The 57671-nt window shown below is 59.8% G+C and carries 51 protein-coding genes and 3 pseudogenes (2 of these 54 running past the window's edge); 28 read left to right on the forward strand and 26 right to left on the reverse strand.

The features are described from left to right. From M5G20_RS20450 to arcD (M5G20_RS20470), 5 genes are all read right to left on the reverse strand, one after another. Window positions 1-92 carry the 5' end (the start) of a DUF5064 family protein gene (locus M5G20_RS20450; protein WP_150733684.1) on the reverse strand. 271 nt of this gene lie to the left of the window's left edge, so the window shows 92 of its 363 coding nt (coding positions 1-92); it begins with the start codon at window positions 90-92; its stop codon lies off the left edge, out of view. 12 nt (window positions 93-104) lie between these two features. Continuing rightward, window positions 105-1034 (reverse strand): carbamate kinase, encoded by a 930-nt coding sequence (gene arcC, locus M5G20_RS20455; protein ID WP_273920542.1) that lies wholly within the window; start codon window positions 1032-1034, stop codon window positions 105-107. Window positions 1035-1224: 190 nt separating this feature from the next. Next, window positions 1225-2235 carry an ornithine carbamoyltransferase gene (locus tag M5G20_RS20460; RefSeq protein ID WP_150733682.1) on the reverse strand — a complete coding sequence of 337 codons (1011 nt, stop codon included), beginning with the start codon at window positions 2233-2235 and terminating at the stop codon, window positions 1225-1227. A 69-nt stretch (window positions 2236-2304) separates the two neighbouring features. Next, on the reverse strand, window positions 2305-3561 hold the full coding sequence (gene arcA / locus M5G20_RS20465; RefSeq protein ID WP_273920543.1) for an arginine deiminase: 1257 nt from the start codon (window positions 3559-3561) through the stop codon (window positions 2305-2307). A 33-nt stretch (window positions 3562-3594) separates the two neighbouring features. Next, window positions 3595-5022: an arginine-ornithine antiporter gene (gene arcD / locus M5G20_RS20470; RefSeq protein ID WP_273920545.1), complete on the reverse strand. Its 1428-nt coding sequence runs from the start codon at window positions 5020-5022 to the stop codon at window positions 3595-3597. Between the two features lie 423 nt (window positions 5023-5445). On the opposite strand from arcD (M5G20_RS20470), the gene arcD (M5G20_RS20475) reads away from it, so the two are divergent. Beyond that, the gene (gene arcD, locus M5G20_RS20475) at window positions 5446-6873 is read left to right on the forward strand and encodes an arginine-ornithine antiporter (protein WP_273920546.1); all 1428 of its coding nucleotides are present in this window, start codon (window positions 5446-5448) and stop codon (window positions 6871-6873) included. 117 nt (window positions 6874-6990) lie between these two features. Here arcD (M5G20_RS20475) and M5G20_RS20480 read toward each other — a convergent pair whose 3' ends face one another. From M5G20_RS20480 to gap, 10 genes and pseudogenes are all read right to left on the reverse strand, one after another. Beyond that, complete coding sequence (locus M5G20_RS20480) at window positions 6991-8340, reverse strand: CoA transferase (RefSeq protein ID WP_273920548.1); 1350 nt, start codon at window positions 8338-8340, stop codon at window positions 6991-6993. Between the two features lie 116 nt (window positions 8341-8456). Then, complete coding sequence (locus M5G20_RS30340) at window positions 8457-9212, reverse strand: methyl-accepting chemotaxis protein (protein WP_408002990.1); 756 nt, start codon at window positions 9210-9212, stop codon at window positions 8457-8459. A gap of 102 nt (window positions 9213-9314) precedes the next feature. After that, window positions 9315-10661 (reverse strand): annotated as a pseudogene (locus tag M5G20_RS30345) (PDC sensor domain-containing protein); the annotation flags it as partial. A 122-nt stretch (window positions 10662-10783) separates the two neighbouring features. Further along, window positions 10784-11173, reverse strand: coding sequence for a YbaN family protein (locus M5G20_RS20490; RefSeq protein ID WP_273920550.1), 390 nt, complete (start codon window positions 11171-11173; stop codon window positions 10784-10786). Window positions 11174-11335: 162 nt separating this feature from the next. Further along, a complete protein-coding gene (locus M5G20_RS20495) occupies window positions 11336-11944 on the reverse strand; it encodes a biliverdin-producing heme oxygenase (protein ID WP_273920551.1) in 609 nt (202 codons plus the stop codon). A gap of 116 nt (window positions 11945-12060) precedes the next feature. Next, entirely contained in the window at window positions 12061-14652 is a 2592-nt protein-coding gene (locus tag M5G20_RS20500; protein WP_273920552.1) for a TonB-dependent receptor, read from the reverse strand. 122 nt (window positions 14653-14774) lie between these two features. Further along, entirely contained in the window at window positions 14775-15740 is a 966-nt protein-coding gene (locus M5G20_RS20505; protein ID WP_273920553.1) for a FecR family protein, read from the reverse strand. 102 nt (window positions 15741-15842) lie between these two features. Then, window positions 15843-16361, reverse strand: coding sequence for an RNA polymerase sigma factor (locus M5G20_RS20510; RefSeq protein WP_273920554.1), 519 nt, complete (start codon window positions 16359-16361; stop codon window positions 15843-15845). A gap of 77 nt (window positions 16362-16438) precedes the next feature. Beyond that, a complete protein-coding gene (locus M5G20_RS20515) occupies window positions 16439-16903 on the reverse strand; it encodes a methylglyoxal synthase (protein ID WP_273920555.1) in 465 nt (154 codons plus the stop codon). A 122-nt stretch (window positions 16904-17025) separates the two neighbouring features. Next, window positions 17026-18027, reverse strand: a complete 1002-nt coding sequence (gene gap / locus M5G20_RS20520; RefSeq protein ID WP_075945416.1) for a type I glyceraldehyde-3-phosphate dehydrogenase — start codon at window positions 18025-18027, stop codon at window positions 17026-17028. A gap of 220 nt (window positions 18028-18247) precedes the next feature. Here gap and edd point away from each other — a divergent pair, with 220 nt between their 5' ends. The 11 genes from edd to M5G20_RS20575 all read left to right on the forward strand — a co-directional run bounded on the left by edd (window position 18248) and on the right by M5G20_RS20575 (window position 31856). Beyond that, on the forward strand, window positions 18248-20074 hold the full coding sequence (gene edd, locus M5G20_RS20525; protein ID WP_273920556.1) for a phosphogluconate dehydratase: 1827 nt from the start codon (window positions 18248-18250) through the stop codon (window positions 20072-20074). Next, on the forward strand, window positions 20071-21021 hold the full coding sequence (locus M5G20_RS20530) for a glucokinase (protein WP_273920557.1): 951 nt from the start codon (window positions 20071-20073) through the stop codon (window positions 21019-21021). Before edd ends, M5G20_RS20530 begins: the two co-directional genes overlap by 4 nt. Window positions 21022-21185: 164 nt before the next feature. Continuing rightward, window positions 21186-21917: a response regulator gene (locus tag M5G20_RS20535; protein WP_150733668.1), complete on the forward strand. Its 732-nt coding sequence runs from the start codon at window positions 21186-21188 to the stop codon at window positions 21915-21917. Next, a complete protein-coding gene (locus M5G20_RS20540; RefSeq protein ID WP_273920558.1) occupies window positions 21907-23376 on the forward strand; it encodes an ATP-binding protein in 1470 nt (489 codons plus the stop codon). Before M5G20_RS20535 ends, M5G20_RS20540 begins: the two co-directional genes overlap by 11 nt. 231 nt (window positions 23377-23607) lie before the next feature. Next, the gene (locus M5G20_RS20545; protein ID WP_273920560.1) at window positions 23608-24867 is read left to right on the forward strand and encodes a D-mannose isomerase; all 1260 of its coding nucleotides are present in this window, start codon (window positions 23608-23610) and stop codon (window positions 24865-24867) included. Between the two features lie 118 nt (window positions 24868-24985). Further along, complete coding sequence (locus M5G20_RS20550) at window positions 24986-26287, forward strand: ABC transporter substrate-binding protein (protein WP_075945410.1); 1302 nt, start codon at window positions 24986-24988, stop codon at window positions 26285-26287. A gap of 146 nt (window positions 26288-26433) precedes the next feature. Then, entirely contained in the window at window positions 26434-27342 is a 909-nt protein-coding gene (locus tag M5G20_RS20555; RefSeq protein WP_034149180.1) for a carbohydrate ABC transporter permease, read from the forward strand. Continuing rightward, window positions 27335-28180: a carbohydrate ABC transporter permease gene (locus tag M5G20_RS20560; protein WP_273920563.1), complete on the forward strand. Its 846-nt coding sequence runs from the start codon at window positions 27335-27337 to the stop codon at window positions 28178-28180. Before M5G20_RS20555 ends, M5G20_RS20560 begins: the two co-directional genes overlap by 8 nt. 2 nt (window positions 28181-28182) lie before the next feature. Continuing rightward, on the forward strand, window positions 28183-29343 hold the full coding sequence (locus M5G20_RS20565; RefSeq protein WP_273920564.1) for an ABC transporter ATP-binding protein: 1161 nt from the start codon (window positions 28183-28185) through the stop codon (window positions 29341-29343). Between the two features lie 198 nt (window positions 29344-29541). Continuing rightward, entirely contained in the window at window positions 29542-30888 is a 1347-nt protein-coding gene (locus M5G20_RS20570) for a carbohydrate porin (protein WP_212626726.1), read from the forward strand. A gap of 113 nt (window positions 30889-31001) precedes the next feature. Continuing rightward, window positions 31002-31856: a D-hexose-6-phosphate mutarotase gene (locus tag M5G20_RS20575; RefSeq protein WP_273920568.1), complete on the forward strand. Its 855-nt coding sequence runs from the start codon at window positions 31002-31004 to the stop codon at window positions 31854-31856. 144 nt (window positions 31857-32000) lie between these two features. Here M5G20_RS20575 and M5G20_RS20580 read toward each other — a convergent pair whose 3' ends face one another. After that, window positions 32001-32861, reverse strand: a complete 861-nt coding sequence (locus tag M5G20_RS20580) for a MurR/RpiR family transcriptional regulator (RefSeq protein WP_173668879.1) — start codon at window positions 32859-32861, stop codon at window positions 32001-32003. A 226-nt stretch (window positions 32862-33087) separates the two neighbouring features. On the opposite strand from M5G20_RS20580, the gene zwf reads away from it, so the two are divergent. From zwf to M5G20_RS20595, 3 genes are read left to right on the forward strand one after another with little or no spacing between them, the layout of a single operon-like run. Continuing rightward, complete coding sequence (gene zwf, locus M5G20_RS20585; RefSeq protein WP_273920569.1) at window positions 33088-34557, forward strand: glucose-6-phosphate dehydrogenase; 1470 nt, start codon at window positions 33088-33090, stop codon at window positions 34555-34557. Continuing rightward, window positions 34544-35257 carry a 6-phosphogluconolactonase gene (pgl, locus tag M5G20_RS20590; protein WP_273920570.1) on the forward strand — a complete coding sequence of 238 codons (714 nt, stop codon included), beginning with the start codon at window positions 34544-34546 and terminating at the stop codon, window positions 35255-35257. Before zwf ends, pgl begins: the two co-directional genes overlap by 14 nt. 17 nt (window positions 35258-35274) lie before the next feature. Beyond that, on the forward strand, window positions 35275-35940 hold the full coding sequence (locus tag M5G20_RS20595) for a bifunctional 4-hydroxy-2-oxoglutarate aldolase/2-dehydro-3-deoxy-phosphogluconate aldolase (protein WP_075945403.1): 666 nt from the start codon (window positions 35275-35277) through the stop codon (window positions 35938-35940). 118 nt (window positions 35941-36058) lie between these two features. Here M5G20_RS20595 and M5G20_RS20600 read toward each other — a convergent pair whose 3' ends face one another. Then, window positions 36059-37240 (reverse strand): aminotransferase class V-fold PLP-dependent enzyme, encoded by a 1182-nt coding sequence (locus M5G20_RS20600; protein WP_273920571.1) that lies wholly within the window; start codon window positions 37238-37240, stop codon window positions 36059-36061. A 31-nt stretch (window positions 37241-37271) separates the two neighbouring features. Next, entirely contained in the window at window positions 37272-37508 is a 237-nt protein-coding gene (locus M5G20_RS20605; RefSeq protein WP_003213031.1) for a DUF3820 family protein, read from the reverse strand. Window positions 37509-37711: 203 nt separating this feature from the next. On the opposite strand from M5G20_RS20605, the gene M5G20_RS20610 reads away from it, so the two are divergent. The 4 genes from M5G20_RS20610 to M5G20_RS20625 all read left to right on the forward strand — a co-directional run bounded on the left by M5G20_RS20610 (window position 37712) and on the right by M5G20_RS20625 (window position 41392). Beyond that, on the forward strand, window positions 37712-38179 hold the full coding sequence (locus M5G20_RS20610; RefSeq protein ID WP_212626730.1) for a ferritin-like domain-containing protein: 468 nt from the start codon (window positions 37712-37714) through the stop codon (window positions 38177-38179). 157 nt (window positions 38180-38336) lie between these two features. Next, complete coding sequence (locus M5G20_RS20615) at window positions 38337-40325, forward strand: FUSC family protein (protein WP_273920572.1); 1989 nt, start codon at window positions 38337-38339, stop codon at window positions 40323-40325. Next, on the forward strand, window positions 40312-40518 hold the full coding sequence (locus M5G20_RS20620; RefSeq protein ID WP_075945399.1) for a DUF1656 domain-containing protein: 207 nt from the start codon (window positions 40312-40314) through the stop codon (window positions 40516-40518). Before M5G20_RS20615 ends, M5G20_RS20620 begins: the two co-directional genes overlap by 14 nt. Window positions 40519-40528: 10 nt before the next feature. Further along, the gene (locus tag M5G20_RS20625; RefSeq protein WP_273920573.1) at window positions 40529-41392 is read left to right on the forward strand and encodes an efflux RND transporter periplasmic adaptor subunit; all 864 of its coding nucleotides are present in this window, start codon (window positions 40529-40531) and stop codon (window positions 41390-41392) included. 154 nt (window positions 41393-41546) lie between these two features. Here M5G20_RS20625 and M5G20_RS20630 read toward each other — a convergent pair whose 3' ends face one another. Further along, window positions 41547-42017 (reverse strand): MaoC family dehydratase, encoded by a 471-nt coding sequence (locus tag M5G20_RS20630; RefSeq protein ID WP_273920574.1) that lies wholly within the window; start codon window positions 42015-42017, stop codon window positions 41547-41549. Between the two features lie 42 nt (window positions 42018-42059). Continuing rightward, window positions 42060-43004, reverse strand: coding sequence for an alpha/beta hydrolase (locus tag M5G20_RS20635; protein ID WP_273920576.1), 945 nt, complete (start codon window positions 43002-43004; stop codon window positions 42060-42062). 246 nt (window positions 43005-43250) lie between these two features. Between M5G20_RS20635 and fadD2 the strand changes: the two genes are divergently transcribed. Both fadD2 and fadD1 read left to right on the forward strand, forming a co-directional pair. Further along, a complete protein-coding gene (gene fadD2, locus M5G20_RS20640; RefSeq protein WP_273920577.1) occupies window positions 43251-44939 on the forward strand; it encodes a long-chain-fatty-acid--CoA ligase FadD2 in 1689 nt (562 codons plus the stop codon). A gap of 349 nt (window positions 44940-45288) precedes the next feature. After that, a complete protein-coding gene (gene fadD1, locus M5G20_RS20645) occupies window positions 45289-46989 on the forward strand; it encodes a long-chain-fatty-acid--CoA ligase FadD1 (RefSeq protein ID WP_273920578.1) in 1701 nt (566 codons plus the stop codon). Between the two features lie 52 nt (window positions 46990-47041). Here fadD1 and M5G20_RS20650 read toward each other — a convergent pair whose 3' ends face one another. Further along, window positions 47042-47419, reverse strand: coding sequence for a hypothetical protein (locus tag M5G20_RS20650; protein WP_077047210.1), 378 nt, complete (start codon window positions 47417-47419; stop codon window positions 47042-47044). Between the two features lie 202 nt (window positions 47420-47621). Between M5G20_RS20650 and M5G20_RS20655 the strand changes: the two genes are divergently transcribed. The 3 genes from M5G20_RS20655 to def all read left to right on the forward strand — a co-directional run bounded on the left by M5G20_RS20655 (window position 47622) and on the right by def (window position 49492). Then, on the forward strand, window positions 47622-47813 hold the full coding sequence (locus M5G20_RS20655; protein ID WP_046816634.1) for a CsbD family protein: 192 nt from the start codon (window positions 47622-47624) through the stop codon (window positions 47811-47813). Between the two features lie 177 nt (window positions 47814-47990). Then, window positions 47991-48950, forward strand: coding sequence for a YihY/virulence factor BrkB family protein (locus M5G20_RS20660; RefSeq protein WP_273920579.1), 960 nt, complete (start codon window positions 47991-47993; stop codon window positions 48948-48950). A gap of 2 nt (window positions 48951-48952) precedes the next feature. Then, window positions 48953-49492, forward strand: coding sequence for a peptide deformylase (gene def, locus M5G20_RS20665; RefSeq protein ID WP_273920581.1), 540 nt, complete (start codon window positions 48953-48955; stop codon window positions 49490-49492). Here the strand turns inward: def and M5G20_RS20670 are convergent. Next, window positions 49446-49904: a GNAT family N-acetyltransferase gene (locus M5G20_RS20670; protein ID WP_273920582.1), complete on the reverse strand. Its 459-nt coding sequence runs from the start codon at window positions 49902-49904 to the stop codon at window positions 49446-49448. The genes def and M5G20_RS20670 overlap by 47 nt on opposite strands. 902 nt (window positions 49905-50806) lie before the next feature. On the opposite strand from M5G20_RS20670, the pseudogene M5G20_RS30350 reads away from it, so the two are divergent. Both M5G20_RS30350 and M5G20_RS30355 read left to right on the forward strand, forming a co-directional pair. Beyond that, a pseudogene (locus M5G20_RS30350) lies at window positions 50807-51475 on the forward strand (PAS domain-containing protein); the annotation flags it as partial. Window positions 51476-51604: 129 nt separating this feature from the next. Further along, window positions 51605-52021 (forward strand): annotated as a pseudogene (locus M5G20_RS30355) (methyl-accepting chemotaxis protein); the annotation flags it as partial. 58 nt (window positions 52022-52079) lie between these two features. On the opposite strand, the gene M5G20_RS20680 reads toward M5G20_RS30355, so the two are convergent. The 3 genes from M5G20_RS20680 to M5G20_RS20690 form a co-directional block, all read right to left on the reverse strand. Further along, window positions 52080-52640: a hypothetical protein gene (locus M5G20_RS20680; protein WP_273920587.1), complete on the reverse strand. Its 561-nt coding sequence runs from the start codon at window positions 52638-52640 to the stop codon at window positions 52080-52082. A 193-nt stretch (window positions 52641-52833) separates the two neighbouring features. Continuing rightward, window positions 52834-53469 carry a glutathione S-transferase family protein gene (locus M5G20_RS20685; protein ID WP_150733647.1) on the reverse strand — a complete coding sequence of 212 codons (636 nt, stop codon included), beginning with the start codon at window positions 53467-53469 and terminating at the stop codon, window positions 52834-52836. Window positions 53470-53636: 167 nt separating this feature from the next. Then, complete coding sequence (locus M5G20_RS20690) at window positions 53637-54668, reverse strand: LacI family DNA-binding transcriptional regulator (RefSeq protein WP_273920590.1); 1032 nt, start codon at window positions 54666-54668, stop codon at window positions 53637-53639. A 215-nt stretch (window positions 54669-54883) separates the two neighbouring features. On the opposite strand from M5G20_RS20690, the gene M5G20_RS20695 reads away from it, so the two are divergent. After that, the gene (locus M5G20_RS20695) at window positions 54884-55417 is read left to right on the forward strand and encodes a gluconokinase (RefSeq protein WP_150733645.1); all 534 of its coding nucleotides are present in this window, start codon (window positions 54884-54886) and stop codon (window positions 55415-55417) included. 83 nt (window positions 55418-55500) lie between these two features. Beyond that, on the forward strand, window positions 55501-56853 hold the full coding sequence (locus M5G20_RS20700) for a GntP family permease (protein WP_273920591.1): 1353 nt from the start codon (window positions 55501-55503) through the stop codon (window positions 56851-56853). A gap of 114 nt (window positions 56854-56967) precedes the next feature. Here the strand turns inward: M5G20_RS20700 and alaC are convergent, their stop codons facing one another. Next, window positions 56968-57671 carry the 3' portion of an alanine transaminase gene (alaC, locus tag M5G20_RS20705; RefSeq protein WP_053155458.1) on the reverse strand. Its footprint extends 514 nt past the window's final position, so the window shows 704 of its 1218 coding nt (coding positions 515-1218); its start codon lies beyond the right edge, outside the window; it ends in the stop codon at window positions 56968-56970.

The following is a 57671-nucleotide window of genomic DNA, read 5'->3' on the forward strand; positions in this document are numbered from 1 at the left end:
ACTTCATAGTCCAGGTGAATGTTGTAGCTGACATCATCCGGGGTCAGCGCATGACGTTCGATGTGCAAGTGACCTGGATCAAACTGTGCCATAGACGTCGCTCCTTATGAGTAAGTAATGCCAGGTGTCGCGGTGCTGATGCGCGTGCCAGCCTTGCCCTGGACGATCGCTTCGATGTCGGCGAGTGAACCGATCACCGCGACTTTCCCAGTATGGCGCGCGAATTCGCAGGCTGCCTGCACCTTCGGTCCCATGGAGCCCGCGGCAAAGCCGAGTTTTTCCATTTCGTCCGGGTGTGCCTGGGTGATGGATTTCTGGGTGGGTTTGCCAAAGTCGATGTACGCGGCGTTGACGTCGGTGGCGATCACCAGCAGATCGGCTTCAAGTTGTTCGGCCAGCAGCGCCGAGCACAGGTCCTTGTCGATCACCGCCTCGACACCTTCGAGCTTGCCCGGGGATGTGTACAGGGTCGGAATGCCGCCACCGCCGGCGCAAATCACGATGCTGCCTTTTTCCAGCAGCCACTTGATCGGGCGGATTTCGAAAATGCGTTTCGGTTTGGGGCTGGCGACCACGCGACGATATTTGTCGCCGTCCGGGGCGATGGCCCAGCCCTTTTCGGCAGCGAGTTTTTCTGCTTCGGCCTTGGTGTATACCGGGCCGATGGGTTTGGTGGGATTCTGGAACGCCGGGTCTTTGGCATCGACTTCGACCTGGGTCAGCAGGGTCGCGAACGGCACTTCGAAGTCCAGCAGGTTGCCCAGTTCCTGTTCGATGATGTAGCCGATCATGCCTTCGGTTTCGGCGCCGAGCACGTCCAGCGGATAGGGCGAAACCGAAGTGTAGGCAGCAGCCTGCAACGACAGCAGGCCGACCTGCGGGCCATTGCCGTGGGCGATGACCAGTTGATTGCCGGCGTGGATCTTGGCGATCTGTTCGGTGGCGATCCGGATGTTGGCCCGCTGGTTGTCAGCGGTCATCGGCTCACCCCGGCGGAGCAGGGCGTTACCGCCCAGTGCAACGACGATACGCATGGTGCATGTCCTTCTAAACAGAGAAAAGGCAAACGACTTGATCGCACTGTCGGAACTGGCCCCTTGTGGGAGCTAGCCTGCTAGCGATTGCGATCGATCAATCCATGATGATGTTGACTGACACATTGCAATCGCTGGCAGGCCAGCTCCCACATTGACCATGTTCAGTCTGTGGGAGCCAGGTCAGCCGTTACAGGTCAGCCAGCGTCGACACCAGAATCGCCTTGATGGTGTGCATGCGGTTTTCCGCTTGCTCGAAGGCAATGCAGGCCGGCGACTCGAAGACGTCATCGGTCACTTCGATGCCGTTTTTCAGGTTCGGGTACTGCTCGGCAATCTGCTTGCCGATTTTGGTGTCGCTGTTGTGGAACGCCGGCAGGCAGTGCATGAACTTGGTGCGCGGGTTGCCGGTGGCTTTCATCAGTTCGGCGTTGACCTGGTACGGCAGCAATTGCTGGATGCGCTCGGCCCAGGCTTCCACCGGTTCACCCATGGACACCCAGACGTCGGTGTGGATGAAGTCCACGCCTTTGACGGCGGCTTTCGGGTCTTCGGTCAGCGTGATGCGGGCGCCGCTTTCTTCACCGTATTGTTTGCAGCGCGCCACCAGGTCGTCCAGAGGCCACAAGGCTTTCGGCGCGCAGATGCGCACGTCCATGCCGAGCTTGGCGCCGATCAGCAGCAGCGAGTTGCCCATGTTGTTACGCGCATCGCCGAGGTAGGCGTAGCTGATTTCGTGGATCGGTTTGTCGGCGTGCTCACGCATGGTCAACACGTCGGCGATCATTTGCGTCGGGTGGTATTCATCGGTCAAACCGTTGAACACCGGGACGCCGGCAAACTTGGCGAGCTCTTCGACGATCTCCTGTTTGAAGCCACGGTATTCGATCGCGTCGTACATGCGCCCCAGCACGCGGGCGGTGTCCTTCATGCTTTCCTTGTGGCCGATCTGCGAAGAGTTGGGGTCGATGTAGGTGACGTTGGCGCCTTGGTCATAGGCCGCGACTTCGAACGCACAACGGGTGCGGGTCGAGGTTTTTTCGAAGATCAGGGCGATGTTGTTGCCCTTGAGGTGCTGCTGTTCGGTGCCGGTGTATTTGGCGCGCTTGAGGTCGCGGGAAAGGTCGAGCAGGTAGCGCAATTCGCGAGGGGTGTGGTGTTCCAGGCTCAGCAAATTGCGGTTATGAATATTGAACGCCATTTTGGATCTCCTGAGGTGTCGGTTATCCCGTTGGCCCGCGCTTGGTAAGCGCGGGCCAAGGCTAATAGGTTAGTAGTCGATCGGGTCACGGATGATCGGGCAGGTCATGCAGTGGCCGCCGCCGCGACCGCGTCCGAGTTCGCCGGCGCTGATGGTGATGACCTCCACCCCGGCCTTGCGCAGCAGGGTATTGGTGTAGGTGTTGCGGTCGTAGCCGATGACCACGCCTGGTTCCACGGCCACCACGTTGTTGCCGTCATCCCATTGTTCGCGCTCGGCGGCGAAGCTGTTGCCGCCGGTTTCGACGACCCGCAAGGCCTTGAGATTGAGGGCCTGGGCCACGGTGTCGAGGAAGTTGGTGTCCTCGCGGCGGATGTCGATGCCGCCGGGTTTGCTCTCGTCCGGACGCAGGGTGAAGGCGACAATCTGGTTCACCACTTCCGGGAAAATCGTCACCACGTCGCGGTCGCAGAAGCTGAACACGGTGTCCAGGTGCATGGCTGCACGGGATTTCGGCAAGCCGGCGACGATGACTTTTTCCACCGCTTTGTTCTTGAACAGGTTGACCGCCAGTTGGCCGATGGCCTGGCGCGATGAACGCTCGCCCATGCCGATCAACACCACGCCATTGCCGATCGGCATCACATCGCCGCCTTCGAGGGTGGAGTTGCCGTGATCTTTGTCCGGGTCGCCGTACCAGATTTGGAAGTCGGCATTGGTGAACTCGGGGTGGAATTTATAGATGGCGGTGGTCAGCAGGGTTTCCTGGCGACGTGCCGGCCAGTACATCGGGTTGAGCGTGACGCCGCCGTAGATCCAGCAGGTGGTATCGCGGGTGAACTGGGTGTTGGGCAATGGCGGCAGGATGAAGCTGGAGTGGCCGAGGAACTCGCGGAACATCTGAATGGTCTTGCCGCCGAAACTGTCCGGCAAATCATCGGCAGAGACACCGCCAATCAGGAATTCGGCAATCTTGCGCGGCTCCAGGCTGCGCAGCCAGGAACCTGTTTCATTGATCAGGCCGAGGCCGACCGAGTCGGCGGTGATCTTGCGCTCCAGGATCCAGTCGAGCGCTTCGGGGATAGCGACGATGTCGGTCAGCAGGTTGTGCATTTCCAGCACATCGACATTGCGCTCACGCATCTTGGTGACGAAATCGAAATGGTCGCGCTTGGCCTGGGCCACCCACAGCACGTCATCAAACAGCAATTCGTCGCAGTTGTTCGGGGTCAGCCGCTGATGGGCCAGGCCGGGGGAGCAAACCATGACTTTGCGCAGTTTGCCGGCTTCGGAATGGACGCCGTACTTAACTTTTTCCTTGGTCATTTCAATGATCCTCCAGAGGACAACACAATCAAATTACAGGGTCAGGAAGCCGTCATAGAGACCGTAGGCCGCCACCAGTGCGCACACGATCACCGCTACGAAAATCAGCTTCTCGACGTTGGTGAAAACCGGTTTGTTGAGTTCCAGCTTGGCTTTGGCGAACAGGATCGCGCCGGGGGCATACAGCAGCGCCGAGAGCAGCAAGTACTTGATGCCGCCGGCATAGAGCAGCCAGATCGCGTAGATCAACGCGATGGCGCCGATGATCAGATCCTTCTGCCGGTCACCCGCCGCGCCTTCATAGGTTTCGCCGCGTACTGCCAGCAGCAGGGCATAGGCTGCCGACCACAGGTAAGGGACCAGGATCATCGAGGTGGCGAGGTAGATCAGCGACAGGTAAGTACTGGCCGAAAACAGTGTAATGATCAGGAAAATCTGGACCATGGCGTTGGTCAGCCATAGCGCATTGACCGGTACCTGGTTGGCGTTTTCCTTGCGCAGGAACGCCGGCATGGTGTGGTCCTTTGCGGCGGCGAACATGATCTCCGCGCACAGCAGCACCCACGATAACAGTGCGCCGAGCAGCGAGATGATCAGGCCGACGCTGATCAGCACCGCCCCCCACTTGCCCACCACGTGCTCCAGCACCGCCGCCATCGACGGGTTCTGCAGCTTGGCCAGTTCCGGCTGGGTCAGGATGCCCAGCGACAGCACGTTCACCAGCACCAGAATGAGCAGCACGGAGATAAAACCGATCACCGTGGCTTTACCCACATCACTGCGTTTTTCCGCACGCGCCGAGAAAATGCTCGCGCCTTCGATGCCGATGAACACCCATACGGTGACCAGCATCATGTTGCGCACCTGGTCCATCACGCTGCCCAGATCGGGGTTTTTCAGGCCCCAGATATCGGCGGTGAAGATGTCCAGTTTGAAGGCGAACACGGCAATCAAGATGAACAGCACCAACGGCACGATCTTGGCAACGGTGGTGACCAGGTTGATGAACGCGGCTTCCTTGATCCCGCGCAGTACTAGCAGGTGGACCGCCCAGAGCAGGATGGACGCGCCGATCACTGCAGCCACCGTGTTGCCTTCGCCGAAAATCGGGAAGAAGTAACCCAGGGTGCTGAACAGTAAGACGAAATAGCCGACGTTGCCCAACCAGGCACTGATCCAGTAGCCCCAGGCTGAAGAGAAACCCATGTAGTCGCCGAAGCCGGCCTTGGCGTAGGCGTAGACACCACCGTCGAGGTCAGGCTTGCGATTGGCGAGGGTCTGGAACACAAAAGCGAGGGTCAGCATGCCGACGGCGGTGATGGCCCAGCCAATCAGAATGGCGCCGACGTCGGCACTGGCCGCCATGTTCTGTGGCAAAGAAAAGATCCCTCCACCGATCATTGAGCCAACTACCAGGGCAACCAATGCACCTAGTCGAAGTTTTCCGGGAGCTTCCGACATTCCATTACTCCATTACAGGTGAAGAGGGTTAACAGCGTAGTTCTGTTTACAACTCAGTCAGCTGACATAGATCAGTACATGCCCTCGTACAGATAAAGCTTGGAGCTGTATGGCAGGCACCGGTCTATTTCCTGAAAGGCCCGTCCTAGAGGCTCTCTGTTTTTACTGCGAATGGATCCTATTGGGTGGCTTTATGACGCTAGTTCGTTTTCCTAGAGACGCAAACTTTCCCGCTCGATTAGATAAAGCAAATTGTTTTATTGACGACGCTGTTTAAAACTAATGATTATATGGACGGCAGTTTTTCATGATCCGTAAATACATGGCCTTAAATTGGCGATATCGACTATTCGTTATTACGCTTTACCTGTTTAGTTCATTGGTAACTAACCCGGTACATGCCGAGCCATTGGAGGCGCATCGATGTCGCAAACCCCGCAGAAGCTTCGCCTGAGCGCGCTGATCGCGCTGGTGGTGGGTTCAATGATTGGCGGTGGGATCTTTTCCCTGCCACAGAACATGGCCGCCCAGGCCGATGCCGGTGCGATATTGATCGGCTGGGGGATCACCGCCGTCGGCATGCTGACCCTGGCTTTCGTGTTCCAGACCCTGGCCAATCGCAAACCGGAACTGGACTCCGGGGTGTATGCCTATGCCAAGGCTGGCTTCGGCGATTACATGGGGTTTTCCTCGGCTTGGGGCTACTGGATCAGCGCCTGGCTGGGCAACGTCGGCTACTTCGTGTTGCTGTTCAGTACGCTGGGGTTTTTCTTTCCGGTTTTCGGCGAAGGCAACACGCCGATCGCCATTGCCTGTGCGTCGGTGCTGTTGTGGACGGTGCATTTTGTGGTGATGCGCGGGATCAAGGAGGCGGCGTTCATCAACCTGCTGACCACGGTGGCGAAGATCGTGCCCTTGATCATGTTTATCGTGATTGCCGCGGTGGCGTTCAAGGCCGATGTGTTCACCCGGGACATCTGGGGGCGCAGCAACCCGAGCTTCGGTAGCGTGATGGACCAGGTGCGCAACATGATGCTGGTGACGGTCTTTGTGTTTATCGGTATCGAAGGCGCCAGTGTTTATTCGGCGCGGGCGGAGAAACGTTCGGATGTGGGCCGCGCCACGGTCATCGGTTTTCTCGGTGTGTTGGCGTTGCTGGTGCTGGTCAACGTGCTGTCGCTGGGCATCATGAGCCAACCGGAGTTGGCCACCTTGCAAAACCCGTCGCTGGCGGCAGTGCTGGAGCATATCGTCGGCCCGTGGGGCGCGTTGCTGATCAGCGTGGGCCTGGCCATTTCACTGCTGGGCGCTCTGCTCTCGTGGGCGCTGCTGTGTGCCGAGATCCTGTTCGCCACGGCGAAAGACAAGACCATGCCAGCGTTCCTGACCAAGGAAAACGCCAACCATGTGCCGGTCAATGCGCTGTGGCTGACCAACGTGATGATCCAGTTGTTCCTGCTGATCACGCTGTTTTCCGCCGGCACCTACACCAGTCTGATCTACCTGGCTTCGTCGATGATTCTGGTGCCGTACCTGTGGTCGGCGGCTTACGCGGTGTTGTTGAGCGGGCGGGGTGAAACCTATGAACACGCCTCGGCAGAGCGAACCAAGGATCTGTTGATCGGCGGCGTCGCCCTGAGTTACGCGGTGTGGTTGCTGTATGCCGGCGGATTGAAATATTTGCTGCTCTCGGCATTGCTGTACGCGCCGGGGGTGATCCTGTTTGCCAAGGCCCGGCAAGAACAAGGCAAGCCTGTGTTCACGTCTATCGAGAAGGGCATATTTACTTGTGTCATCAGCGGTGCCGGGTTGGCGGCGTATGGGTTGTATAGCGGGGTGCTGAGGTTGTGAGGTTGTTGCTGATCGAGAACTTTTGTTGGTCGGTCTGGCGTCATCGCGAGCAGGCTCACTCCTACAGGGCATGCGCATAACCTGTAGCGAGCTTGCTCGCGATGGCAATCGCCCCGGTTACCACCACTGTGCGCGATGGGAACCCAACTCAGCGGCTGCCAGCGTCCACTGCAACGGCGTCCCGGTGATTTTCAGCGGCACATGCAAGCGATGCGCAGGCCCCCAGGGCGTTTGCTCAACCAGCATTCCCTGATCGCGTTCATCCTCCGCCCGTAACGGCTCGTCAATGCCGCGACCCTTCTCGATCAACAGCTTCGCGGTGCGCGCCAACGACAGTCGCGCCGATCCACCCTGGCCGTTGCTCAAGCGCCCCGTCAGCAGCTTGATCGCACTGGCTGCCATCAAATACCCGGTGGCGTGATCGAGCGCCTGAACTGGCAATGGCGTCGGTTTATCCGCCAGTTTCCAGCGCATGCCGGCCTCGGCAATTCCGCTGCTCATCTGCACCAGGCTGTCGAAGCCGCGCCGATGCTGCCACGGGCCGCTCCAGCCGTAGGCATTGAGGCTGACGTCGATCAGGCCGGGGGCCAGTGCTTGCCGTTCGCTCAGACCGTAGCCCAGCCGTTCGAGGGCATCGGCGCGGTAGCCGTGAAGGACGATGTCGGCGTCCTTGAGCAGGCTTTCGAACAGCGTACGGTCCGCTTTATCGTGCAGGTCCAGGCGAGCACAGCGTTTGCCCAGGGTCATCTCCGGCACCACGCCCGGCTCGTTCCAGGTTGGCGGGTCGATGCGCAAAACGTCGGCACCCAGACCGGCGAGAAACCGGCTGGCGACCGGGCCGGCGAGCACGCGGGTCAAGTCCAGCACCTTGATCCCGGCCAGGGGTTGCGCGACCGAGCCTTGCCAGACGGTGCCGTCATGGCTGCCGTGATGGCCGAACTGAATCAGCGGTTCTGCGTTTACCGCCCGGCCTTGGGGATGTGCCTGCCACTGTTCCCAGGTGCGCATTTCGGCGGCACAACCACCGGCGTCGACCACGGCTTGTTCCAGATCGCTCTTGGCCCATTGCGCGACTTTGCTCGCCATCGCCGCACGGTCGGAGCTGGCGCCAAGCACGGATTGCGCCGCAGCACGGTGATGAGGAGCATTGGTGTGCAGGCGGATCCAGCCATCCTTGGCCGCGTAATCACCGGCAATCGGGTCCCACAGCGGCGGAACGCTCCAGCCGACCGGGCGGATCGAACTGGAGAACCAGAACGAGGCCAGGCGTCGGTCGACTTCAATGGCGGGCAGGCGGCCGGTTTGTTGATTGAGCAATTCGCTGACAGCCTGTCCGGCAGCCCCGATGCTGGCGCAGGCCAGGTCGGTGACAGCAAATGCCGAGGGCAGGGCGCCGGTGGCGGTCAGGGGTATTGGCGTGTGTGGCAAGCCAAGTGCGGCTTGAATGGACGTGAGTAAATCAGTCATCGAAGGCCCTCCGGAACGAGAGGGCAGCATAGAGCATAAGATCAAAAGATCGCATCCCGCGACAGCCTCTGCATAGATGGATGTAGGGGCTGCCTCAGGCTGCGATCTTTTAAACGTCAGACCCGGAACTGATCCATCAACTTCATTTGATGGGTCGTCAGCGAGTTGAGCTGGCTGCTGATCTGCGCCGATTCAGTCGCCTGCCCGGTCAGGGTTTCGGTAACGGTGCGGATCGCCGAAACGTTGCGGTTGACCTCTTCGGCCACGGCGCTCTGTTGTTCGGCGGCGCTGGCGATTTGCAGGTTCATGTCGCTGATCACGGTGACCGCGTCGCTGATTTTGCTCAAGGCCTGCACCGCCTGCTGGATCTGCCCGGCGTTGCTGTGGGCCTGAGTCTGGCTTGAATGCATGGTGGCGACCACGCCGCGGGTGCCGCTCTGGATGCGTTCGATCACCAGGCGAATTTCTTCCACAGAGTCCTGGGTGCGCTTGGCCAGGTTACGCACTTCGTCAGCCACCACCGCAAAGCCACGACCGCTCTCGCCGGCGCGGGCAGCTTCAATGGCTGCGTTGAGCGCCAGGAGGTTGGTTTGTTCGGCGATGCTGCGGATCACTTCCAGCACGGAACCGATCTGCTCGCTGTTGACCGCCAAGGCCTCAACCTCGGTTACGGCCTTGCTCACTTCGTCGGCCAGTTGATTGATGTCGCGGGTGCTGCGTTCGATGATTTGCATGCCGTCGCGGGCCGACTGATCGGCGCCTTTGGCGGCGTTTGCCGCGTTCGACGCACTGTTGGCGACGTCGTGGGCGGTGGCACTCATCTCGTTGGAGGCCGTAGCGACCTGGTCGATTTCACGGAACTGCACCTGCATGCCTTCGCTGGTCTGGCGGGCGATTTCCGAAGACTGGTCAGCGGTGCCGCGTGCGTCGGTGATGCTTTGCTTGATCTGCGCGATGGTCGGTTGCAACTTGTCGAGGAAACGGTTGAACCAGCTGACCAGCTCACCGAGTTCGTCTTTCTTGCCGTAGTGCAGGCGTTGGGTCAGGTCGCCGTCGCCGCTGGCAATCGCCTTGAGCATGTCGGCCACGCTGTTGATCGGCCGGGTCACGCCCGAAGCGGTGAGCCAGATCAGCAGCAAGCCGATGAGGCCGGCAATGATCGCCACCACAATGGCTTTGATCGTGCCACTTTGCTGGGCATCGTCGAGCACCGCTTGCAGCTTGACCGAGTCCGCCAGCAACACTTGTTTGGGCAGATCGATCACCACGCCCCAGGCCTTGGAATCGGCGATCGGGCTGACCGGGTAAACCGCGCGGATCAGGTCGCCCTGCTGGAGGATCTTCGGGGTGCCGGCACTGAGCAATTGCAGGACATCCTTGCCTTCTGCGCCCAGGGTCTCGCCGATGTTTTTGCCCACGTTACTGGCGTCAGCGCTGTAGGCCGCCAACACGCCCGTGCCGGAGACGATCAGCATGTGCCCGGCGCTGCTGAACAGTTCACGCTGGGAGTCGACCGCTGCCGCTTGCAGGGCGTCGAGCGCGATGTCGATACCGACCACACCGATGGATTTGCCCTCCACCAGCAGGGGTACGGAAATGGTGGTCATCAACACTTCTTTGTTGCCGACGGTATCGGCATAAGGGTCGAGCAGGCAGGTCCGTTTGCTGTCGCGAGGGCAGGTGTACCAAACGTTGTAGGGCGTACCGCTGAGGTTCAGGGTGGTTTTGGTCATGTCCTCTTCGACCATGATCGTGTTCAGCGCTTCACCCCCGGCACGGCTCCAGTAAGTGGCGAAGCGACCCGCCTCGTTGGACTGACGGGCCGCGTCATTGGCGAACTCACTGTCCTTGCCGTCCAGGCCATTGGGTTCGAACGCCAGCCAGATCCCTAGCACTTTGCTGTTGCGCTCGAAAGCGGTTTTCAGCGTCTGGTTCAGATCCTCGCGTAACGCGCCGGCTTCAAGCGAACGCTTGGTGGCCTGGGTGCGCATGTCGAGGATCTGGTCCGCGAGGGCGGTCACCACGGTCTGGGTTTCGCCGAATGTCTTCTGCACCCGCACGGCTTGTTCGGCGGCTTTGGCCTGGAGCAGGTTCTGCACACTGTCGGTGAGCATTCTGCTGCTGGAGTCGCTGACCAGCGCATCGTTCTGATTGGTCTGGTAGAAGTTCATGCCCACGATCAACGTGACCACGCCGAGCAGGCACAGACCGGAGAGCAGAACGATTTTCAGGCGGATGGAGAGTGAGTCGAACATAGGGCGAACTCGCGAATGGATGAAAGGTTGGCTGTGAGCCGCAGCGGCTCGATTCGCCAAATCCATTTAGCGCCATTCAATCCACATCGGCGTGGGGGCGAGATTGCATGAGGGGCATGCCGACGAACGGTCATGGTTAAACGTTTGCGCGGGGAAATGTGCCGCAAAGGCGCGTAAAAACGGGGAAGTTACGGGTGCTGCCGCAGTGATTCCGGGCGCGACCAGATCCACAAGTTGCCCATTCCCATCCCGACAATCGCCAGATAAACCGGCCAGCCATGGTCGAGCATCACGAGCATGAGGCCTGCACAAAACATCATGCTGACCGTGGCGCTGATTTTTGCCCGGCGCGCGATGATTCTGCCGTTGCGCCAGTTACTGAGGATGGGACCGAACAGCCGATGGTTTTCCAGCCAGGCACTCAGGCGTGGCGAACTCTTGGTCGCAGCCCAGGCGGCCAGCAGGATGAATTCGGTGGTCGGCAGACCGGGGATCACGATGGCGATCAGGCCGATGCCGAGGCTGACGTAGGCCAGCAGGCCGAAGAGGAGGCGGGAGAGTTTGGAGGCGGCGGGCATGGGCTCAGGGGGCGTGTGTGAAACAGATTGGTACGGTGCAGACTGACTCGATCCCTTGTGGGAGCGAGCCTGCTCGCGATGACGGGCTGACATTCAATAGAGATCTTGAGTGTAAGACCGCTTTCGCGAGCAGGCTCGCTCCCACAGGGTATCGGTGTTGAATCAGGCCGGTTCGGCAGCTGTCGAGTAAGCCTGCTCCAACAACACCGTGAACCGGTTGAACGCATCGATCGCGCCCTTATCCAGCTCGGTTTCTTCCTCTGCGCTGAACTCGAGTTCATCGAGGGTTTTGACGAAGCTTTTCCAGCCTTGCGCGCGACCGCCGGCCGGTTCGCCCAGGTGACGGGCGCCAAAGGATTCGCTCAAACCCAGGCCTGTCGCACGCTTGATCAGGAACGCTGCACCCAGCTTCGAGCCCTCGGAAACGAACAGCCAGCCCAGCGCTTCGGCCTTGCTCGGGTTGTTCACAGCACCTGCCACCAGCGCTGGAACTTCAGTGTCCAGGTCCGCCAGGTCGGCTTTGGCCGCTTCGGCACGGCAGCGAGCAGGCAAGTCCGGGACGATGGCGATCAGTTCTGCATCGTTGTACAGCGACACCAGTTCCGACTGGAACAGGTATTGCGCTACGACGAAGCGGGCGAAGTTGGCTTGGGTTTCAAATGGCGCGTGGGCTTTGACCAGGGCATCGAGTCGGGTGTGTGGCTCGTGGGTGATCTGGTTCAAGCGTTGTGAACGCAGACTGGGGCGTTGAGCGGTGTCCTGAGTAGTCATGACAAATCCTTTGGCGGAAAAAGAGGCACTTGGTAACGAGACGAATCAGCACGGGGCGGACAGTAAAAAAACGTCACTGCGCCGCTGTCTCAAGCCGCGCAGTGGGGTGCGTCCGGTCAGATATCCCAGATCAGGTTGACCGCGAAGTTGCGACCCGGCTGGGTCAGGCGATCAAGGTTGGCCGGTTGCGTCACCGAGGCTTCGCCGACATTGTCGTAGCCGCGCACGTCATCCCACAGCCAGTACTTCTTGTCGGTCAGGTTGTAGATGCCGCCGCTGAGGGTGACGTCGTTGGTTACCTTGTAGAACCCGGTCAGGTCGAGGATGCCGAAGCCAGGCGTCTTGAACTGGCTGCTGACGCCGTCCGGCGACTTGAAGTTGCTGTCGTCGACGCGGTCCTTCTTTTTCACCAGGGTCCAGCTGAGCAAGCTGCCGTAGTTATCCTGGTCGTAACCGAGACCAAACACGCCGGTCAGCGGGTTGACGCTATTGATCGGCTCGCCGTTGTCGTTGTTGCGACCGTAGGCATAGGCCACCGAGCCCTGGGTGTAGAGGCCTTGCGGAGCGCCGAAGGCTTCGAGGTTCAGACGACCCTTGATTTCCGCGCCCTTGATGGTGGCGTGCTTGATGTTGGCGCTCTGGAAGGTCGGTTGGTCATAGCCCGGGGTGACAGCGTCTTCATTAATGAAGTCGCGGTACTTGTTGTAAAACACCGCCATCTCGAATGAGCCCTGCTCGAAGTTGCCGCGCAGGCCAGTCTCGTAGCTTTGGCTTTTTTCCGGTTCCAGGTCCGGGTTCGGTTCCACACTGTAGCCGGCGGCGGTGTTATCGAAACGCCCGTACAACGCCTTCGCGGTCGGGGTGCGGAAGCCTTCGGCGTACTGGCCATACCAGGTGTAGTTTTCGGTCAGGGCGTAGGTCAGGCCGAACTTGGGCGAGACTTTGTGCCAGGTCTTGTTCTCATCGCTGACGGTGCCACGACCATCGGCCGAGACGGTGTTGAGGAATTCCTCGGTGACGTCAGGTTTGAGTTGGGTGTAGTCGTAGCGCAGACCTGGCACGAAGGTCCAGTCGTTCCAGCTGATCTGGTCCTGGGCGAAGACGCTGTAGGTGTTGATGGTCGGGTCCGGGAAGTCAGAGGACTTCTTCAGCACGTCTGTTGCGCTGGTGGCACCGATGGCGGTGCAGCCGCGACCGATTGCCAGGCAGGTGCCGTTGCCGCTGCGCGAACCGGTGACTTTCTGTTGCTTGAGGGTGGTGCCGTACGTCAGCAGGTGCTCGGTATCGGCGATGCTGAAGGCTTTATCCAGTTGTGCGTCGAAGACCCACTGTTTCTCTTCGTAGATCGTGTCCCGGGTCCGCAATACCTTGCGGGTGATCGGGAAGTAGACTTCCTCAGTGCTCTGATCGGTCTTGGCGACCTGGTGGTTGAGGCTCCACTTGACGTTATCTGCCAGCAGGCTGTCGAGGGCGAAGCTGTGTTCCAGGCCGAAGCGTTCACGGGTAATGGTGTCGTTACCGGTACGCGACTGGTACATGCCACCGGGCAGGACGCTGTCGGGGATGGTCGGGGCGCCCGCGAAGTAAGGTCCGCCATAGGCACTTTTCAGATCGGTATCGCGATCGTCCTTGTACTTCTCGTAGGTCAGGCCCAGGCGGGCGTCGTCCTTGTAGTTCCAGCCGACCTTGGCCAGCACGTTGCTGGTGCGCACGTCTTCCGGGTTGGCAGCGGTGCGGGTCAGGCCGGTGCTGTTGTTGCTGCCGTAGGATTCGGTTTCGTGACCGTCACGCTGGCTGTAATGCAGCAGGCCGTCGAACTGATCGGCACGACCGGCGATGGTGGCGGATTTGAGCCAGCTCTCGTCAGCGGAGCTGTAACCGGTTTTCAGGCGTGCACCGACGTCCTGGCCAGGTTTGATGATGTCGTCCGGGTCGAGCGTGAAATAGCTGACCGCGCCACCGATGGCGTTGCTGCCGTAGAGCACCGAAGCCGGGCCGCGCAGGATCTCCACGCGTTTGATGATTTCCGGGTCGACGTAGTTGCGCTGGGTCTTGGCATACGGGCCGTTGAAGAAACCGTTGGGGACCTCCACCCCGTCAATCTGGGTCAATACCCGGTTACCGTCGATGCCGCGGATGTTGTAGCCGCTGATTCCGCCGCGGGTCCCGGCACCGCCCACGGAAACGCCCGGCTCGTAACGCACCAGATCCTTGATGGTATTGACGTTGTTGCGGTCCAGTTCTTCGCGCGTGTGGACGGTGACGGTGCTGGGCACGCTGTCCACCGATTGTTCCTGGCGGGTGGCGCTGATGGTGGTCTGTTGCAGGTTGAGCGCGCTACCGGTGAGGCGACGTTCGAGCACGATGTTGTTGTTACCCAGTTTGCGATAGCTCAGGTTGGTCCCCACCAACAGGCGATCCAGGGCTTTTTCCGCAGGCAATGACCCGTTTACACCCGGCGAGGCGACGCCTTGCGCGAGCTCTGCCGGCAAGCCGACCTGCCAGCCTGTCACGGTGGTAAAGGCATTGAGTGCCGAGACCAGCGGCTGAGGCGCGATGGTGAACGCGTAGTCACCCATTTTGCGGGTCTGCTGTTCGGCGGCGGTGGCCGCCATCAGGGGGGCAGCACCGGCCATGAGAATGGCGGCGGTCAAAAGCGACAGCACGCGGGAAGGTGAAGAGGACTGGCGGGTAAGGCGAGAGGACATCGATAGCGCTCCGTGTCGCACGAATCTTTATAGGTGCTGATTGGCAGGTTTAGATGCGAATCAATTGCATTGGCTATAACGAGACGAACGGGAAACGGTTATCGAGTAAAAATAATTCTCATTCAGTTCAGAATCACCAGCGCCGGGAATTCCTTCACCCGTGCGGAAGTGATGTGAGCCAGCGAGCGAACCACGTCCAGCGGCTGATCGAGCCGGTAATTGCCGGTCACGGCAACATCGGCCAGCTGTTCGTTGTTATTGATGATCCAGCCCGGATAGTAACGACCCAGTTCCGCGAGCACCTGGCTCAGCGGGCAGTTTTCAAACACCAGGCGACCCTGGACCCAGGCCAGGTCGGTGGCGGCATCCAGTTTGGCCGGGCGGTCGAAGCCGTTGGGGCCGATACGGATACTTTCCCCGGCGGTCAGGCGGACCCGTGCGTCGTCACGGGTGGCGCGCAGGTCGACATCGCCGCGCTGCACGCGAACCTGCGTCACGCCATCAAGATAACGCACGGCAAATGCCGTATCGCGAACGCTGGCGGTGACCAGGCCCGCGTTGATTTCGAGCGGTTGACCACGATGGGGCTGCACCTCGAAGAACGCCTCGCCCTGATACAGACGCGCTACGCGTTGCTTGTCGTTGATGGTGCTGGAGAACGCCGAGTTGGTGTTGAGCAGGACTTTCGAGCCGTCCTCCAGTTGCAGGCGCTGGCGTTCGCCAACCACGGTCAGGTGGTCGGCTTGCAGGCGCATGGGCAGATTGCTGAAGCTGAACAAGCCAAGGATCAGCACGGCGGCGGTGGCCAACGGTTTCCAGTGCGGGCGCAGACGTGACAGTACGCTGACTTTGGCCGGGCGGGCCGCCAGGCTTTGCGCGCATTGCGTGACTTGCGGGCCGTTCCAGATCGCCTGGGCCTTGGCGAATGCGTCGGCATGCGCCGGGTCCGCCGCGAGCCATGTATGGAACTGGCGCGTTTGTTCTTCGCTCGGGCTGTCCAGCACGATCAGCCAGTCCAGGGCCTGGTCCATCGCGTCTGCAGCAGCCTGCGCCGGTGAGGGCGAAGGGGAGCGGTGGGTGTCCGTCACGGTGTTTCCTCGGCAGTGTCTACGCACGGCTGTTTTTTTAGTGAAGCTAAAAAGAGCGGCAAGGGTAGCCCTGATGAGCAAAACCGTCGAGCCGCGGCCGACTCAGCGGCCGTTTGACCGCTCGGCTACGCCGATACAAATCGTCATGATCAGTTTCAGCTCCTTCTGCACCGTGCTCAGCGAAACGCCGAGTTTTTCAGCGATCTCAAGATAGCTGTGACCGTGCAGGCGGCTGAGGATGAAAATCTGCTGCTGGCGGGGGCTGAGTTGACTGAGGCGCACGTTCAGACGCTCGAGCAGTTGTTCGGCATGGGCGGCGTCTTCGGCGCTGCTGGCGGGCGCGGCAACGCTTTGCACCACTTCCACTGGCACGTCTTCGACCATGGTCCGCGAATGGATGCGTCGCGCACGCAAATGGTCCAGTGCCAGATTGCGGGCGGTCTGGAAGACAAAGGGTTCAAGATGATCGATAGCCCGTTCACTCAGCGCGCGCGTGACTCGCAAGTAGGTCTCCTGCAAGAGGTCTTCGGCGGTGCTGTGATTGTTGACCATCCGCTCCAGCGTGCGCAGCAGAGAGACCCGCTGGGTGATGAAGACGTCGTTGAAGCGCGATTGACTCACGGGAGGCCCTGATCCATTTTGAGCGAATGATAATGCTTATCATCCGCTCGTATGGTCAAGTACTGATTTGTGAAGGGTTATGCGCGACCCTGCAAGTAGGTGGCGTAATCGGGAATACGGTGCGAGTGCGCCTGCTCCATCATCGGGCTGCTGAGCAGGTAGTCGGCGCTGCATTCGTTGCACGCCACCGGAATGTTCCACACCGCCGCGACCCGCAGCAGCGCCTTGATGTCCGGGTCGTGTGGTTGCGGTTCGAACGGGTCCCAGAAGAACACCAGCATGTCGACCCGTTGCTCGGCGATTCGCCCGCCGAGCTGTTGGTCACCGCCCAACGGGCCGCTGATCATGCTTTCTACCGGCAGGTCGAGACGTTGTTGCAATAACAAACCCGTGGTGCCGGTGGCGACGAGTTCATGCCGGGCGAGGCGGTCTTTCTGCCGCTCGGCCCAGTCCAGCAGAAACATCTTGCAGTGGTCATGGGCGACCAGGGCGATACGCTTGCGCGCGGCCATGGTTTTTTGCGTAAAGCTGATACCGATCATGGGCTGTTCCACAGGCGATTCCGAGGACGCCATCGTCAGCAAGCCGGCGTCTACAAGGTTGCGTCGAATGCAAATCCTGCAGGAGCCGGCTTGTTGGCGGGAGCGGTCTTATGTCCGCACGCTTATTCGGCGTTGCACAACGCCAGGCAGTTATCGAGCATGCGGTTGGAGAAGCCCCACTCGTTGTCGTACCAGGCCAGTACCTTGAGCAGCTTGCCGCTGGACTTGGTGTGATTGGCGTCGAAGATCGACGACAGCGGATTGTGGTTGAAGTCGCTGGAGACCAGCGGCAGGGTGTTGTAACCGAGAATCTTCGAATGCTGGCTGGCTTGTTTCAGGAGCGCGTTGACTTCATCGGCCGATGCTTCACGCTTGAGCTGCACGGTCAGGTCCACCAGCGATACGTTGATCACCGGTACGCGCACGGCCATGCCGGTCAGTTTGCCGGCCAGTTCCGGCAACACCAGGCCCACCGCTTCAGCGGCGCCGGTCTTGCTCGGGATCATGTTCTGGGTAGCCGAACGGGCGCGGTACGGGTCGGTGTGGTAAACGTCCGTCAGGTTCTGGTCGTTGGTGTAGGCGTGAATGGTGGTCATCAAGCCGCTTTCGATGCCCAACTCGCGGTGCAGCACCTGGGCCACCGGGGCCAGGCAGTTGGTGGTGCACGATGCGTTGGAAATAATCTGGTGCGACTGGCGCAGAATGTCGTGGTTGACGCCATACACCACCGTCGCGTCGGCGCCTTTGGCCGGGGCCGAGATGATGACTTTGCGTGCGCCGGCCGTAATATGCGCGGCGGCTTTGGCACGGTCGGTGAACAGGCCGGTGCATTCGAACACCACATCAATCTTCTCCGCGGCCCATGGCAGGTCGGCCGGGTTGCGAATCGCACTGACGGCAATGCGGTCACCATTGACGGTCAGGCTTTCCTGATCGTGCTGGACATCGGCGTCGAACGTGCCATGAACGGTGTCGTACTTGAGCAAGTGCGCGTTGATTGCACTGTCTCCCAGATCGTTGATGGCGACGATCTGCAGATCCTGACGGTAGCCCTGGGTATAGAGTGCGCGCAGGACGTTACGGCCGATTCGGCCAAAACCATTGATTGCGATTCGAAGAGTCATTTATCAGCGCTACCGTCGTTTTGTTGTTGGAATTACAAGATTATTCGCAAAAAAATAGAAAACAAGCCTTTTTGATGGCAATATTTTATTCAATCTACAACGAGTGACCTGAATCAACTGGTCCAACCGATCAAAAAAACCGTCTGTCATCCCATCGACACCGGCCTTTGATCAGCATAGACAATCAGGTCGCCACATCCGTTAGCCTGGAGTTCTACACATGCATCCCCGCGTCCTTGAGGTCACCGAACGGCTTATCGCCCGCAGTCGCGCCACGCGTGAGGCTTACCTTGCACTGATTCGCGGTGCGGCCAGCGACGGTCCGATGCGCGGCAAGCTGCAATGCGCCAACTTTGCCCACGGCGTGGCCGGTTGTGGCAGCGACGACAAGAACAGTCTGCGGATGATGAACTCCGCAAACATTGCAATTGTTTCGTCATATAACGACATGCTCTCGGCGCACCAGCCGTACGAAGTCTTCCCTGAACTGATCAAGAAAGCCCTGCGCGAAATCGGCTCTGTCGGCCAGTTCGCCGGCGGTACGCCGGCCATGTGCGATGGCGTGACCCAGGGCGAGCCGGGCATGGAGCTGAGCCTGCCGAGCCGTGAAGTGATCGCGCTGTCCACGGCGGTGGCGCTGTCCCACAACATGTTCGACGGCGCGCTGATGCTCGGCATCTGCGACAAGATCGTCCCGGGCCTGATGATGGGTGCGTTGCGTTTCGGTCATCTGCCGATGATTTTTGTGCCGGGTGGACCGATGGTCTCGGGCATTTCCAACAAGCAAAAAGCCGACGTGCGCCAGCGTTACGCCGAAGGCAAGGCCAGCCGCGAAGAGCTGCTGGAGTCGGAAATGAACTCGTATCACAGCCCCGGCACCTGCACCTTCTACGGCACCGCCAACACTAACCAGTTGCTGATGGAAGTCATGGGCCTGCACTTGCCGGGCGCTTCCTTCGTCAATCCGAATACGCCGTTGCGTGACGCCCTGACCCGCGAAGCGGCGCATCAGGTGACGCGAATTACCAAACAGAATGGCGACTACCTGCCGATCGGTGAAATCGTCGACGAGCGCTCGCTGGTCAACTCCATCGTGGCGCTGCATGCCACCGGCGGCTCGACCAACCACACCCTGCACATGCCGGCCATCGCCATGGCGGCGGGCATTCAACTGACCTGGCAAGACATGGCCGACCTCTCCGAAGTCGTGCCGACCCTGAGCCACGTCTACCCGAACGGCAAAGCCGACATCAACCACTTCCAGGCGGCGGGCGGCATGTCGTTCCTGATCCGCGAACTGCTGGAAGCCGGGCTGCTCCACGAAAACGTCAACACCGTGCTGGGGCATGGCCTGAGCCGCTACACCATGGAGCCGTTCCTCGATAACGGCGAACTGGTGTGGCGTGAGGGCGTGACCGAAAGCCTCGACGAAAGCATCCTGCGTCCGGTCGCCCGCGCGTTCTCGGCAGAGGGCGGCTTGCGGGTGATGGAAGGCAACCTCGGTCGCGGCGTGATGAAGGTGTCCGCTGTGGCTCTGGAAAACCAGATCGTCGAAGCGCCGGCCATGGTGTTCCAGGATCAGCAAGACCTGGCCGATGCGTTCAAGGCCGGTTTGCTGGAGAAAGATTTCGTGGCGGTGATGCGCTTCCAGGGCCCGCGCTCCAACGGCATGCCGGAACTGCACAAGATGACGCCGTTCCTCGGTGTGCTGCAGGATCGTGGCTTCAAAGTCGCACTGGTGACGGACGGGCGCATGTCCGGCGCCTCGGGGAAAATCCCGGCGGCCATTCACGTCAGCCCCGAAGCTTATGTTGGTGGCGCTTTGGCGCGGGTGCAAGAGGGCGATATCATCCGCGTCGATGGCGTCAAAGGCACCCTGGAGCTTAAGGTGGACGCCGAAGAATTCGCAGCGCGCGAGCCGGCCAAAGGCCTGTTGGGCAACAACATCGGTACCGGTCGCGAACTGTTTGGTTTCATGCGCATGGCCTTCAGCTCCGCAGAGCAGGGCGCCAGCGCCTTTACTTCTGCCCTGGAGACGCTTAATTGAAACTGGCTTTGGTCGGTGACATCGGTGGGACCAACGCACGGTTTGCGTTGTGGAAAAACCAGCAGCTGGAATCGGTCCAGGTGCTGGCGACGGCCGACCATGCCAGCCCGGAGGAGGCGATCAGTCTCTACCTGAGCGGGCTCGGTCTGGCGCCGGGGGCTATCGGTTCGGTGTGCCTGTCGGTGGCCGGCCCGGTGAGCGGCGACGAATTCAAGTTCACCAACAATCACTGGCGCCTTAGCCGCAAGGGTTTCTGCCAGACCTTGCAGGTGGATCGGCTGTTACTGGTCAACGATTTCTCGGCCATGGCGTTGGGCATGACCCGTTTGCAGCCCGGCGAATTTCGCGTGGTTTGCGAAGGCACGCCGGAGCCCTTGCGCCCGGCGGTGGTGATCGGCCCGGGCACGGGGTTGGGCGTCGGTACGCTGCTCGATCTGGGCGAAGGCCGGTTTGCCGCGTTGCCGGGGGAGGGCGGTCACGTCGACTTGCCGCTGAGCAGTCCACGCGAGACTCAACTGTGGCAACACCTTTTCAATGAGATCGGCCATGTCAGCGCTGAGACGGCGTTGAGCGGTGGCGGTTTGCCTCGGGTTTACCGGGCGATCTGTGCGGTGGATGGGCATGAACCTGTGCTTGAAACGCCGGAAGCGATCACCGCTGCCGGGCTGGCGGGCGACCCGATTGCCCTGGAAGTGCTTGAGCAGTTCAGCTGCTGGCTCGGTCGTGTGGCGGGCAACAACGTGCTGACAACGGGTGGGCGCGGTGGCGTGTATATCGTTGGCGGAGTGATTCCACGCTTTGCCGATTTCTTCCTCGAAAGTGGTTTCGCAAGGTGCTTTGCCGACAAGGGTTGCATGAGCGATTACTTCAAGGGGATTCCGGTGTGGCTGGTGACGGCGCCGTATTCGGGGTTGATGGGGGCGGGAGTGGCACTCGACCAGGCTTGAGACCGCCTCGCCTTCATCGCTGGCAAGCCAGCTCCCACAGGTTTTGTGAACGACACAGACCCTTGTAGGCGCTGGCTTGCCAGCGATGAGGCCGGAACAGGCAACAAATATCCAAGGTTCATCAGGCATAATCCGCCCAATTCAAACAACAAGGACGCCTTCCTGTGAGCTCAGTCAACAAGTCGATTTTGTTGGTCGATGACGATCAAGAGATACGCGAGTTGCTGGACACCTACCTGACCCGCGCCGGGTTTCAGGTGCGTACTACACCCGACGGGGCCGGTTTTCGCCAGGCTTTGAACGACGAGCCGAGTGACCTGGTGATCCTTGATGTGATGCTGCCGGACGAAGACGGTTTCAGTTTGTGTCGCTGGATTCGTCAGCACCCGCGCCGGGCTCAGGTGCCGATCATCATGCTCACTGCCAGCTCCGATGAGGCCGACAGGGTCATCGGCCTGGAGTTGGGTGCGGACGACTACCTCGGCAAACCTTTCAGCCCCCGTGAATTGCAGGCACGCATCAAAGCGTTGCTGCGCCGGGCTCAGTTCGGTCAGGAGCGTTCCGGTGGTGAAGTGCTGTCCTTCGATGACTGGCGGCTGGACATGGTCAGCCACCGGTTGTTTCACATCGACGGCGAAGAGGTGATTCTGTCCGGCGCCGATTTCGCCTTGCTGAAACTGTTCCTCGATCATCCGCAGGAAATCCTCGACCGCGACACTATCGGCAATGCCACCCGTGGTCGTGAACTGATGCCGCTCGATCGTATTGTCGACATGGCAGTGAGCCGATTGCGCCAGCGCCTGCGCGACACGGAAAAACCGCCGCGGTTGATCCGTACCGTGCGCGGCAGTGGCTATCAACTGGCCGCCAATGTGATTGCCGGCAATGGTCACTGAGTTCCTGCGCAAACTCGCAGGGCGCGTGCCGGTGCCGCGTTCGTTGCTGGGGCGCATGTTGCTGCTGACGCTGCTGGCGGTGCTGTTCGCCCAGACATTGTCGAGCGTGATCTGGGTCTCGCAACTGCGTGCCACCCAGCTTGAGGGGCTGGTCACCAGTGCCCGCAGCCTCGCCCATTCGATGACCGCCAGCGTCAGTTATTTCCGCTCGTTGCCGGTGGCCTATCGACCGCTGGTGCTCGATCAACTGCGCAGCATGGGCGGGACGCGGTTCGTGGTCACGCTCAACGACAAACCCCTTGGCATGGAAGTGCTGCCGGTGACGCCGCGCAAAGCGGCGGTGATGAAGGCAGTGGACGAAGTGTTGCGCCAGTCATTGGGCCATGACACCGATATTTCGGTGTCTTTTGTCAGCCCCGAAGACCTGCGGATTTTCAATGCGGGCTTGAAGCTCGATGAGCTGCCACGCTCCTGGGCGCATTACGCGCTGACCCTGGAACCGGTCAACCCGCCTGTACTGGTGACCCAGATCCAGATGGCGCCGGGCGAATGGCTGTACATTGCCTCGCTGTTGCCCGAACCCTACACCAGTCTTGAAGAGCAAGGCCTGCCATCGCAGCAGGTGTGGTTCATCGTCCTCACCAGCGGTTTCCTGCTGTTGTTCATCGGCTTGCTGGTGCATTGGCAGAGCCGTCCACTCAAGCGTCTGGCGCGGGCGGCGCGGGATCTGTCGTTGGGGGCCGACGTCGAACCGGTGGCCGAGGGCGGTGGCAGTGAAGTGGTCGAGGTGGGGCGCGCCTTCAACACCATGCGCGATCGCATCAGCCGTTACCTGACCGAGCGCAGCCAGTTGTTCAGCGCGATTTCCCACGACCTGCGCACACCGATCACGCGCTTGCGCCTGCGCGTTGAACTGCTCGAGGACGAAACCCTGCAAGCCAAGTTTGGCCGCGATCTGGATGAGCTGGAGTTGCTGGTCAAAGGCGCGCTGCAATGCGTGAAGGACACCGACATCCACGAGAACATCGAACCGGTGGATCTCAATCACGTGCTCGACTGCCTGGTGGAACCGTACCTGGCGCCGAACGGCAATGGGCGCGTGACCCAGCAGGGGCGGGCGCTGGCGGCGTACCCCGGCAAACCGCTGGCGCTCAAGCGCTGCATCGGCAACCTGATCGACAACGCCCTCAAGTACGGGCAGAACGCGCACCTGCACATCGACGATGACGACAGCGCATTCGTGCTGCACGTTGACGATGAAGGACCGGGTGTTCCGGAGCAACGGCTGGAGCAGGTGTTCGAGCCGCACTTCCGGTTGGCCGGGCAGCAGCAGGGTTATGGTTTGGGGTTGGGAATTGCGCGCAATATTGCCCATAGCCATGGTGGTGAAGTCAGTTTGCAGAATTTGCGTGAAGGCGGGTTACGGGTGACTTTGCAGTTGCCGCGATCGCTTGATTAATGCTGACCCTGTGGCGAGGGAGCTTGCTCCCGCTGGGGCGCGAAGCGGCCCCCCAAAGAAGGACTGCTGCGCAGTCCAGCGGGAGCAAGCTCCCTCGCCACAGGTGATCACATGTCGCAATACCTGCGTGAATGTCACAACCTGGTGACATAACTCGCCCCCTTCGTTACAAGCCCGCGATCGCCTGTTGTTTAGACTGCCCCTTAGTCATAACAACAAAAAAGGTCGCCCATGCACACCTTCCAACCTGCCTTCAGCAGTTGGCTGAACGCACCTGCTCACCAGCAATGGCTTGCCGCTGAAGGCCTGCGCCTGCTGGCGTTCGCCAAGGCTTCGACGCTGCCTGAAGGCTTCGGCAATCTCGACGAGCGCGGTCATCTGCCCGCCGACGCACAAGCCGAAACCATGAACACCGCGCGCATGACCCACAGCTTCGCCATGGCCCACATTCAAGGCCTGCCGGGGTTTGCCGAACTGGTCGATCATGGCGTCGAGGCCCTGCGCGGCCCGCTGCGTGATGCCGTGCACGGTGGCTGGTTTGCGGTGGCTGAACATCGCGACGGCAACACCGGCAAGAACGCCTACCTGCATGCCTTCGTCGCGCTGGCCGCCAGTTCCGCCGTGGTTGCGCAACGGCCCGGCGCGCAAGCCTTGCTCGATGATGCCATCGATATTATCGACACCTACTTCTGGAGCGAGAGTGAGGGCGCCATGCGCGAATCCTTCAATCGCGACTGGAGTGAAGAGGAGGCCTATCGCGGCGCCAACAGCAACATGCACGCCACCGAAGCTTTCCTCGCCCTGGCCGATGTCACCGGCGACAACCGTTGGCTGAGCCGTGCACAGCGCATCGTCGAGCGCGTGATCCACGGCCACGCCGCCGCCAACAACTACCTGGTGATCGAGCATTTCGACCGCGACTGGCAGCCCCTGCGCGAGTACAACCACGACAACCCGGCTGACGGGTTCCGCCCTTACGGCACCACGCCGGGACATGGTTTTGAATGGGCGCGGTTACTGCTGCACCTGGAAGCGGCGCGGGTGCAGGCGGGCATGTTGACCCCCGGATGGGTAGCCACCGACGCGCAAAAACTCTTCGAACAAAACTGCCTCCACGGCTGGGACGTCGACGGCGCGCCGGGCATTGTCTACACCCTCGACTGGGACAACAAAGCCGTGGTCCGCCATCGCTTGCACTGGACTCATTGCGAAGCCAGTGCCGCCGCCAGTGCGCTGCTGCAGCGTACCGGTGACGAGCAATTCGAACGCTGGTACCGACTGTTCTGGGAATTCTGTGACATTCATTTCATCGACCGTGAAGGCGGCAGCTGGCACCACGAACTTGATCCGCTGAACCGCCCAAGCGCCGATATCTGGGCCGGCAAACCAGACCTTTATCATGCCTGGCAAGCCGTTCTGATCCCTCGTCTACCCTTGTCACCGAGTATGGCAACGGCTCTGGCGCAATCGTCCCGGGCCGTTCCTGTGTAACCATGTGGTGACATTCACGCGTCCCTTCGTTACCTGCGAAGGGACATCCCCTGTTTAAACTGCTATGCAGCGCAAGCACCAGACTTGCATGCATAACAACAAGAAAGGTACATCTCAGATGAATGCGATTTCTCGCCTCGCTACTGTCATTTCTGTCGCCTCCCTGTTCCCGCTCGCAATTCTGCCTCTCAGTGTTTCCGCTGCCGATTCCAAAGGTTCGGTGGAAGTCGTGCACTGGTGGACGTCCGGCGGTGAAAAGGCGGCCGTTGATGTACTCAAGGCCCAGGTCGAAAAAGACGGTTTCACCTGGAAAGACGGCGCCGTGGCTGGCGGTGGCGGTGCGACGGCCATGACCGTGCTGAAAAGCCGCGCGGTAGCGGGTAATCCGCCAGGCGTTGCGCAGATCAAGGGCCCGGACATCCAGGAATGGGCGTCGACCGGTCTGCTCGATACCGACGTCCTCAAGGACGTTGCCAAAGAAGAGAAGTGGGACAGCCTGCTCGACAAGAAAGTCTCCGATACCGTGAAGTACGAAGGTGATTACGTGGCCGTGCCGGTGAACATTCACCGTGTGAACTGGCTGTGGATCAACCCGGAAGTCTTCAAGAAAGCCGGTATCACCAAGAACCCGACCACCCTCGAAGAATTCTATGCAGCGGGCGACAAGCTCAAGGCTGCCGGTTTCATTGCGCTCGCCCACGGCGGCCAGCCTTGGCAGGACAGCACCGTGTTCGAAGCCGTTGTGCTGTCGGTCATGGGTGTCGATGGCTACAAGAAAGCCCTGGTCGACCTGGACAACAAAGCGCTGACCGGTCCGGAAATGGTCAAGGCGCTGACCGAACTGAAGAAAGTCGCGACCTACATGGACGCCGACGGCAAAGGCCAGGACTGGAACCTGGAAGCGGCCAAGGTCATCAACGGCAAGGCCGGCATGCAGATCATGGGTGACTGGGCCAAGTCCGAATGGACCGCCGCCAAGAAAGTCGCCGGCAAGGACTACGAGTGCGTAGCGTTCCCGGGGACCGACAAGGCGTTCACCTACAACATCGATTCGCTGGCGGTGTTCAAGCAGAAAGACAAAGGCACCGCTGCCGGTCAGCAGGACATCGCCAAAGTCGTGTTGGGTGAAAACTTCCAGAAAGTCTTCAGCATCAACAAAGGTTCGATTCCGGTACGCAACGACATGTTGAACGACATGGAGAAACTCGGTTTCGACTCCTGCGCCCAGACCGCCGCCAAGGACTTCCTGGCTGACGCCAAGTCCGGCGGCCTGCAACCAAGCATGGCGCACAACATGGCGACCACGCTGGCGGTACAGGGTGCGTTCTTCGACGTCGTGACCAACTACATCAACGACCCGAAAGCCGACCCGGCCGATGCGGCCAAGAAACTGGGCGCGGCGGTTCAGTCGGCCAAGTAACCGAAAGCAGGTTCGACCCTGTGGGGGGCGAGCCTGCTCGCGAAGGCGTCGTGTCAGTTGCTACATCCGTCGACTGACACAGCGCTTTCGCGAGCAGGCTCGCTCCAACAAGGGAAGGTGTTAGTACTCTTATTCTGGATTTCCCCATGAGTTCTGTTGCTGTGTTCAGCAAGGCCTCGCCGTTCGATGCATTGCAGCGCTGGCTCCCCAAACTGGTGCTGGCGCCGAGCATGTTCATCGTTCTGGTGGGCTTCTATGGCTACATCCTGTGGACGTTCGTTCTGTCGTTCACCACCTCGACCTTCCTGCCGAACTACAAGTGGGCAGGCCTGGCGCAATACGCGCGGCTGTTCGACAACGACCGCTGGTGGGTGGCGAGCAAGAACCTGGCGCTGTTCGGCGGCATGTTCATCGGCATCACCCTGGTGATTGGTGTGCTGCTGGCGGTTTTCCTCGACCAGCGCATCCGTCGCGAAGGCTTCATCCGCACCATTTACCTGTACCCGATGGCGCTCTCGATGATCGTGACCGGTACCGCCTGGAAATGGCTGCTCAACCCGGGCATGGGCCTGGACAAATTGTTGCGTGACTGGGGCTGGGAAGGCTTCCGCCTGGACTGGCTGATCGACCCGGATCGCGTGGTCTATTGCCTTGTCATCGCTGCCGTCTGGCAAGCCTCGGGTTTCATCATGGCGATGTTCCTCGCCGGCCTGCGCGGCGTTGATCAATCGATCATACGTGCCGCACAGATCGATGGCGCGAGCATGCCGCGCATCTACTGGAAAGTGGTGCTGCCAAGCCTGCGTCCGGTGTTCTTCAGTGCGGTGATGATTCTGGCGCACATCGCGATCAAGAGCTTCGACCTGGTGGCGGCGATGACCGCCGGTGGCCCGGGTTACTCCTCGGACCTGCCAGCGATGTTCATGTATTCCTTCACCTTCAGTCGCGGCCAGATGGGCATGGGCTCGGCCAGTGCGATTCTGATGCTCGGTGCGATTCTCGCAATCATCGTGCCTTACCTGTACTCCGAGCTGAGGACCAAGCGTCATGACTAGTCTCGCTGCCAAACCTGCGATCAGCCTGAGCCGCATCGCGATCTACGCGGTGCTGATCCTCGCCGTACTGCTTTACCTGATTCCCCTGGTGGTGATGCTGTTGACCAGCTTCAAGACCCCGGAAGACATCAGCACCGGCAACCTGCTGAGCTGGCCGACCGTGGTCAGCGGCATCGGCTGGGTCAAGGCCTGGGCCACGGTTGACGGTTATTTCTGGAACTCGATCAAGATCACCGTCCCGGCGGTGCTGATCTCCACATTCATCGGTGCCTTGAACGGCTACGTGTTGTCGATGTGGCGGTTCCGTGGTTCGCAGCTGTTCTTCGGCCTGCTGCTGTTCGGTTGCTTCCTGCCGTTCCAGACCGTGCTGCTGCCCGCGTCGTTCACCCTCGGCAAGATGGGCCTGGCGAGCACCACCACCGGCCTGGTGTTTATCCACGTGGTCTACGGCCTGGCGTTCACCACGCTGTTCTTCCGTAACTACTACATCAGCATTCCCGATGCACTGGTGAAAGCGGCGCGCCTCGACGGTGCGGGTTTCTTCACCATCTTCCGCCGGATCATCCTGCCGATGTCGACGCCGATCATCATGGTCTGCCTGATCTGGCAGTTCACTCAGATCTGGAACGACTTCCTGTTCGGGGTGGTGTTCTCCAGCGGTGATTCGCAACCGATCACGGTGGCGCTGAACAACTTGGTCAACACCAGTACCGGGGCCAAGGAATACAACGTTGATATGGCAGCGGCGATGATCGCCGGGCTGCCGACCCTGCTGGTCTATGTGGTCGCAGGCAAGTATTTCGTGCGCGGGCTGACGGCCGGCGCAGTCAAGGGGTAATCATGGCTACGCTCGAACTTCGCAATGTAAACAAGACCTATGGCGCCGGCCTGCCGGACACCCTGAAGAACATCGAACTGTCGATCAAGGACGGTGAGTTCCTGATCCTTGTCGGCCCGTCGGGTTGCGGCAAGTCGACCCTGATGAACTGCATCGCCGGCCTCGAGACCATCACCGGCGGCTCGATCATGATTGGTGACCAGGACGTCAGCGGCATGAGCCCCAAGGATCGGGACATCGCCATGGTGTTCCAGTCCTACGCGCTGTACCCGACCATGAGCGTGCGCGAGAACATCGAGTTCGGCCTGAAAATCCGCAAGATGAGCCAGTCGGCCATCGATGAGGAAGTCACTCGCGTGGCCAAGTTGCTGCAGATCGAACACCTGCTCAATCGCAAGCCCGGCCAGCTCTCCGGTGGCCAGCAACAGCGTGTGGCGATGGGCCGTGCCCTGGCGCGTCGGCCGAAGATTTATCTGTTCGACGAACCGCTGTCCAACCTCGACGCCAAGCTGCGGGTCGAGATGCGCACCGAAATGAAACTGATGCACCAGCGCCTGAAAACCACCACGGTCTACGTGACCCACGACCAGATCGAAGCGATGACCCTGGGCGACAAAGTGGCGGTGATGAAGGACGGGATCATTCAGCAGTTCGGCACGCCGAAGGACATCTACAACAACCCGGCCAACCTGTTCGTCGCGAGCTTCATCGGTTCGCCGCCGATGAACTTCATTCCATTGCGTTTGCAGCGCAAGGAAGGTCGTCTGCTGGCGCTGCTCGACAGCGGCCAGGCGCGTTGCGAATTGCCGCTGGGCATGCAGGATGCCGGGCTCGAAGACCGCGAAGTGATCCTCGGGATGCGCCCGGAGCAGATCGTGCTGGCCAACGGTGAAGCCAATGGTTTGCCGACCATTCGCGCTGAAGTCCAGGTCACTGAGCCGACAGGTCCCGACACCCTGGTCTTCGTCAATCTCAACGAGACCAAGGTTTGCTGCCGACTGGCACCCGACGTCGCACCGGCCGTGGGCGAGACCCTGACCCTGCAATTCGATCCGGCGAAAGTGCTGCTGTTCGATGCCAAGACTGGCGAGCGTCTGGGGGTGGCCGGCCTGCCGAAAGCCGAGCCGCACGCGGCCAACGTCACCCAGTTCAAGGGGCGCTGAAGATCAAAAACTGTAGGAGCCGGCTTGCTGGCGATCGCGGTCTGACATTCAACATTGAAGTCGACAGTCAGGTGGCTATCGCCAGCAAGCCGGCTCCTGCAGAGGGGGAATCCGTGGCGGATGGCCTGTCATCCGTTGCAACTGATGTAACCGCGTTAGAAAAAGAAAAGTTAATAACAATAAAACGAGGATGTAGGGATGAAGAAGAAGAACAGCGCTCAGCTTATCTGCCAGTTGTCAGCCATTGCAGCGATGACCCTGGCCGGTAGCGTCCACGCGGCTGACGCGTTTAGCGCCGATTCAGAATGGATGACCGGTGATTGGGGTGGCGAGCGAACCAGGCTGATCGAGCAAGGCATCGACATCAAGATGGACTATGTCGGTGAAGTCGGCGGCAACCTCCACGGCGGGTTCAACGATGACAAGACCGCGCGCTACAGTGACCAGTTTGGCCTGGGCGCAGCGCTGGACCTCGAGAAACTGTTCGGCTGGGATAACACCCAGGCCAAGATCCAGCTCACCAATCGTAACGGCGAAAACATCTCCAACGACCGCATCGGCGACCCGCGTGCCGGCACCCTGAGTTCCTCGCAGGAAGTCTACGGCCGTGGCCACATGGTCCGTCTGACCCAGTTGTGGATCAAGCATCAGTTCCTCGACAACAAACTCGACGTCAAGGCCGGTTACTTCGGTGAAGGCGAAGACTTCAACACCTTCCCGTGCGAATTCCAGAACCTGGCGTTCTGCGGTTCCCAGGTGGGTAACTGGGCGACCAACATCTGGTACAACTGGCCCGTCAGCCAGGCCGCGATCCGCGTGAAGTACAACATCTCGCCTGAGTGGTATGCGCAGATCGGCGCGTACAACCAGAACCCGTCGCAACTGGAGCACGGCAACGGCTTCAAACTCAGTGGCAGCGGTACAAAAGGCACCGTCCTGCCGGTTGAACTGGTCTGGCTGCCTAACCCGGGCAACCTGCCGGGCGAATACCGTGTCGGTTACTACAAAAGCACGGCCAGCGCCGATGACGTCCGCGAAGATGACAACGGCGATGATGCGGCCACCAGCGGCAATGCCTATCGCAGCCACAGCAGCAAGCACGGCTACTGGTTCGTGGCGCAACAGCAACTCACCAGCCATAACGGTGACGCTACCCGCGGTCTGAACATTGCAGCCAACGCGACGTTCCACGACAAGGACACCAACGTCGTCGACAACTACCAGTCGCTGATGTTTGTCTACAAAGGTCCGTTTGATGCCCGTCCGAAAGATGACCTCGGTATCGGTTTCGCCCGTATCCACGTCAACGACGACGTGAAGAAAAATGCCGAGCTGACCAACGCTGCGAACGGTGTTTCGGATTATCAGGATCCGCTGTTCTCGCCGCTGCGTGAGACCGAATACAACTACGAGCTGAACTACGGTTTCCACGTCACCAACTGGCTGACCGTGCGTCCTAACCTGCAGTACATCACCCACCCGGGTGGCGTGGATGAAGTCGACAACGCGCTGGTGGCCGGCCTGAAAATTCAGTCGGTGTTCTAACGCGACTGCGATAAGCTCCTCTCTATGTGCGCATTTTGCGGACAGCCAAGGCTGTCCGCTTTTTTTTGAGGGGCCGCGCACCCCGCTGATCGTTGATTTCAGGACCGTGGCACATGCTTGAGCATCCGCTACAACGCTTCTTCAAATCCTTGCGCGAACGACCGGTGTTCGCGTGGGAGCGCTACCAGAAGCGCGACGTGCTGGTGATTGATCATCCGCTGTGTCAGGCGGTGTTCAGTCGCCAGGGCGCGCAGTTGCTGCACTTCCAGCCCAAGGGTCAAAAGCCCTGGCTGTGGTGCGCGGCGAAGTGGCCGCAGGTCGGTGCAATTCGTGGTGGGGTGCCGGTGTGCTGGCCGTGGTATGGCCGTCATCCGAGCGAGAACGCCTGGCCGTCCCATGGTTGGGCGCGGTTGCTCGACTGGAAGTTGATCGACAGCGGCAGCGACGATGATGGCGTGCGTTTGCACTGGCAGCTTGAGTTGTGCGACTGGCAGGTCGACCTGCATGCGCACCTGGGTGAACGCATGGAATTGCGCCTGAGCACCGAGCATCAGGACGACATGCCGTGCCAGTTGAGTCAGGCTTTGCACGCTTACTGGCGTATTGGTGATGTCGGCGAGGTAGCGCTGTCTGGGCTCGAAGGCGCACAAGGTTACGACCAGTTGAACCGTCAGATTTGTCAGCAGGAAGGCGAGTTGCGTGTGGACGGCGGTTGCCAGCGGGTGTTCCAGCATGACGGTGAATTGCAGCTCAACGATCACGCCTGGGACCGGGCGCTGTGCATCGATACCGGCGATACGGCTGACACGGTGGTCTGGCATCCGGGCTCACGGCCGTTGCTGGGGGTGAGCTGGAACGAGATTTCCGAATTCGTTTGCGTAGAGGCAGCAAGCGGCGGCACCGACAGCCTGTGCCTGAAACCGGGGGAGCGGGCGCATTTGAGTTTGCAGGCGCGGGTGGGGGCCTAGATTTGTGCTGTTGCTGCTGGCCCCATCGCTGGCAAGCCAGCTCCCACAGTGTCCGCGCCGAACCTGAAATTCGCGAACGCCAATGAAATTTGTGGGAGCTGGCTTGCCAGCGATGAGGCAGGACCGTTCAGCGCAGATTTCGGATCAGTTGAATTCGTCGCCCACCGGATACCGACTGGCATTCAAACTCTCTTTGATCTTGCGCAGATGCGGCTGGAAATCCACCCCGCGACGCAAGGTCATGCCGGTCGCAAGCACGTCGAGCACGGTCAGTTGAATGATCCGCGAAGTCATCGGCATGTAGATGTCGGTGTCTTCTGGCAATGGAATGTTCAGGCTCAAGGTACTGGCCTTGGCCAGCGGTGAGTTTTCCGCGGTCAGGCCGAGTACCGAAGCGCCATTCTCCCGGGCAATGCGCGCCACTTCCACCAGTTCGCGGGTGCGGCCGGTGTAGGAAATGATCACGAACAACTCGCCGGTGTGCGCCACCGAGGCAATCATGCGCTGCATCAGCACGTCGGCGTGGGCGGTTACGGCGAGGTTGAAGCGGAAGAACTTGTGCTGCGCATCCAGTGCCACCGGGGCCGAGGCGCCGAGGCCGAAAAAGTGGATCTGCCGGGCCTGTATCAACAGGTCGACGGCGCGGCTGATCAGGTTCGGATCGAGGGCCTGCAAGGCACTGTCCAACGACGCGATGGCGCTGCCGAAGATTTTTTTCGTGTAGGCCTCAGGGTTGTCATCCGCCTCGACCGCGCGGCTGACATACGCCGCGCCACTGGCCAGGCTCTGGGCCAGCTGAAGTTTGAGTTCCGGATAGCCGCTGACGCCGAACGAACGGCAGAAACGGTTGACCGTCGGTTCACTGACTGAAGCGGCCTGGGCGAGGGCGGCGATGCTGAAGCGAGTGGCCTGCTGCGGGTTGAGCAGGATCACTTCGGCGACTTTGCGTTCGGCCTTGTTGAGCTCTTCAAGGCGACTCTGGATCTGTTCCAGTAAATTTCGCACGCGGTCCATATGAGTTTCCTTTACACCTGCGCCAACCAGCGCGCGGCTAATGCAAAAAGGGCCTTTGGTGTGGCCCGTAACGGTGGCCTATCCTACTGATGGCTCCGACCGACCACCACTCGGAATCTGTATTTTGCGAAAATGTTGTGGTTATTACTACATTTTCCCTTGAGTGATGCCTTGAAAAAAGGTATTTGTAGCTTAACTTGATAAAAGAACAAACATCATGCTCTCGATTACGGTTGAACCGTGCACCTTTGCCTTGTTCGGCGCTCTTGGCGATCTCGCCCTGCGCAAGCTGTTTCCTGCCCTTTATCAACTCGACGCCGCTGGCCTCTTGCACGAGGACACGCGGATCATCGCGCTGGCCCGTGAGCCTGGCAGCGAGCAGGAGCACCTGACGTTCATCGCCTCCGAGCTGCGCCGCTACGTGGGCGCCAAGGACCTGAATGAAGCCGTAGTCGAGCGTTTTCTTGCACGCCTGAGCTACCTGCACGTCGACTTCCTCAAATCCGAAGATTACGTGGCCCTGGCCGAAGCGGCGGGCACTGCCCAGCGGGTCATCGCCTATTTTGCTACCCCGGCGGCCGTTTACGGTGCGATCTGCGAAAACCTTGCGAAGGTCGGGCTGGCGGAAAACACCCGTGTGGTGCTGGAAAAACCCATCGGTTCGGACCTGGAGTCCTCGCGCAAGGTCAACGATGCCGTAGCGCAGTTCTTCCCGGAAAACCGCACCTACCGTATCGACCATTACCTGGGCAAAGAAACCGTCCAGAACCTGATCGCCTTGCGTTTCGCCAACAGTCTGTTCGAAACCCAGTGGAACCAGAATTACATTTCCCACGTGGAAATCACCGTGGCCGAGAAGGTCGGTATCGAAGGCCGCTGGGGCTATTTCGACAAGGCTGGCCAGCTGCGGGACATGATCCAGAATCACCTGCTGCAACTGCTTTGCCTGATCGCCATGGACCCGCCGGCCGACCTGTCCGCCGACAGCATCCGCGACGAGAAAGTCAAAGTGCTCAAGGCACTGGCGCCGATCAGCCCGGAAGGCCTGACCACTCAAGTGGTACGCGGCCAATACATCGCCGGCTACAGCGAAGGCAAAGCGGTGCCGGGCTACCTCGAAGAGCCGAATTCCAACACCCAGAGCGACACCGAAACCTTCGTCGCACTGCGTGCCGACATCCGCAACTGGCGCTGGGCCGGCGTGCCGTTCTACCTGCGCACCGGCAAGCGCATGCCGCAAAAACTGTCGCAGATCGTCATCCACTTCAAGGAACCGTCGCACTACATCTTCGCACCCGAGCAGCGCCTGCAAATCAGCAACAAGCTGATTATTCGCCTGCAACCGGATGAAGGCATTTCCTTGCGCGTGATGACCAAAGATCAAGGCCTGGACAAAGGCATGCAGCTGCGCAGCGGTCCGTTGCAGTTGAATTTTTCCGACACCTGGAGCAGCGCACGGATTCCCGATGCCTACGAGCGGTTGTTGCTGGAAGTGATGCGCGGCAATCAGAACCTGTTTGTCCGTAAAGATGAAATCGAAGCCGCGTGGAATTGGTGTGACCAGTTGATCGCCGGGTGGAAAAAATCCGGTGATGCGCCCAAGCCGTACGCGGCCGGGTCCTGGGGGCCAATGAGCTCCATTGCTCTGATCACGCGGGATGGGAGGTCGTGGTATGGCGATATCTGATTTGAAACTGCCTCAGGGCGTCAGCGCCCGTGAGTTCAAGAGCCCGATGCTGCTGGCCGAAAGCCTGGCACTGAACGTGGCTAAACAATTGAGCGATGCGATCGACGCCCAGGGCACTGCGACCCTGGTGGTGTCCGGTGGCCGCAGTCCGGTGGCGTTTTTTCAGCATCTGGCCAAGCAGGCGCTGGACTGGTCGAACGTGGTGATCAGCCTGGCTGACGAGCGTTGGGTGCCGGTCGAGCATGCCGACAGCAATGCCGGTCTGCTGAAAAAGTATCTGTTGCAAGGCCCGGCGGCCAAGGCTCAGTTCCTGAGCCTGTACAGCGCCAGTGCCAACCTGGAACAGGCAGCCGAGCAGGCTGACCGTTTGCTGTCCGAGTTGCCGGTGATCGACGTGCTGGTGCTGGGCATGGGCGATGACGGTCACACCGCGTCGCTGTTTCCCAACAGCCCCAATCTGGTTGAAGCCTTGCAGGCCGACGGCAGCCGTCGCTGCTATCCAATGCTGGCGCCGACCGTGCCGCATCAGCGCCTGACCATGAGCCGCGCGCTGCTGGCCTCGGCCAAACACAAGGTTCTATCGATTTCCGGTCAGTCCAAACTGACCACCCTGAGTACCGCACTGGCCGGTGACGACGTCGCCGCAATGCCGATTCGCGCGTTTCTGCAACCCACGTTAGAGATTTACTGGTGCCCATGAGCCAAGGAACAGCCGCTATGAAAAACCCATCCCCGACCGTTTCCATGGCGGATAAAGTTGCCCTGATCGACAGCCTCTGCGCCAAGGCGCGGATCCTGCCGGTGATCACCATCGCTCGCGAACAGGATGTTCTGCCGCTGGCCGATGCCCTCGCTGCCGGTGGCCTGACCGCCCTGGAAGTGACCCTGCGTTCGCAGTTCGGCCTCAAGGCCATCCAGATCCTGCGCGAGCAGCGTCCGGAGCTGATGACCGGTGCCGGCACCGTGCTTGATCGCAACATGCTGGCTGCGGCCGAAGCGGCGGGCTCGCAATTCATTGTTACGCCAGGCATCACCCGTGACCTGCTGGAAGCCAGCGTTGACAGCCCGATTCCGCTGTTGCCAGGCATCAGCAATGCCTCGGGCATCATGGAAGGCTATGGTCTGGGCTATCGCCGCTTCAAGCTGTTCCCGGCGGAAGTCAGCGGCGGCGTCGCGGCCATCAAGGCCTTGGGCGGTCCATTCGGCGAAGTGAAATTCTGCCCGACTGGCGGCGTGGGTCCGGCCAATATCAAGAGCTACATGGCGTTGAAGAACGTCATGTGCGTGGGCGGTAGCTGGATGCTTGATCCGGAGTGGATCAAGAACGGCGACTGGGCCCGCATTCAGGAATGCACCGCCGAGGCCTTGGCGCTGCTGGACTGATCGCTTCACCCGACACTTCGTTGTGTGTTCTACGGCTTTACGGTGCGCTTGGTCGGTGCACCGTTTTTTTTTGCCGGCGAAAAGTGTGGGAGCGAGCCTGCTCGCTCCCCCAGTCATCTCAGCGCAATTGAGTCAACGCCGAAGTCAGCAACAGCATATCCGCCGCCGTGGTCGTCAGCCCCGGCGTGATACGAATACACGGCCCACACGCCGCGCCGTTGCGCACCACGGTGAACAGGTTGTAATCGCTGAGCAGTCGTTCGGCCATCGCCTGTTGGTCGGCATGCGCGGTAAAGCGCATGGACGTGATGCCGCAGTACAACCGTGGATCGTCCGGGGTCATGACTTCGATACCCGGCAGCTCACGGACTGCGCGCACCCACAGGTTGCGCAGGTAATTGAGCCGAGTCCCCTTGGCCGCCGAACCGCCCATGGCCCAATGCTCTTCGAGCACCAGCGGCAAGGTCAGCAACGCGGGGATGTTCGGTGTGCTGTAAGGCGTGCGCGAACGAATGTCGGTGACCGGGAAATGCATTTCGCCCATGTCCGGGTCGATGTGGGCCAGACGCTCGGGGGCAATGTAGAGAAAGCCCAACGTCAGCGGCGCACCGATCCATTTGTGCAGGTTGTACGCGGCGAAGGCGATGCCCAGCTCATCGAGATCGAACTCCAGTTGCCCCAGCGCATGGGCGCCGTCGAGGATCACGTCGATGCCATGTTCTTTGGCAGCGGCGGCAATCGCCTGCACCGGCATCACCAACCCGGTGCGATGGGTGACGTGGGTGAGGGCCATCAGCTTCAGTCGTGGGTAGCGCGCGAAGGTCTCGCGGTAGGTGGCCAACAAGCTGTCGAAGCTGGCGGGGTGCGCATGGTCGATCTCGATCACTTCGACGCCGCGATGCGTCGCCAGCCAGCGCATCGCGCTCTTGACCGTGTCGTACTCCAGGTCGCAGATCAACACTTGATCGCCCGGTTGCAGGCGGTTGTAGTTGCGGATCAACGATTGCAAACCGTGCGACGCATTGGTGGTGAGGGCGACACTGTCGGCAGGCACGCCGATCAGCCCGGCCAACTGCGCGCGGATCTTCAAACTGTCAGCGTGTTCGAAGCGCTGACGCGCATACACCGAGTTGCTGCGGTTGATCAGCTCAATGTTGCGATGATATTCCTCGACCACGGTGCGCGACATGCGTCCGAAGTAACCATTCTCCAGATTGATCGGACCAGGTTGCAGATCGTAGCGATCGGCAAAGGTTTGCCAAAAGGCTTCATCACGGGCGCGGCGGGTGTTGTCGGGCATGGGCTACTCAATCAAAGGCGGGCGGCGTGGATCAGTGGCGCGGGGCCGGTTTGCCATGTTTGGCACGCAAGGGTTCCAGCAATTCCGACAAGCCGTTGTGATCGATCTCTTGCATCAGGGCCAGCAGGCCACCCAATTCGCCATGGGGAAAACCTTCCCGGGCGAACCAGTTCAGGTAGGGGCCGGGCAGGTCGGCAATGATCCGGCCCTTGTACTTTCCGAAGGGCATTTCGCGGGTGATCAGCAGTTCGAGCTTTTCAGGGTTCATCACTCAGTCGTCTTGATTCATACAATCTGGAAAATACAGGCATTCTGCATGCAGGCCAATTGACAGATCATGCAAATAAAACGGATACAGATTTGTCTGTTTTATCTAATGCGTTGAAAAATAAGGATTAATTTTTTGATTCGAAGCTGGCATGGGGACTGCACTACTTAATGCATCTTTCATCAACCGCAAGGAATTGAAAAATGACCGACATGAATAAAGAAGCGATCTCTGTACTCAATGACCTGATCGAAACCAGCAAGGACGGTCAGGAAGGGTTCAAGACTTGCGCTGAAGATATTAAGCACCCTGAACTCAAAACCCTGTTTGTGCAACGTTCCGCCGACTGCGCCAGCGCCGCCGCGGAATTGCAGGCAGCCGTGCGCTCGATGGGTGGCGATCCGGAAACTTCCACCAGTGTCAGTGGCGATCTGCATCGGCGCTGGGTCGATGTGAAATCGGTGTTCACCGGCAAGGATGAAGAGGCAGTGCTGAACGAAGCCGAACGTGGTGAAGACCATGCATTGAAGGCTTACAGAGAAGCCATGGAAAAAATCAACAAGCACAACCTGGTGGGCATTCGTGACATCGTTGAGCGTCAGTACCACGGCGTGCAACGCAACCACGATCAGGTAAAAGCCCTGCGTAACCAGGCACGCGCACGCTCGTAAGCGTTCGTTAGCTGTCAAAAACGCCAGCCAGCCTGGCGTTTTTTTGTGCCTGGGAATTAGCGCTGGACGGGATATAGATAGCTAGCTAATAATTTGTTTTTCAAGTGACCCGTCCCAACACGTCTATCGTTAAATCGTCCTTCCAAGAGTGTTATTCGTGCCCATAACTTTGCAGGCGTTGTTCGCGCCTGACCGTCGTGCCTTGCAGTTCGCGATCAAGACCCTGATCGGCGGCGGTGTGGCGCTGTGGCTGGCATTGCGCTGGGGCCTGGAGCAACCGGCCTGGGCGTTGATGACTGCGTTCATCGTGGCGCAGCCGCTGTCCGGCATGGTGATGCAGAAGGGCCTGGCGCGACTTTGCGGTACGTTGGTCGGGACGATCATGTCGGTCGTCTTCATGGGTTTGTTTGCCCAGACACCCTGGTTGTTTTTGCTGGCGCTGGCGCTGTGGCTCGGGCTGTGTACCGCCAGTTCGACATTGCTGCGCAGCGCCTGGTCCTATTCATTTGTACTGGCCGGGTACACCGTGGCGATTATCGCGCTGCCGGCCATCAGCCATCCGCTGACCGTGTTTGACCAGGCCGTGGCGCGCTGCACCGAAATCTGCCTTGGCATCATCTGCGCCACCGCCAGCAGTGCCTTGCTCTGGCCAATGCGGGTCGAGCGACAACTGTTGGATCAGGCCCGTGCTGCCTGGCAAAGTGGCATGAATGCCGCGCGGGCGACGCTGGCCGGGGATGGCCAGGCGCGTAAAGGCTTGTTGGAAATTCTCGGACGCATCGTCGCCGTGGACGCACAGCGTGAACACGCCTGGTTCGAAGGGGCTCTCGGTCGGCAGCGGGCACGCGCCATCAGCGGCTTGAGCCAAAAGTTATTGATGCTGCTGCGGATTGCCCGTTCAGTGCGCCGGCAGTGGAAACAGTTGGAACCGCAGGAGTCGGCGCGGTTGACGCCGTGGATGAACGAGGTCATGGAGGCACTGAACGTCGCTGATCCCGCGACGCTGCATGCCTTGCGCCTGCGCATGCTCGACGCGTCCCATGACCCGCAAATCAGCTCCGCACAGAGCTACTGCCTGGTGCGTTTGACCTTGCTGATGGATACGGCCATGGCGGCGACGGCGGCGTTGACATCGGTCGAGGAGGGCAGTGAACCGCTCGCGCCGCCCAAGACTCTGACTCCCCACCGCGACCTGTCGCTGGCCCTGGTGTTCGGTGCGCGCAGTGCCCTGGCGTTTTTGGTGGTGGCGAGTTTCTGGCTGGCAACGGCCTGGCCCGCCGCAGCGGGTGCGATGTTGCTGACCTGCGTGGTGTGCAGCCTGTTTGCCAGCCGGGAGAATGGTGCGCAGATCGGCATGAGTTTTATGCGCGGGATCTTTTTGGCGATCCCGGCGGCATTCATCGTCGGGCAGATTCTGCTGCCGCAATGGAGCAGTTTCGCGATGTTGTGCATGGGCATGGGCGTGCCGCTGTTTTTCGGCGCACTGGGCATGGCCAAGCCGCAGATCGGCGCCACGGCTACGTCGTTCTGTTTGCATTTCATTGTGCTGGTGGCGCCGCTCAACCAGATGAAATTCGACGTCGCGAACTTCTTCAACAGCGCCCAGGCCATGGTCATTGGTGTCGGCGCGGCGGTGCTCGCGTTCCATCTGTTGATCCTGCGTAACCCGGCGTGGCATGGCCGTCGATTGCTGGCGGCAACCCTCGACGATCTGGTGCGCCTGACCCGGCGCAATCTGGCCGGTGCCGAGAGCTGGTTCGGTGGGCGCATGGCCGACCGTTTGCTGCAATTGGCGCGGCACTATCCGGAGTTGCCGGAGCCGGCGCGAAGTCGCTGGGATGACGGTTTGCTCGGGTTGGATATCGGCGATGAATTGCTGCACCTGCGCATGAGCCTGGCGGTGGCCCAGGTGCCAGTATCGGCGCCACAACAGCGATACCTCGAACACCTGGAAAATGTCCTCAAGCAGGGCCCGGGCAGTGGTCGCGGCGAAGCGTTGGCCGAGGCCAGCGAGACCTTTGTGCAAACCCTCTACGCCTTGCCCCCCAGCGATGCGGTGAAGCTGGCCCAGGGCGCGGTGCTGCAATTGCAAAACAGCTGGCGCGCCTGGTGCCGCCAACAGGAGGCAAACCATGGGCTTGCGTGAGTGGGCGATGGGCGGCGTGCTGCTCAGCCCGTTTCTGATTTATGTGCTGCTGGCGCTGCTGGTGACCGGCGCTCTGCGCCTGTTATTGCGGCTGACCCCGATTGGTCGGTGGGTCTGGCACGAAGCATTGTTTGATTGCGCCTTGTACGTCTGTGTATTGACCGTGATCACCGTCGTCCTCGGACCTTTATAAGGAGTTGAATATGCGTACCCCCGTACGTGTCGCGGTAACCCTGTGCCTGGTGGCGGTGGCGATTTTTGCCGGCGTGCATTTGTGGCAGTACTACATGCTCACCCCCTGGACCCGCGACGCGCGGATTCGCGCCGACGTGGTGGTGATAGCCCCGGATGTGTCGGGTTGGGTGCGTGAACTCAACGCTCACGACAACCAGCGGGTGAAGGCGGGGGATGTGTTGCTGAGCATCGACCGCGACCGGTTCGAAGCCGCGCTGGAAAAAGCCCAGGCGGTGGTGCAGACCCGCCAGCAACAACTGAACCTGCGCGAACGCGAAGCCAGCCGGCGTGCCAGCCTCGGACCCCAAGCGATCAGCGCCGAGCTGCGTGAAAACGCGCAAATCAATGCCGGTATCGCCCGTGGCGAGTTGCGTGAAGCACAGGCCGAGGCCAAGGTCGCGCAGATCAACCTGGCGCGCAGCCAGGTGCACGCGCCGCGCAACGGTCACATCACCAACCTGCGTCTGGCCCAAGGCAATTACGTCAATGCCGGGCAAGCGGTAATGGCGTTGATCGACGATTCAACTTTCTACGTGCAGGCCTATTTCGAAGAAACCAAATTGCCGCGGATTCGCGTTGGCGATCCGGTGAAGGTCTGGTTGATGAGCGCCGGAGAGGCGTTGCAGGGCCACGTTGAAAGCATCAGTCGCGGGATTACCAATCGCAATACCACACCCGATGGGCAGTTGCTGGCGGAGGTGGAGCCGACGTTCAACTGGGTGCGCCTGGCGCAGCGGATTCCGGTGCGGATCAAGCTGGACAAGGTGCCGGAGGGGATCAACCTCAGTTCCGGGATGACGGCGAGTGTGCAGGTGCAGGATGGGGAGCGCTAGTTCGTGTTTGTGCTGCTTTCCGGTGGCGAGGGAGCTTGCTCCCGCTCGGCTGCGCAGCAGTCGCAAAACTGCCAACGCATTCGTTCAGGTGAACTGAAGTGTCTGAGTTGGGGGCGCTTCGCGCCCCAGCGGGAGCAAGCTCCCTCGCCACAGGTCAGCCAATGCTGATCGGTGGCAACTCGGTCAGCGTCACGCTCTGCTGCTTGCGCGGCGCGAGGATTTCCGCCTCGCCATCGACCACCAGCTCATCGCGCTGGTTGAACACGCGGGTGGCGATGCGCACGCGGAATTTTGGCATTTTTTCGAGAATTTCCAGGCGAACCGTCAGGGTGTCGCCGATCTTCACCGGCTTCTGAAAACTCATTTGCTGACCGATATAGATGGTGCCCGGCCCAGGCAATTCGCAAGCGACCGCGGCGCTGATCAGCGCACCGCTGAACATCCCGTGAGCGATGCGCTCCTTGAACATGGTGCTGGCAGCGTATTCGGCATCCAGGTGCACCGGGTTGTGGTCGCCCGACATCGCGGCGAACAACTGAATGTCGCGCTCTTCGACCGTCTTGCTGAAGCTGGCGGTCTGGCCGACTTCGAGGGCTTCGTAGGGGGTGTTGGTAACCTGGGTCATCTGTCTCAATTCCTGTGACGAATAAAAAAATTCACAAAAAAACTATTCGGTTCGATGTGGCCGGGGATTGCTCAAGGTCTGGTTGATCCAGCCCAACACGTCGGCAATCACTTCATCGCGGTTGGTTTCGTTGAACAGTTCGTGCCGCGCCTGCGGATAGATCGTCAATTGCAGGCTCTGGCTGCCGGCTTCGCGCAAGGCGTCGGCCAGATCAGTCAGACGCTTGCCTTCACTCACCGGATCACATTCACCGCCAATCACCAGCAACGGCAGGCCCGGATCGATCTGCGCGAGATTGGACGCTTTGCTGATTTGCTGCAACCCGCCAAGCAAATCGATCCACAGTTGATTGGTGCAACGGAAGCCGCACAGCGGATCATTGGTGTACAAATCGACCTCCGCAGGATCGCGACTGAGCCAGTCGAACCGGGTGCGTGTCGGCTTGAATTTCTTGTTGAACGAGCCGAACGACAGCCATTCGATCAGCGCGCTGCGGCCCTTGGGGCCCTGGCGCAGACGTTCGAGGCGGGCAACCTGCCGCGCCGCACGGTAAAGCGCCACGGGCTGGAAGTTCGAGCCGCTGAGAATCGCGCCCTGCAGGCTGGCGCTGTGGTGCAACAGATAAGCCTGAGCGATGTAGCTGCCCATGCTGTGGCCGAGCAATACGATGGGCACACCGCAGTGCTGCTGGCCGATGTGCTGATTGAGGCAAGCCAGGTCACCCACCACTTTGGTCCAGCCTTCGCTGTCGGCGAAATGGCCGAGCGTCCCGTTTTCGGCAGTTTTGCCATGTCCGCGCAAGTCCGGTGCGTACACGCCGTAGCCCTGATCGCAGAATTTTTCGGCCAGGCGCGCATAGCGACCACTGTGTTCGGCCATGCCGTGAGCCAGCAGAATCACAGCCTTGGGGTGGCCCGTGGGCAGCCACTGGTTGACGAAGAGGCGGCTGTGGTCACTGGTGGTCAGCCAGAACGTCTCGTGGATCATGGCGATTCCTTTCCATGCAGGGGCGCGGGGGGTGGTTGCATTGTATAGCGCATTATCTGGCTGGCATCAGCTCACGCCACGGCAGGAAGATTCACGCGATCAATGACGCCTTTGCGCATATTTGCCTGATTGGCCATAACTGCTAGTGTCCGTGAAGCTCCGCTTTTTGCATTGCGCTTTTTGAGGGATCAAAGAGAAATGACAGATAAGCGGCCCGGATAGGCTCAGGTAAAGAGGACAAGAACAATGCAACCTGATTTCTGGAATGACAAGCGCCCGGCCGGCGTGCCCCTGGACATCGACGCGGGTGCCTACAAGTCGGTCATCGAGGTGTTCGAACGTTCCTGCAAGAAATTTGCTGATCGCCCCGCGTTCAGCAACATGGGCATCACCCTGACCTACGCCGAACTGGAACGCCAAAGCGCAGCGTTCGCCGGTTACCTGCAAACCCATACCGACCTGGTGCCCGGGGATCGCATCGCGGTGCAGATGCCCAACGTCCTGCATTATCCGGTTGCCGTGTTCGGCGCGATGCGCGCCGGGCTGATCGTGGTCAACACCAACCCGCTGTATACCGCGCGGGAGATGCGTCACCAGTTCAAGGACTCCGGCGCCCGGGCGCTGGTGTACCTCAACATGTTCGGGCAGAAAGTCCAGGAAGTGCTGCCCGACACCGACATCCAGTACCTGATCGAAGCCAAAATGGGCGATTTCATGCCCACCGCCAAAGGCTGGCTGGTCAATACGGTGGTGAGCAAGGTCAAGAAAATGGTCCCGGCGTATTCCTTGCCCCAGGCCATTTCCTTCAAGAGTGCGTTGCGTATGGGCCGAGGGCTGGGCATCAAGCCACTGAAAGTCGGGCTCGACGATATCGCCGTGCTGCAATACACCGGCGGCACCACCGGCCTGGCCAAGGGCGCAATGCTGACCCACGGCAACCTGGTGGCGAACATGCAGCAAGTTCGGGCCTGCCTTGAGCAGTTCGGCAATGACGGTCAGCCGCTGTTGCGCGAAGGCCAGGAGGTGATGATCGCACCGCTGCCGCTGTACCACATCTATGCCTTCACCGCGAATTGCATGTGCATGATGGTGTCGGGCAACCACAACGTACTGATCACCAATCCGCGGGACATCGGCGGCTTCATCAAAGAGCTGAAAAACTGGCGGTTCTCGGCGTTGCTCGGGCTCAACACGCTGTTCGTGGCACTGATGGACCACGCGGATTTCAAGACGTTGGATTTCTCGACACTCAAGCTCACCAACTCCGGCGGCACCGCGCTGGTCAAGGCCACCGCCGAGCGTTGGGAGCAATTGACCGGTTGCCGCATTACCGAAGGCTACGGTTTGACCGAAACCTCGCCGGTGGCTTGCACCAACCCGTATGGCGAGCTGTCGCGCATTGGCACGGTCGGGCTGCCGGTGCCGGGCACCACGCTGAAAGTGATCAACGATGAAGGCGTCGAGCTGCCGTTGGGCGAGCGCGGCGAGCTGTGCATCAAAGGTCCGCAGATCATGAAGGGTTACTGGCACAAACCCGAAGCCACCGCCGAGGTGCTGGATGCCGAGGGCTGGTTCAAGTCCGGCGATATTGCAGTGATCGACCCGGACGGCTTTGTACGCATTGTCGATCGTAAAAAGGACATGATCATTGTCTCGGGCTTCAATGTGTACCCGAACGAGATCGAAGACGTGGTCATGGCTCACCCGAAAGTCGCCAACTGCGCGGTGATTGGTGTGCCGGACGAGCGCTCCGGCGAGGCGGTGAAGTTGTTTGTGGTGGCGCGGGAGACGGGCGTCAGCCTTGAAGAGCTGAAGGCCTACTGCAAGGAAAACTTCACGGCGTACAAAGTGCCCAAGCACATCGTGTTGCGGGAGTCGTTGCCGATGACGCCGGTGGGCAAGATTTTGCGGCGGGAGTTGCGTGATATCGCTTGATCGATGAAAGGCCGCGCTTTGCGCGGATCGCGAGCAGGCTCGCTCCCACAGGGTTCTCGGTGATCTGTGGCAGCGAATCTGCTCGCGATTTTTTTTGGGAAGCCCCGGTTTTCGGCGCTTTCAGCGGTTTATAGAATTTTTGCTCTAAAATGACCGGCTGTTATTCTTGAGTCACAAATGTGACTGTAGAGGCCGCTTTTGGCTCTAGGCGACCCTTGGCAAAGCTGCTACTCTCGGCGCGCTTTGTGACTTCTCGGCCTTCTGTCAGCCAGATTCACCAATGACCAAACACCAATAATAATCGCATCAAATGCGGTGCTGAATTCGCGTTGCTGAGGAGTGGGCTTCCATGATCGAAGACTTTTGGAAGGATAAGTACCCAGCTGGAATTGCTGCCGACATCAATCCAGACGAGTATCCGAATATTCAGGCAGTGTTGAAGCAATCCTGCCAACGCTTCGCCAACAAACCGGCATTCAGCAACCTGGGCAAGACAATCACCTACGGTGAACTGTACGAATTGTCCGGTGCCTTTGCCGCGTATCTGCAACAGCATACCGATTTGCAGCCGGGCGATCGAATCGCCGTGCAACTGCCCAACGTGTTGCAGTACCCGGTGGCCGTCTTCGGTGCCATCCGCGCCGGGCTGATCGTGGTCAACACCAACCCGTTGTACACCGCACGGGAAATGGAACACCAGTTCAACGACTCCGGTGCCAAGGCCCTGGTCTGCCTCGCCAACATGGCGCATCTGGCGGAATCCGTGGTGCCGAAAACCGGCGTCAAGCACGTCATTGTCACCGAAGTCGCCGACCTGCTGCCGCCGCTCAAGCGCCTGCTGATCAACAGCGTCATCAAGTACGTGAAGAAGATGGTGCCGGCGTATCACTTGCCCAAAGCCGTCAGGTTCAACGATGTATTGAGCAAGGGCCACGGCCAGCCAGTGGCTGAAGCCAGCCCGGCCAGCGGCGATGTGGCCGTGTTGCAATACACCGGTGGCACCACCGGCGTGGCCAAGGGCGCGATGCTGACCCATCGTAACCTCGTGGCGAACATGCTGCAGTGCAAGGCGCTGATGGGCTCCAACCTCAACGAAGGTTGCGAGATCCTGATCACGCCGCTGCCGCTGTACCACATCTATGCGTTCACCTTTCATTGCATGGCGATGATGCTGATCGGCAACCACAATATCCTGATCAGCAACCCGCGCGACCTGCCGGCCATGGTCAAGGAACTGTCGAAGTGGAAGTTCAGCGGTTTCGTTGGCCTCAACACGTTGTTCGTGGCCCTGTGCAACAACGAAGGTTTCCGCAAGCTGGATTTCTCCGCGCTGAAAGTCACGTTGTCCGGCGGCATGGCCCTGCAACTGGCGGCGGCAGAACGCTGGAAAGCGGTCACCGGTTGCGCCATCTGCGAAGGCTACGGCATGACCGAAACCAGCCCGGTGGCCACGGTCAACCCGATCCAGAACATCCAGATCGGCACCATCGGCATTCCGGTGCCGTCGACCTTGTGCAAAATCGTTGACGACGCCGGTGTCGAGCAGCCACTGGGCGAAATCGGTGAACTGTGCGTGAAAGGCCCGCAAGTCATGAAAGGCTACTGGCAGCGTCAGGAAGCCACCGACGAAATGCTCGACAGCGAAGGCTGGTTGAAGACCGGTGACATCGCGCTGATCCAGCCTGATGGCTACATGCGCATTGTCGATCGCAAGAAAGACATGATCCTGGTGTCTGGTTTCAACGTGTACCCGAACGAGTTGGAAGACGTGCTGGCGACCCTGCCGGGCGTGTTGCAATGCGCGGCCATCGGCGTACCGGACGAGAAATCGGGCGAGGCAATCAAGATTTTCATCGTCGTCAAACCGGGCGTGACCCTGACCAAGGAGACGGTGATGGAGCACATGCGCGCCAATGTCACCGGCTACAAGGTTCCGCGCTCCGTGGAATTCCGCGATGCACTGCCGACCACCAACGTCGGCAAGATCCTGCGTCGGGAGTTGCGCGATGAAGAGTTGAAGAAGATCAACGCGAAGAAAGCGACCGCGTAAAACAAGAAGCCCCGCAGATGCGGGGCTTTTTGTTGAATATCTTTTTGATTTTTTATTGACGAAACGGCGCGAAGTTGACGTTGGTGCCCGCCGGGCGCATGTCCTGCAGGTACGAGTCCTTGTCGGCACTCAATTCCAGGCTCAGGGCCGCTTTGCGCTTGCCCTGGTTACGCACGACCAGCCCTTCGAGCTTCTCGCGCAGGAACACCGTCGGCACTTTCAAATGCAGCAGTTCGTCGGTGTCCGGGGTGTGCATCAGCAGGTGAATCCACTCGTACTGACCAATGGCCAGGCGTGCCACCGGAATGTCGAACCACCAGATGTTGCGGTTACGGTTCAGTTCGGTGAAGTGGCAGTTGTTGACGCCAAGCACAGCACCACCAAGTTCCTGGTTTCTGCGGGCAATGGCCTGCTTTTTATCGAGTTTCATAACATTCCTGCGGGGATTGGATCTTCAGCGCCTTGGCGCCAATACGTTGCGCATTCTCGGGGGTTGCCGGGCAAACATAAAGCCCAACCTGCATTGAACGATGAAATGTCGTGCTGAAAATAAATGAAACTCCGCGCAAACGCGCTCGGTCAACCCTGTGTAACGAGTTTTCTCCCATTGGAATATACGCAGGAGATTCATCATGGGCAGCACAGGCGATAAAGTGAAAGGCATGGCCAACGAAGCCGCTGGTAACGTCAAGCAAGGCGTCGGCAAGGCCACCGGTAATGACAAAATGCGCGCCGAAGGCGTGGTCCAGGAAAAGAAAGGCGAGGCCCAGCAAGCGGTCGGCAAGGCCAAGGATGCCGTGAAAAAGGGTGTCGACAAGGCCTGATGCGGCCGTTGAAGAAGCTTCGAGACGGCCATCCACAGATGGCCGTTTTTGTGTCAGCCTGAACTTGATTGATGAATTTGTTTCAAAGTCGCCAGGTAGGCTACTTTGATGAAAGAAAACGGCCCCTGAGTCGCCACGACTACAACCCCACCCTGTTTGCGGCGAAAGGAGACGCTAATGATTTTCCCGGACATGAAAGGTCTGCCCATCCACCGTGTGATGATGCGCACGGTCACCGAGTTCGTCGACGATGAGATGTCGACCTATGCCTCGGCGCTGGCCTATCAAATGCTGTTTTCGCTGTTTCCCTTCATTCTGTTCCTGATCGCCCTGATCGGTTTCCTGCATCTTCCGGACTTCTTTTCGTGGTTACGCCTGCAATCGGAGCTGGTGTTGCCGCCCCAGGCCCTGGAGCAGGTGAACCCGGTGATCGACCAGCTTCAGCAGTCCAAGGGTGGCTTGCTGTCGGTGGGTATCGTGATTGCCCTGTGGACAGCTTCGGCCGGCGTACGCTTGATGATGAGTGCGATGAACGCCGCTTACGACGTGGTCGAAGGTCGCCCGGTGTGGAAGCGTTTTCCGCTGTCGATCATCTACACCGTCGGCATCGCCGGCATGCTGCTGATCGCGGCCGCGCTGATGGTGCTCGGGCCGCAAGTGATGAGCTGGATTGCAGCGCAAGTCGGCCTCGAGTTTTTCATCGTCACCCTGTGGACCATCGCGCGCTGGCCGGTGATCGTGATCCTGTTGATGGTCGCGGTGGCGCTGATCTACTACGTCATGCCTGACGTCAAACAGGAATTCCGCTTCATCACCCCAGGTTCAGTGCTGGCCGTGGTGGTGTGGATCATCGCCTCGCTGGGCTTCGGTTTGTACGTCAAGGAGTTCGCCAACTACAACGCCATGTATGGCAGTATCGGCGCGATCATCGTGCTGTTGCTGTACTTCTACATTTCCGCCGCAGTGCTGTTGCTCGGTGCGGAGATGAATGCGGTGATCGAGCACATGTCACGCGAGGGCAAGGACCCTGGCGAGAAAGTTGCTGGCGAGCAAGGTCCCGTCCACGAAGAAAAACAGCACGTGTCGGGACTGGGCCGTGATCATTCACAACCCAAACCAACCATTGACGAAACCTGACCATGATTCGTGAAATCCTGAAAATGGGCGATGAACGCCTGCTGCGCATTGCCCCGCTGGTGCCTGCCGACATGTTCGACAGCCCCGAGTTGTGGCAACTGATCGACGACATGTTCCAGACCATGGAAAGCGTGGGCGGCGTTGGTTTGGCTGCGCCGCAGATCGGCGTTGATCTGCAACTGGTGATCTTCGGTTTCGAGCACAGCGAACGCTACCCGGACGCCGAAGCGGTGCCGCAGACGATCCTGATCAACCCGCTGATCACACCACTGAGCCCGACCCTGGAAGAGGGGTTTGAAGGCTGCCTGTCGGTGCCGGGCCTACGCGGCGCGGTGGAGCGTTATCAACACATCCGCTACGAGGGTTTCGATCCCAAGGGGCAACCAATCGTGCGTGTTGCATCGGGGTTTCATGCGCGGGTGGTGCAGCATGAGTGCGATCACTTGATCGGCCGGTTGTATCCATCGCGCATCAGCGACTTCAGCAAATTCGGCTTCACCGAAGTGATGTTCCCGGATCTCGATCCGAACGCGGATGACTGAGCAGCGGTTCCAGACCCATGGCGATCATCGGTTTGCTGCGTGCATAGCGACTCAGGCGCTCGACCATCGCGTAGGGCATTGGCGGATCAAAGGTAAAGCCGCGACGCTCATAAAAGCCCCGCAAGTCCGGGTGACAGAACAGCCATACCGGCAATTCGCAATTCTTCACCGCCGCGGTAATCAACGCGGCGGCGATGCCTTGTTCGCGACACGCCGGATCGACGAACAACCCGGTCAACCAATGCCCGCCGGATACCGGGCGCAAACACAACGCGCCAACGATGTCATCGCGCCGGGCCACCCACAATTGCGCTTCGCGAACCGCTTTCATTGACGATTGATGAGCGCGGTAGAACTTGTTCATCAATGGCCAAAGCGGCTCATCGAGTCGGGTGAAATGGGTATCGGGCATGGTCTCGGGCTGTCGGTTCGCAAAGCGGACGATTATAAAAGAACGTGATCTGAAGGATAGGTGTATACCTGATCTCACATCCCCTGTGAGTGGAGTACGCATCATGTCCAAAGGTATGGATTCAAAGAAAGCAGACAAGAAAAAACCGGCAAAAACCGCTATCGAAAAGCGCGCCGACAAGAAAGCCAAAAAGGTCAATGTGTTCGGGCATTGAGCCTGCGCTGACCGATCGCTCCCGCGCCATGCGGGAGCGATCACGTTGATAATAATCTGCAACAAATCTCTGCGCCGTGGCGTAGACGGGATGGGTGCCTGATCAGGGCAACGCCCCGTTTTCCAAGCCAATTCTGCCTTTACCGATCTTCACGTCCTGCATCGCCCATCGTTTGATCCCCTCCAGCTGAATCGATTTTGTACCCGATACTGGCCGACTAGTGGCCTTGCAAGCCCTACGCGTCTGGCTATGCTGACGGATAACTAACCATGTCGACCGCAATGTGATGGTTAGTCTCCAGAGTGCGCATTCCAAGGCACCGACACAATTCAATGGAGCGGTATTGGAGAAGGGAATTTTCTTATGAACACGTTAGGGCTGGCCCGCCTGCGGGCTATCAAGAGAAGGATGTCTTGATGAGAGTGTCGCAACAAGGACCCTCCGATTGAACATCATTAATCACCTGACTGGTCCTTCCTGATTTTGGAGGGGCGCGTGTGCCTGTTCTGTGGAACGTAGTGGTGGATTTGAAAGACCCGCAACTTTCAATAAGTCAAAAGACCGCGCATAGGGTGATACGACCATGTTTAACCTACATCACAAGGCTGACCTGCTGGAAATCGAACGCTTCAGTTGCGCGCTGACCGAGGCCAATGCCAAGTTGGCGGCGGTCAGTCGTTCGATGGCGATGATTGAATTCACCCCCGAGGGTATCGTCCTCGATGCCAATGAAAACTTCTGTAGCGTCATGGGTTATAGCGCTGAAGAAGTTCGCGGCAAGCACCATCGGGTGTTCTGCGAGGAGGTGTTTTATCGCAGCGAAGAGTACGCCAGGCTGTGGCGTGACCTGGCCCGCGGCGAGCCGGTCAGTGGCACCTTTTTGCGCCTGAGCAAGGGCGGCAAGGAAATCTGGCTTGAAGCCAGCTACATGCCGGTGTTTGGGCCCGATCGGCAAGTCAAAAGCGTGATCAAGGTCGCGACTGATATCACCGCGCGGGTCAACAAGGAACATGAAAACGAAAGCATGTTGTCGGCCATTAGCCGTTCCATGGCGGTGATCGAATTCACCCCCGAAGGGCGGGTGATCACGGCCAATGAAAACTTCCTGAACACCATGCAGTACTCGCTTAACGAAGTCCTCGGGCAGCACCACAGTCTGTTCTGTCACCGCGGCGAGGCCGAATCGTCCGGCTACAAAGCGTTTTGGGCTTCGCTCAACCGCGGCGAATATCACTCGCACCGTTTCGAGCGCAAGAACAAGCAGGGTCAGACGGTTTACCTCGAAGCGTCCTACAACCCGTTGTTCGATACCAAGGGGCGGCTCTACAAAGTGGTGAAGTTCGCCAGCGACATCACCGCCCAGATGACCACCCTGCAAACCGCTGCGGAATCGGCCCACAGCACCTCAGTGCAAAACGACGCCTGCGCGCGCAAAGGTTCCGAGGTGGTGCAGCAAACGGTGCAGATCATCCAGGACATTTCCAGGGACCTGAACCAGGCCGCGCTGAGTATCGATGCGGTGAGCAAACAGTCGGACATCATCGGCACCATCGTGCAGACCATCCGTGGGATCGCCGATCAGACCAACCTGTTGGCGCTCAACGCGGCGATCGAAGCCGCCCGCGCCGGCGAGCATGGGCGGGGTTTTGCGGTGGTGGCCGATGAAGTGCGCAGCCTCGCGGCACGTACGAGTCAGGCGACCCTGGAGATTGTCGACGTGGTGCGCAAGAACCACGATTTGTCCTTGAGTGCCGTGTCGAGCATGCAGTCGAGCCTGAGTCGAACGGGGCTCGGGGTGGAGCTGGCGAACGAGGCGGGGGAAGTGATTCTGGAAATTCAACAGGGATCGCGGCACGTGGTGGATGCGATCAGTCAATTCAACTCAACCTTGCAGTTGAATTAAGGGCAACAAATAAAGAAGGGTCCCGGTAGAGGGACCCTTCTTTATCTCTTCATACACCTCAAAGCGAAGCGACCAGTTGCTCCACGGCCTCAGCGCCCGGTTTGTTGTGACGTTCGTTGGCTTCTTCGGCCTTGGCCATCTTCATCTTGTCTTCCATGCGCTGGGCGATCTCTTCACCGATCGCTTGCTGTTTCTCCGGCGGCATGGCATCGACCTCTTCCTGCGTCAGCCCCATTTCCTCAAGGATCGCATCACGTATGCGCTGCTCCGGGGTTTTGCTCATGTAGTCCTTGAACTCGTCCGTTGCTGAACCGCTGCCGACCCGGTCCTTGACGTCATCCGGCAGCGGGGCATACACCGCTTGCAGATTCACGCGGGTCTTGGCGAACGCCTCATCGACGTTGTCGCTCACCTTCGCGGCCTCGCTGACCTGTTGCGTGGCAACTTGGGTGGCGGATTCCTGAACCTGCGTACCGGCTTGCGTGGTTTGCGTCTGCACATGGTTTTGCAGGGCCTGGGCCATGACGCTTTGAAGGCCGGCAGCGGCTTCGGCGGTTGGATCTTCACCAGGGCGTTTGGGGATTGGGGCTACCAGGTTTGATTTTGCACTGACCAACATGAGAAGAGACCTTGTAGGTGTTTGTGGTGCGGTGCCTGGAGCAAATAGTATGCCTTTATTAAAAAACTTATTTATATCAATTGGTTAGTTCTTTATCGCATCGCTGGCAAGGCTGTTGTGCGGTCAAACCTTGCCGCGCGGCGGCAGCGTTCGACCGCATGGCCATCAATGCTGGGCGATAGTGCAGGACCGCTCAAGGCAAGCCATTACAGCAATGCTTGAGGAAACCCGGGCGCTGGGCCAGGCGCTTGAAATACTCATCGATGGCCGGGTAATCGGGGCGCTCGATCGGCGTCATCAGCCAACGGTTGATCGACAGGCCGATGACGATATCGGCCAGGCTAAACCGCGCACCGGCGACGTAAGCCTTGGTGGTCGCGAGTTGGTGTTCGAGGATGGCCATTTTCTGGTTCCAGCCACGTATGCCGACTTCAATGCGATGGGCGTCCTGATATTCGGGGTCCTTGCGCACCAGGGCCATGAACGCGTAGCTCCAGGCTGCATTGAGATCGGTGGCCTGCCAGTCCATCCATTGCTCCACCCGGGCGCGGGCGGCCGGTTCGCCGGGCAGCAACTCGTGATGGTGTTGGTGTTTGCCGGCCAGATAGCGGCAGATGGTGTTGGACTCCCACAACACCCCCGCCTCATCGATGATCACCGGGACCTGGGCGTTGGGGTTGAACCTGAGAAACTCGGGGCTATGGGTCGAGGCAAACCCGCTGCCCCAATCCTCACGCTCGAAGGATAAGCCCAGTTCCTCGCAGGTCCACAGCACCTTGCGGACGTTGATCGACGAGGCTTTGCCGAGAACCTTCAGTGAGTGGTCCATGTTGCTACTCCCTCAGCGAATAAGGCGTCTGGAAATCATACCTCACGCACAGTATGGAACTGTTTGAGCCGGCTTGCTGGCGATCGCTGTTATCAGGCGAAATCGATGTCGATGGTCAAGCCGCCATCGTCAGCAAGCCGGCTCCTGCGCAGGCATGAGCGGTGTCATCAGGTGCTTTCTCGCACCTTCAGCTCAAACCCCATGTCCTGGACGGGTCTGGCCACCGTGTTGCCGGCCATCAGGGTCAACATCTGTTCGGCTGCGCGGCGGCCGATGGCTTCACGCGGGGTGTTGATGCTGCTCAGGCGCGGCACCATGTGCGCCGACGCCGGCAGGTCATTGAAGCCGAGGATGGCCACCTGTTCGGGGATTTTGACCCCGTGGCGCATGGCTTCGAGCAACGCGCCCTGAGCCAGGTCGTCGTTGCCAAAGAAGATTGCATCGACATCCGGATGGCTGGCGATCATCTGTAAAAACAATTCGCCACCCAGGCCTACGGACGACGGGCGTGGGGTCAGCACTTCCAGGGCCGGGTCGTACCGTCCTGCCTTCTGCAGAGCGCGGCGGTAACCTTCGCCGCGCAGCAAGGTGCGCTGGTCCAGTTGCGCACCGATGTAGGCCAGGCGCTTGCGACCACGGGATAGCAGGTGCTCGGCGGCTGTCTCTCCAGCGGCCAGTTGCGAAAAACCGACGCAATTGAGCCCGGCGGCGCTGTCCAGCTCCATCATGTACACGCATGGAATGTTGCTCGCTTCGATCATCCGTCGTGAGCTTTCGGTGCGGTCAAAACCGGTGAGCAACAAGCCGCGCGGCTGATAGGCCATGTAATTGCGCAGCAGGTTTTCTTCTTCGTCGCGGGAGTAATGGAAGTTGCCGATCAGCACTTCGAAGCCCTTGGGACGCAAAACCTGATGAATGGCTTCCAGGGTGTCGATGAACAGCAGGTTGGACAACGACGGCACCAAAACCACCACCGAATGGCTCTGGGCCGAGGCCAATGCACGGGCAGCAGGGTTGACCACATAGTTGAGCTCAAGCGCGGCTTTCTGGACTTTTTCCACCAGTTCGGTGGCCACGCTGCTTACGCCGCGCAAGGCGCGCGAAGCGGTAATCGGGCTGACACCGGCCAGGCGTGCGACTTCGTTCAGGGTAGGGCGGCCAGTGGTGCGGGTATTTTTATCGTTCTTAGTTGGATTCATCGACGGCTTGCCAAACAAAATTCAAGGCACTAAGGTAGCGCTGTCTCGATGCAGCTGCAAATGCGTGAGCGGGGGTTCGCCTGATCCTCGCTTTTTGGCGTTGAGACCGAACATGCTGCAACCCATAAAATGACAAGAAAGGCGTCGGCAACTTCTGCTTTTGTTTGAGTGTCATAGCTGACAAAGGTAGCGCTGTCTGCGCGCTGAGGTGTTACATGAATCATCCCATCACCGCCCTGGTCATCATGGGCGTTGCCGGTTGCGGCAAGACGTGCGTCAGTGAAGCCCTGTGCCAACTGAGCGGCGCCACTGCCATTGAAGGCGACTCTTTCCACCCTGCCGCCAATATCGAAAAGATGAGCGCGGGTATTCCCCTGAACGACGAAGACCGTGCCGGCTGGCTCGACAGCCTGTGCGATGAATTGCGCCGCATTGACGCCAAGGGCCAGCGCCCGGTGCTGACGTGCTCGGCGCTCAAGCTTATTTACCGCGAACGTCTGCGCAGTGCCTTGCCGGGCCTGGGCTTTGTGTTCCTGGAGCTGACCCCCGAAGTCGCCGCCGACCGTGTTTCCCACCGGCCGGGCCACTTCATGCCGTCGACCCTGATCGACAGCCAGTTCGCCACCCTCGAATCCCCCGTCGGCGAGCCATTGACCCTGGCCCTCGATGCTTCGAACCACAGCGTTGATGAACTGGCCGTTCAGGCTCACCACTGGTGGCTCGAGCATGGCTTGAAGCGTGCCGGTTAATGTTTAGCTTGCAGAGATAGCGCTGTCCTTATGGCTTTCGAATTACCCGCTTCAATAACAACAACAACCAGGAGACACCCCTAATGTTTGGCATGTCCCACGAGACGTTCCTGCTGCTCGATGCAGTGGTCACGGTGATCGGGCTTATCGTCCTGATTACCAAGTTCAAATTGCACCCGTTCCTTGCCCTGATCATTGCCGCCGCCTTCCTCGGGCTGACGTCCGGCATGCCGATCGGCACCATCATCAAGGCGTTCCAGGACGGCTTCGGTGGCGTGCTCGGTTTCGTCGGCATCATCCTGGCGCTGGGCACCATGCTCGGCAAAATGATGGCCGAGTCGGGCGGGGCAGACCAGATTGCGCAAACCCTGATCCGCGCCTTCGGCAAGGACAAAGTGCAGTGGGCCATGATGTTCGCCGCGTTCCTGGTGGGCATTCCGCTGTTCTTCGAAATCGGCTTCGTGTTGCTGATTCCGCTGGTGTTCATCGTTGCCCGGCGCACTGGCGTGTCGATCATCAAGATCGGTATCCCGCTGCTGGCCGGCCTGTCCGCGGTACACGGCCTGGTGCCGCCGCACCCGGGCCCGCTGCTGGCGATTGGCGTGTTCGGTGCCGACATCGGTAAAACCATTCTTTATGGCCTGATCGTGGCGCTGCCTACCGCGATCATTGCCGGTCCGATCTTCGGTACGTTCATCGCCAAGCACATCCCCGGTCATCCGAACCAGGAGCTGGTGGATCAACTGGCCCGCGAAACGGATTCGGCTGCACTGCCAAGCTTCGGCATCACCCTGGTGACCGTGCTGCTGCCGGTGTTCCTGATGCTGCTCAAGACCTTCGCCGACGTGGTGCTGCCGGATGGCAACATCTTCCGTTCCTTCATGGACCTGATCGGTCACCCGATCTCGGCATTGCTGCTGGCCTTGCTGCTGTCGCTGTACACCTTCGGCTACAAACAGGGCATCGGTTCCAGCCAAATGATGAAATGGCTGGACGCGAGCCTCGCGCCGACTGCCGCGATCATCCTGATCATCGGTGCCGGTGGTGGCTTCAAGCAGATGCTGGTGACCAGCGGCGTGGGTGACGTGATCGGCCACATGGCGGTCAACGCACAGATCTCGCCGATCCTGCTGGCGTGGCTGGTGGCAGCGGTGATTCGTATTGCCACCGGTTCGGCAACCGTAGCGACCATCACTGGCGCGGGCATCGTGGTGCCGGTGGTCGGTATGATCCCGGGTGTGAACCGTGAGCTGCTGGTGCTGGCGACCGGTGCCGGCTCCCTGATCCTGTCCCACGTGAACGACGCCGGTTTCTGGCTGGTCAAGCAGTACTTCAACATGACCGTGGCCGAAACCTTCAAGACCTGGACCGCGATGGAAACCATCCTGTCGGTGGTGGGCCTGGGCTTTATTCTGTTGTTGTCGCTGTTCGTTTAAGCGCACGCCAGACACAAAAAAACCGCAGCGATGCGGTTTTTTTGTGGGTCATGATTTCAGGGAACACCCGAATCCAATGTGTGCGAGCAGGCTCGCACCCACAGGGGATAGGTGTCAGGCGTTGGATTTGGTGACCAGCCCATCCGCCCGAAACATCCCGCGAATCCCGCGCACGGCCTGACGAATCCGATCCTGGTTTTCGATCAGCGCAAAGCGCACATGATCATCGCCATACTCGCCGAAACCCACACCCGGCGAGACGCACACCTTGGCCTCAGCCAGCAGCTTCTTGGCGAACTCCAGGGAGCCCAGATGCGCATAAGCCTCGGGAATCTTCGCCCAGACATACATCGACGCCTTCGGATTTTCCACCATCCAACCCAGTTCATGCAGGCCTTTGACCAACACGTTTCGGCGCTGCCGGTACTGTTCGGCGATATCGCGCACGCATTGCTGATCGCCTTCCAGTGCGGCAATCGCCGCCACTTGCAGCGGGGTGAAGGTGCCGTAGTCGTGGTAGCTCTTGATCCGCGCCAGGGCGTTGACCAGTTCCGGGTTGCCGACCATGAAACCGATGCGCCAACCGGCCATGTTGTAGCTCTTGGACAGGGTGAAAAACTCCACCGCAATGTCCTTGGCGCCCGGCACCTGCATGATCGACGGGGCTTTCCAGCCGTCGTAGACGATGTCGGCGTAGGCCAGGTCATGCACCACCAGGACGTCGTACTGCTTGGCGAGGGCGATGACCCGTTCGAAGAAATCCAGCTCCACACATTGTGCGGTCGGGTTGGACGGGAAACCCAGAATCATCATTTTCG

The sequence above is a fragment of the Pseudomonas sp. TNT2022 ID1044 genome (assembly GCF_028656895.1).
GTDB lineage: Bacteria > Pseudomonadota > Gammaproteobacteria > Pseudomonadales > Pseudomonadaceae > Aquipseudomonas > Aquipseudomonas reinekei.

Excerpts from the sequence above, each read along its gene's own strand:
- edd (WP_273920556.1), top strand. The coding sequence starts at position 18,248 with ATGCATCCCCGCGTCCTTGAGGTCACCGAACGGCTTATCGCCCGCAGT.
- M5G20_RS20540 (WP_273920558.1), top strand. The coding sequence starts at position 21,907 with ATGGTCACTGAGTTCCTGCGCAAACTCGCAGGGCGCGTGCCGGTGCCG.
- M5G20_RS20545 (WP_273920560.1), top strand. The coding sequence starts at position 23,608 with ATGCACACCTTCCAACCTGCCTTCAGCAGTTGGCTGAACGCACCTGCT.
- arcC (WP_273920542.1), bottom strand. The coding sequence starts at position 1,034 with ATGCGTATCGTCGTTGCACTGGGCGGTAACGCCCTGCTCCGCCGGGGT.
- M5G20_RS20550 (WP_075945410.1), top strand. The coding sequence starts at position 24,986 with ATGAATGCGATTTCTCGCCTCGCTACTGTCATTTCTGTCGCCTCCCTG.
- M5G20_RS30340 (WP_408002990.1), bottom strand. The coding sequence starts at position 9,212 with ATGCAGGTGCAGTTCCGTGAAATCGACCAGGTCGCTACGGCCTCCAAC.
- M5G20_RS20555 (WP_034149180.1), top strand. The coding sequence starts at position 26,434 with ATGAGTTCTGTTGCTGTGTTCAGCAAGGCCTCGCCGTTCGATGCATTG.
- M5G20_RS20690 (WP_273920590.1), bottom strand. The coding sequence starts at position 54,668 with ATGAATCCAACTAAGAACGATAAAAATACCCGCACCACTGGCCGCCCT.
- M5G20_RS20565 (WP_273920564.1), top strand. The coding sequence starts at position 28,183 with ATGGCTACGCTCGAACTTCGCAATGTAAACAAGACCTATGGCGCCGGC.
- def (WP_273920581.1), top strand. The coding sequence starts at position 48,953 with ATGATTCGTGAAATCCTGAAAATGGGCGATGAACGCCTGCTGCGCATT.
- M5G20_RS20680 (WP_273920587.1), bottom strand. The coding sequence starts at position 52,640 with ATGTTGGTCAGTGCAAAATCAAACCTGGTAGCCCCAATCCCCAAACGC.
- zwf (WP_273920569.1), top strand. The coding sequence starts at position 33,088 with ATGCTCTCGATTACGGTTGAACCGTGCACCTTTGCCTTGTTCGGCGCT.
- M5G20_RS20620 (WP_075945399.1), top strand. The coding sequence starts at position 40,312 with ATGGGCTTGCGTGAGTGGGCGATGGGCGGCGTGCTGCTCAGCCCGTTT.
- M5G20_RS20635 (WP_273920576.1), bottom strand. The coding sequence starts at position 43,004 with ATGATCCACGAGACGTTCTGGCTGACCACCAGTGACCACAGCCGCCTC.
- M5G20_RS20480 (WP_273920548.1), bottom strand. The coding sequence starts at position 8,340 with ATGACTGATTTACTCACGTCCATTCAAGCCGCACTTGGCTTGCCACAC.
- M5G20_RS20605 (WP_003213031.1), bottom strand. The coding sequence starts at position 37,508 with ATGAACCCTGAAAAGCTCGAACTGCTGATCACCCGCGAAATGCCCTTC.
- M5G20_RS20560 (WP_273920563.1), top strand. The coding sequence starts at position 27,335 with ATGACTAGTCTCGCTGCCAAACCTGCGATCAGCCTGAGCCGCATCGCG.
- M5G20_RS20695 (WP_150733645.1), top strand. The coding sequence starts at position 54,884 with ATGAATCATCCCATCACCGCCCTGGTCATCATGGGCGTTGCCGGTTGC.
- fadD2 (WP_273920577.1), top strand. The coding sequence starts at position 43,251 with ATGCAACCTGATTTCTGGAATGACAAGCGCCCGGCCGGCGTGCCCCTG.
- arcD (WP_273920546.1), top strand. The coding sequence starts at position 5,446 with ATGTCGCAAACCCCGCAGAAGCTTCGCCTGAGCGCGCTGATCGCGCTG.
- M5G20_RS20610 (WP_212626730.1), top strand. The coding sequence starts at position 37,712 with ATGACCGACATGAATAAAGAAGCGATCTCTGTACTCAATGACCTGATC.
- M5G20_RS20500 (WP_273920552.1), bottom strand. The coding sequence starts at position 14,652 with ATGTCCTCTCGCCTTACCCGCCAGTCCTCTTCACCTTCCCGCGTGCTG.
- arcA (WP_273920543.1), bottom strand. The coding sequence starts at position 3,561 with ATGACCAAGGAAAAAGTTAAGTACGGCGTCCATTCCGAAGCCGGCAAA.
- M5G20_RS20685 (WP_150733647.1), bottom strand. The coding sequence starts at position 53,469 with ATGGACCACTCACTGAAGGTTCTCGGCAAAGCCTCGTCGATCAACGTC.
- pgl (WP_273920570.1), top strand. The coding sequence starts at position 34,544 with ATGGCGATATCTGATTTGAAACTGCCTCAGGGCGTCAGCGCCCGTGAG.
- M5G20_RS20625 (WP_273920573.1), top strand. The coding sequence starts at position 40,529 with ATGCGTACCCCCGTACGTGTCGCGGTAACCCTGTGCCTGGTGGCGGTG.
- M5G20_RS20670 (WP_273920582.1), bottom strand. The coding sequence starts at position 49,904 with ATGCCCGATACCCATTTCACCCGACTCGATGAGCCGCTTTGGCCATTG.
- M5G20_RS20650 (WP_077047210.1), bottom strand. The coding sequence starts at position 47,419 with ATGAAACTCGATAAAAAGCAGGCCATTGCCCGCAGAAACCAGGAACTT.
- M5G20_RS20600 (WP_273920571.1), bottom strand. The coding sequence starts at position 37,240 with ATGCCCGACAACACCCGCCGCGCCCGTGATGAAGCCTTTTGGCAAACC.
- M5G20_RS20630 (WP_273920574.1), bottom strand. The coding sequence starts at position 42,017 with ATGACCCAGGTTACCAACACCCCCTACGAAGCCCTCGAAGTCGGCCAG.
- M5G20_RS20660 (WP_273920579.1), top strand. The coding sequence starts at position 47,991 with ATGATTTTCCCGGACATGAAAGGTCTGCCCATCCACCGTGTGATGATG.
- arcD (WP_273920545.1), bottom strand. The coding sequence starts at position 5,022 with ATGTCGGAAGCTCCCGGAAAACTTCGACTAGGTGCATTGGTTGCCCTG.
- M5G20_RS20515 (WP_273920555.1), bottom strand. The coding sequence starts at position 16,903 with ATGATCGGTATCAGCTTTACGCAAAAAACCATGGCCGCGCGCAAGCGT.
- M5G20_RS20700 (WP_273920591.1), top strand. The coding sequence starts at position 55,501 with ATGTTTGGCATGTCCCACGAGACGTTCCTGCTGCTCGATGCAGTGGTC.
- fadD1 (WP_273920578.1), top strand. The coding sequence starts at position 45,289 with ATGATCGAAGACTTTTGGAAGGATAAGTACCCAGCTGGAATTGCTGCC.
- M5G20_RS20575 (WP_273920568.1), top strand. The coding sequence starts at position 31,002 with ATGCTTGAGCATCCGCTACAACGCTTCTTCAAATCCTTGCGCGAACGA.
- M5G20_RS20460 (WP_150733682.1), bottom strand. The coding sequence starts at position 2,235 with ATGGCGTTCAATATTCATAACCGCAATTTGCTGAGCCTGGAACACCAC.
- M5G20_RS20495 (WP_273920551.1), bottom strand. The coding sequence starts at position 11,944 with ATGACTACTCAGGACACCGCTCAACGCCCCAGTCTGCGTTCACAACGC.
- M5G20_RS20655 (WP_046816634.1), top strand. The coding sequence starts at position 47,622 with ATGGGCAGCACAGGCGATAAAGTGAAAGGCATGGCCAACGAAGCCGCT.
- M5G20_RS20570 (WP_212626726.1), top strand. The coding sequence starts at position 29,542 with ATGAAGAAGAAGAACAGCGCTCAGCTTATCTGCCAGTTGTCAGCCATT.
- M5G20_RS20490 (WP_273920550.1), bottom strand. The coding sequence starts at position 11,173 with ATGCCCGCCGCCTCCAAACTCTCCCGCCTCCTCTTCGGCCTGCTGGCC.
- gap (WP_075945416.1), bottom strand. The coding sequence starts at position 18,027 with ATGACTCTTCGAATCGCAATCAATGGTTTTGGCCGAATCGGCCGTAAC.
- M5G20_RS20595 (WP_075945403.1), top strand. The coding sequence starts at position 35,275 with ATGAAAAACCCATCCCCGACCGTTTCCATGGCGGATAAAGTTGCCCTG.